This window comes from Bifidobacterium margollesii (genome assembly GCF_002860355.1).
GTDB lineage: Bacteria > Actinomycetota > Actinomycetes > Actinomycetales > Bifidobacteriaceae > Galliscardovia > Galliscardovia margollesii.
In genome coordinates this window covers 1-57,671 of sequence record NZ_NMWU01000006.1, presented here as the reverse complement: position 1 = coordinate 57,671, position 57,671 = coordinate 1, and the positions used below count along the sequence as shown (strand labels likewise).

Genomic DNA, 57,671 nt, shown 5'->3' with positions numbered 1-57,671 from the left:
CTGGACCGATTCGTGCAGGGATTGCCCGGCAGTCAGAACGTGGACGCCGTCGTGGTGGTCTCCTTCGCGCTGACTGAAGATCAGACGCGGATCCTGCGGGAGATGACCGTACCGGTACTGGGGCTCAACACGCCGAACGACGACGGTTTCTCCGCCACCGCCCGTGTGGACGACATCGCCGCCATGCGTTCGCCGGTGCGACTGCTGCATTCGCTCGGGCATCGCAGTCTGGCCTATGTGGAACAGCCGGAGATCTCACCGTTCCTCAGCACATCCGATCTGCGTTCGCGCGGATTTTCGGAGGCCGCCGCCGCACTGGGGTACGATGAGGAGAACATTCTGCTGATTCCGGCCGTGGGCCATACCGGCATGAAAAGCGAACAGGACGAGTTCTCCGGCATCGCGGCGCAGCTGATGAGCGCGCCATCGGCACCCACCGGCGTATGCGTGGAGAACGATAAGGTGGCCACCTCGCTGGTCAAGGAGCTTCGGCGGCTGGGTGTGGACGTGCCGGGGGACATGTCGGTGATCGGTTTCGACGACGACTACCGGGCGTCGCTGATGGAGCTGACCACCGTGCATCAGGATCCGCTGGAGACGGGCCGTCTCATCGGGCGCAAGACGCTGACCCTGATGAGGGGGGAGACCCTCGACGAACCGTATACGGTGATTCCCACCTCGCTGGTGCTGCGCGACACCACCAATGCGGCTCCACGCAGCGGGCATGACGAATGATGCGGATGCGCCGAACGTGTCGGGGGTGACCGCCTGCGGACGTCCGGTCTTCCGCTGTTCGGCCGCCGAGGTATGCTGTCATGTTCGACAATGACGAGCGTGACGTCCGACCGCGGACGACACGCAAGGGAAAGGCGGCGGCAATGGCATCGCATAACGACAAGGAGACCTTCGATCCCAAGGAGTCCCGACTCATCTGGATCGACTGCGAGATGACCGGTCTCGACATCTTCCGCGACGAGCTGTGCGAGGTGTCGGTGGTACCCACCGACTTCGATCTCAACGTGCTTGACGAAGGCATCGACGTGGTGATCAAACCATCCGACGCCGCGGTGGCGCACATGGACGACTTCGTGCGCAACATGCACACCTCGTCCGGGCTGATCGACGAGTGGAACGCCAACGGACTGTCGCTTGACGAGGCGCAGCGTCAGGTGATCGAATACGTGCGTCAGTGGCTGCCGAAGCGAGGCAAGGCCCACCTGGCGGGAAACTCGGTGGGCAGCGACAAGAAGTTCCTCGACCGCTACATGCCCGACCTGATGAGCCTGCTGCACTACCGCGTGATCGACGTGAGCACGCTCAAGGAGCTCGCCCGACGCTGGTACCCGGACGTGTACCTCAACAAGCCGGCCAAGCACGGCGGTCACCGTGCGCTCGCCGACATCATCGAGTCGCTTGATGAGCTGCGCTACTATCGCCAGGCGTTCTTCGTGCCGGCTCCCGGTCCCGACGCCGAGGGTGCCAAGGCCATCGCCGCCGACATCGAAGCCACCAGTCTGCTGCGCAGGTATGAAGAGAACGGCAATCCGGTGGAGGATCCGAACAAGGCCGAGAAGGCCGACTATTAAATCGCCATCCGATTCGTAGATCATCCGCCGAATGGCGTCCCCCTGCACGAAGCCTCTCCTCGCGAGAGGCTTCATCGTTCATAAGGTCGATTTATGACGAGCTATCGCACGGGGTGTTACGAATGGACTACGAACTAGAACCGGGTTCACTTCCGTTTAACGCCCGAGCAAAGAATTCGCCCCAAATACCCTCTTTAATGATTGCCATCACAGCACAACGGAATCAGGCATCATCCCACATCCGCCATTTCGTTCCGCTGTCTGAGGTTCATGAGCTAACAAAGAGGAAGGGGGCTCATATGGAGCCGCTTCTCGTCGTGCTTTCCGGACTTCCGATGACACTGCTGATCACGGTCGCCGCCTTTGCGATCGGTGCGGTGCTCGGCATTCCGATGGCACTCGGATTGAGAACCAAAGTGGCGCCGATCCGCTGGATCGTACGTCTCGCCGTCGACCTGCTCCGCGGCGTGCCGATGATCGTGTGGCTGTTCCTGCTGAAATTCGGCTTCTCCACACCGGCGTTCCGCATCACCGCTCTGGAGGCCGCCATCGTCGGACTGGGCCTGATCTCGGCCGGATATCTCGCCGACATCTATCGTGGCGGGCTGCAATCCGTACCGAAGGGCCAATACGAGGCCGCCGCCGCGCTGGGCATCCCCGGCACCGTATCGTTCTTCGGCGTGATCATTCCGCAGGCCGCACGCATCGTCAGCCCGTCGATCGCCACCTATCTGATCGGCCTGTTGAAGAACTCGTCCATCGCCTCCACCATCGCTGTCGCGGAAATGGTGTTCATGGCCCAGGGCTATGCGAAGCAGAACATCAATTCGGTGGCCGGCGTGCTGCCCTACGCCATCGCCGGCATACTGTACATCCTGCTCAGCATCCCGGTGGCCATGCTGTCGCGCAGACTCGACGCCAATCTGCGGAAGGCGGTGATCTGACATGACCACTCAGGAACCACTGCTGCAATTCTGGGCCGAAGGGCTTCCCGGCATGCTGCACGGTCTGCAGACCAGCGCGCTGCTCGCCGGCGTCTCCATGATCATCGGTCTGCCGCTCGGCCTGCTGCTGTGCATGATGGTGATGAGCCACAACCGCTTCACCAGCGCGCTTGGCCTGGTCATCGTCGAAATCGGACGAGGCATGCCGGCCCTGGTGATCCTGTATCTGGTGTACTTCGGTCTACCCACCTTCGGTGTGCTGCTCGACAGCTTCCCCTCGGCCATCATCGCCCTGGCCTGGAATTACTCCTGCTACTGCTCCGAGATCTTCCGCGCCGGCATCCAATCCGTGCCCGGCGGCCAGAGCGAGGCCGGCGACGCGCTGGGCCTTGCGGGCGGCACCACGTTCTTCTACGTGATCCTGCCGCAGGCATTCCGATCCATCGTTCCCGCACTGCTCGGTCAGACCATCCTCCTGTTCCAGGACACCTCGCTGGCCTACACCGTGGCCGTGCCGGAACTGATGAAGGAGGCCTACACCTACGGTTCCACCACCTTCCAGTACCTGCGCGTCTTCGTGCTCGCCGGCATCTGCTACGCGGTGGTCACCCTGCCGGCCTCGTGGATCACCCGCTGGCTGGAACGCCGGCTCGCCCTGAGCTACTGACCGGACCGGTCCCGGCCCGCGATGCCCGTTCACCGGACCTCGCCCGCGGACCCCGCACACTTACCCCCGAAATCCCACAAACCAACCAACCAACCAAGAGAGAGGAATATCGCCATGCGAATCTCACGAACCAGAAAAGTAATGGCGGCCGCCTGCGCCGCGCTGATGAGCGTCACCGCGCTCGCCGCGTGCGGCAGTTCGTCGAGCTCGTCGTCCGGTGCCAAGGAGGGCTGTACCCCGTTGGTGTCGAACATCACCACCATCAAATCCGGCACGCTCACCGTCGGCGTGATCGACCAGCCGCCGTACTCCAGCTACAACGGCGGCAACCCCGAAGGCATGGACATCGACTTCATCAAGGAGATCGCCGACGCCAACTGCCTGAACGTCGAATGGCAGCAGGCCTCCTTCGCCAATGCCATGCAGGCTATCTCGTCCGGCCAGGTCGACACCGCCACCGGCGACATCAACGTGACGGCCAAGCGCATGCAGGCCGTGGACTTCCCGGCGTCGATCTATCTGGAGGGCGTCGGCTACGCCTCCAAGAAGGGCGTGGACATCAAGTCCATCGACGACATCGACGCCAAGGGCATCAAGACCATCGGCATCGGCGACGGCTACGGATGGCTGGAAGACATGCAGAAGGTGTTCGGCGACAAGGTGAAGACCTATCCGAGCTCGGTGGAGATGAAGCAGGATCTCGAGGCCGGCCGAGTCGACATGATCATGGAGGCGTACGGCACCGCGGTCGACGAGTTCAAGGGCAACGACAACATCGTGGTCGAATACGCGAACAAGAACCCCGACAAGCGCATCAACTCGCTGGTGGAGCCGCCTGAGGTGAGCTATCCGTACACCAAGGGCAACACTTCGCTGGGCGATGCGATGACCAAGGGCATCCAGAAGATCATCAAGGACGGCAAGGTCAAGACCACGCTGAAGAAGTACGGCCTCGACGAGGGACTGGCCGACATCCGCTCCAAGCAGTACGTCGTGCCGATGAGCTGATCGGCGAGACGTCGATTCCGCATCGACGGTCGTCCTCGACCCCGCAGTCGGCTGCTGCCGGTTCGTGGTCGAGGGCCTCCGCCGCCGGCGGCATCCGCCGTGTTCGGCGTTCCGGCGATTCGCGATACGAGCATCGCACGGTATTCGAACAACGCATGGTATTCACACAGGCAGGAAGGGAATCAACATGACACTGGCATCATTGGTATCGCAGTCGGTGGCCGCGAAGACGACGGACGACGTCGATCACAGCAAATACATGATCGAGTTGGGCGCCGTGGCCAAGTCGTACAACGGCAACAAGATTCTGCACGAGGTGTCGCTGCGCGTGGAGCGCGGCGAAGTGTGCTCGATCATCGGCCCCTCGGGCGCCGGCAAGTCCACGCTGCTGCGGTGCATCAATCTGCTGGAGCAGCCCGACGACGGCAATATGGTGATCGACGGGCAGTTCGTCGACTTCACCGAGAATCTGGGCAAGGCCGATCTCATGGCGCTGAGGCGCAAATGCGGCATGGTGTTCCAGCAGTTCAATCTGTTTCCCCATATGAGCGCGCTGAAGAACGTGGTGTTTCCGCAGATGCATGTGCTTGGCCGCAGCAGGGAGGAGGCCGAGGAGCGGGCCATGGAGCTGCTCAAGCGAGTGGGGTTGGAGGATCGGGCCGATCATAAGCCCTCGCAGCTTTCCGGAGGCCAGCAGCAGCGTGTGGCCATCGCCAGGGCCCTGGCGCTCGACCCGGCCGTGATGCTGTTCGATGAGCCGACCTCGGCGCTTGACCCGGAGGTGAGCGGCGAGGTGCTCAACGTGATGCGCGAGCTGGCCGAAGGCGGCATGACCATGTGCGTGGTGACCCACGAGATGAGCTTCGCCCGCGACGTCGGCGATCATCTGGTGGTGATGGCCAACGGGTCGATCATCGACGAAGGCGATCCGAAGGAGATCATGGCGCACCCGGTCAACGAACGCACCCGGCAGTTCCTCAGTGCCGTAAACCGGTAGGGGCTGTCGGCTGGGGCCGCAGTGCTGTGGAAAAACCGAGCGATTTTCTTGTACTGTGTTCTAGATGTTTCGACGGTAACTTGATGGTAACACAGGAAAATCTGAGGTGTAACACAGTCTCTTCTACTCTATAAATAGAACACGTTCTAGAACAAAGAACATCGCTCCTGGAACGTGTTCACCCACGTAACCATCGCGCAGCAACCCTACGCGGAAATCCATGCAGGAACGAAACCCATACAGGAACGAGGTGGAATCGCATGAGCGCTCGCAAGCATCACATCATCGAATCCTCCCGGCTGTTCGCCGAGATCCCGGTGAAGAACCTGACCGATACCGAAGCCGGCATCATCGACAAGGTGAAGGAATCCGGTCTGGTCGGCATGGGAGGTGCGGGATTCCCCACCTTCAAGAAGCTCGCCTTCGGCAAAGGCTGCGAGACGGTGATCGCCAACGCCGCCGAATGCGAACCCCTGCTGGAGCACAACAACGCCCGGCTGGAAACCGACGCCGCCAAGGTGCTTTCCGGCCTCACCCTCTCGATGAGGGCGGTGGGCGCGAAGCGCGGCATCGTGGCCATCAAACCGAAGAACATCGTCGCCGTCCGCAGGCTGCAGGCCGTACTGGACGACGCGGCCGAAGGCAGGGTCGAATACGACATCGACCCCGCCATCGAGATCTCCTTCCTCAAGGACAGGTATCCGGCCGGCGACGAGCGTGCCATCGTGCGTGACGTGCTGGGGACGCTGCTGCCGCCGGACGCCATCCCCAGTGCCGCCTCAGCCGTGGTGATGAACGTCGAATCGCTGATGCGCGTGCATAACGCCGTGGTCGAGAATCTGGCCGTCACCACCAAGGACATCACCGTGGCCGGGCGCATCGAAGGCAGCGGATTCCCCGACGACGTCAGCCTCGTGATCTACGACGTGCCGATCGGTCTGAAGGTACGAGACGTGCTTTCCGCACTGAAGATCCATACCCCGACGCCGGACGAGCAGATCATGATCGGCGGACCGTACATGGGCAGCCTCGGATCGCTTGACAGCGAGATCGGCGAGACCTGCGGCGGCATCATCATCGCCGGTCCGGAGATCCCCGACCCCGGTCCGATGGGCATCATCGTCTGCGCCTGCGGTGCCAGCGAGGAGCGTCTTCGGGCGATCGTCGAAGCCAAGGGCGCGCCGCTCGTCGACGTGAGACTGTGCAAGAACGCGTGCCGGCTGCCCAACGGAAGACTGAAATGCCGCAACCCCGGCATCTGCCCCGGGCAGGCGCAGAACATCATCGCACTGAAGAAGGAAGGCGCCACAAGCGTGCTGATCTCCCATTGCACCGACTGCTCCAACACCGTGATGCAGGTGGCTCCGAAACTCGGCATGCGCGTGCATCACGCCACCGACGCCTTCATGAGGGCCGGCGACGAGCCGATCATCCGTGCCTTCCGCAAAACGGTGAAGGCCGCGTAAACGAAACCCAACACATCCGTCATACGTATCAATCAACAACAATCAAGGGAAAGGAAACGACATGTCGCTATCTCAGGAAACGCTGGAGGCCCACCTCAACGACCCGGCGGTGCTGTGCTGCCGTCGTCCCGCAGGAACCGTGCTGAGCGCCGCTGATTTCGAGGATCCGACCATCTTCCCGGATCTGGTCGACTCCAACCTCATGACGCTGAAGGAAGGCGGCCTGACCATCAAGCAGGCCCTCGGCGCCACGCTGATCAACGATGGCGAGGCCCTCACCCAGCTCACCCCCGAACTGCTCGACGGTATCGCCGAGGAGGAGCCGGAAGCGGATGAGCCGGCCGACGAATCCGAGGATTCGGAATCCCCCTGCTGCTGTTCCGCTCCCGATGCGACGCCCGTGATCAGCGCATCCGACGGCTACGTGCACCTGCACCTCGACAAGGCCGAAGGCCTCGATCTGAGCTTCCCGGTCGGCGTCGTTTCCGGTGCACCCGTCCCGCCGGCGCCGGCCGCTCCCGCCGCGCCGTCCTCGGACGAATCCGCCGACGACGTTCCCTCCGACCGCGTGCTGCGCACCCTCGTCAAGAAGGACTACCCGGTCACCAAGGTCGTGCTCGGCGACGCCACGTCATACGCCGACGGCGTGCTCACCGTGGACACCGCGCTGGTCGACGCGGCCAAGAAGGCCGATCCGCTGGTGAAGGACGTGTCGATGGAGGTCATCGATCCGGCCGACCGCCACGTCTACTCCAACACCATCATGGACGTGATCCCGATCGCAGCCAAGGCCGAGGGCAAGCTCGGCGAAGGCGTGACCAACGTGCTCTCCGGCGCGGTGTTCGTGCTCACCGGCATGGACGAGGCTGGCGTGCAGGTGCACGAGTTCGGCTCCTGCGAAGGCTACATGGACGAGAAGATCCGCTACGGCCGTCCCGGCTGCCCCGACGAGAACGACATCATGATCCGCGTGGACGTGAAGATCGAGAAGGGTACCGGCATGGAGCGCCGCGGCCCGTTCGCCGCCCACAGCGCCGTCGACGTGATCGTGCACGCATGCCGCGAGGCCATCAAGGATCTTTCCGGCGTCAAGCCGATCAAGGAGGAGACCTTCAAGGACGTTCGCCGTGCCGGCAAGCCGCGCGTGGTGCTCGTCAAGGAGATCATGGGCCAGGGCGCCATGCACGACAACCTGCTCGTGCCCACCGAGCCCTGCGGCGTCAAGGGCGGTCAGAAGAACGTCGATCTCGGCAACGTGCCGGTGGTGCTCAGCCCGAACGAGGTGCTCGACGGCGGCATTCACGCCCTCGCCTGCATCGGACCCGCCACCAAGGAGATCACCCGTCACTTCTTCCGCGAGCCGATGGTCGAGGCGCTGCAGACCGACGAGGAGCTGGATCTCACCGGCGTGGTGTTCATCGGATCCCCGCAGGTCAACGACGAGAAGACCTTCGTCTCCGAGCGACTCGGTGCGCTGATCGAGGCCATGGAGGTGGACGGCGCGATCGTCACCACCGAAGGCTTCGGCAACAACCACATCGACTTCTCCGAGAACATCGCCGCCATCGGCTCCCGTGGCGTGCCGGTCGTGGGCGTCACCTTCGCCGCCTACCAGGGACAGCTGGTCGTCGGCAACAAGTACATGGACGCGATGATCGAGCTCAACAAGGATCCGGAAGGCTTCGAGAACGAGATCCTCGCCGACAACACCACCACTCCCGAGGACGCAGCCCGCGCGATCCTGATGCTCAAGACCAAGATGGCCGGCATCCCGATCGAACCGCCGGAGCACAAGTGGGACGAAGCCGTCATCGAGGCCAACAAGAAGCTCGTCTGAGCCGTTCCGACCGGGAATCGAAGACCAGCAGACCGAAAGGAGACGTAAATGCAGGTGGAACTCAGGCCCCTCAAGCTCAAGGGCGTCATCAAGGAAGTCACCGAGGTGGGCGTGCGCATCGGCGTCAACGGACGCATGGGCGTGCTGTCGCTGCCGCTGAGGCTGATCTACACCGACAAGCCGCTTGCGGTGGGTCAGGAGTGCGAGTTCTACCTCAGCTACGTCAACGTGATCTGATCGACGCGTCCGATCGCCGGTCATCCGGTCGTCCTCCATTCGATCATCCGCATCACCGTCATTCACATCAAGGCACATCAAAGGAGCCATCATGCCAACCAAGTTCAAGCTGACCACGGCCAAGGGCCTGAAGTCCGAAATCTACGTGCCCATCACCCCCAAGCCGGTGTGGACCCCGCTCACCAAACCGCTGAGCGAATGCAAGGTCGCCTTCATCACCTCAGGCGGCATTCACAAGAAGGATCAGACGCCGTTCAACACGGCCGGCGACTGGAGCTACCGTGAGATCCCGTCCGACACTCCGTCCGACGAGCTCATGGTCACCCACGGCGGCTTCGACAACTCCGACATCAACAAGGACGTCAACGCCATGCTGCCGATCGACCGTCTGCGCGAGCTCGTCAAGGAAGGCTTCATCGGCTCCCTGGTGCCCACGTTCTTCGGCTTCATGGGCGGCGGCGGCAACGTCGACAAATTCGAGCACGTCACCGGCCCGGAGATCGCACGGAAGCTCAAGGCCGAAGGCGCCGACATCGTACTCGCCACCGGCGGCTGCGGCACCTGCCACCGATCCTGCACGCTGGTGCTGCGCTGCTGCGAGGCCGAAGGCATGAGCACCTGCATCATCGCCGCGCTCCCGCCCATCGCCCGCCAACAGGGCGCGCCGCGCATCACCGCACCGCTCGTGCCGATCGGCTCCAACGCCGGCGAGCCGAACAACCCCACCATGCAGATGGGCATCCTCAAGGACACCCTCAATGCGATGGAGGAGTTCGACCACTTCGGACAGATGAAGGCCCTGCCCTACGAGTATCGCCACAACGTCTGATCCGTCATAACGACGATCGTCACGTCTCGCCGTCCCGTGCCGACCGGCGATTCCCGCACTGCGGCTGCATGCGATGAAAGGAGCGGTCTATCATGGAATCTGCATTTCTTTCCGCATTCAGTTTCGAAAGGCAGGACTCGTCAATGGCACGAGACGCGCGAGGCAGCATCATCGATGCCTCTTGGGAGCTCTTCAAGGAAAAGGGCTTCGAGAAGACCACCATTGATGACATCATTGCCAAAGCCGGCATCGCCAAAGGCACGTTCTACCATCACTTCCAAGGCAAATCCGCCCTGCTGGGAACCCTGAGCGACGTGTTCGACGAACAGTACCGCGAGATGGACGCCGAGCTCGATCCCGAAGGCTCGGCGGTCGAACAGATCGAATACCTCAACAGGCAGATGTTCGGATGGATCGAACGGCACGTACCGGTCGAGCTGCTCAGCGCACAGCTGGCGTCGCAGCTCAACGAGCGTGGAGACCGGTCTTTGGTGAACCAGGACCGCTTCTATTTCGCCATCCACCGCAAGCTGGTCGCCCGCGGTCAGGATCGCGGCGAAATCACGCGGGATTATTCCACACACGATATTGTCCGCCTCTATGCGATGGCGGAGCGATCGATGCTGTATGACTGGTGCCTGCATCAGGGTGCCCAGCCGCTGGTGGGGGAGCCCACCAGAATCGTAGCCGAAGTGCTGTCGCGCTTCGTGCGGCGAATATAGATTGCCCGGACGATCCGGACGATCCGACCGTCGGTCGACCTCCCCTTGCTGGACGCGTTGTGCATGCGCCTGCAACGCGCATGCGTTACCAAAGGGGAGTTGCCATGACGTTTACCGACACCTGCACCACCGTTAATCAGAACGCCACGGCCCACAGCGCCGCCGACGATTCATCCACCTTCCACGCCCGGGCGCTCGCCGCCGCGCGCGACGTGCTCAACGATGCGATGTTCAGCGACAGTCCTCGACTGACCACCGTGGAATCCCACACGCAGGGCGAGCCCACCCGCATTCTGGTGGGCGGACTGACCGTGCTCGATGACGAGCCCAGTGCCATCGCCGTGCGTGACAAGCTCATCAACGAATACGACGACATCCGCAAGATCCTCATGCTGGAGCCCCGAGGCCATCGCGACATGTTCGGCGCGATTCTGTTCAAACCCACCCGGTCCGACGCTGATCTGGGCGCGGTGTTCACTGATTCGGGCGGCTACCTCAACATGTGCGGGCACGGGTCCATCGGCGTCTCCACGTTCGCCGTGGAATCCGGCCTGGTCACCGGCAAATACGATTCCTTCGCCGAGATCGCGAACGACGACATCGACGTGCATCTCGACACCCCGGCCGGCCTCATCACCGTCACCGTGCATGTGCGCGACCATCAGGTCGAGAACGCCACATTGACCAACGTGCCGGCGTTCGTGGCGCTTGACCCGGTTTCCATCCATGTGGACGAGCCGGGCGTGCCGGTGCGGGACGTCACCGCCACGATCTCCTTCGGCGGTAGCTTCTTCGCCCTGGTGGACTTCGATTCGCTCGGCCTCGGCTACGACATCGACGCCGCGCATTCGCAGGAGATCGCCGACGTCGGCATGGCGATCCTCAGGGCCGCGCGTGAGCAGATCGATGTGCGGCATCCGCTGGTGGACATTCACGGCGTGGACCTGGTGGAGTTCGGGCAGTTCGACGCCGCAACCGGGCATTACCGCAACGGCGTGGTGTTCGGCGGCCGGCAGGTGGACCGTTCCCCCTGCGGCACCGGCACGAGCGCCAAACTGGCCACGCTGGTGGCGCATGGCGAGATGGAGATCGGCGACAGTGCCGTATTCGAGTCGATCACCGGCTCGAAGTTCATCGGATGCCCGGCCTCGCGCACCTCGGTGGCCGGCTACGACGCGATCGTGCCGCAGATCACCGGCAAGGCGTTCATCACCGGCGTGAGCACCTTCAAGCTCGACTCCACCGACATCTACCCCCACGGCTTCCTGGTGTGAAAACCTTGGCTGCCCTTATAGGTCACTTTGGCTTCCCTTTTTTGTGAGACTTCGCAAGCTGGCGGGCTGGGTTAAGGCTTCCCCCGGGTGTGGTTCAGGGGCGGCCATCCACAGGATGACTTTGCAACCTTGGCTTCCCCCTCGGGGGGAAGCTGTCATCCGAAGGATGACTGATGAGGGGGCAACACTCGTCCCGAGCAATCGCCAGCTGAGTCGGCTCGGGATGGTTTGGAAGAGTTCGTTCCGGTTTGATGGATTAGGATGCGAAAACCTCGGAATGACCACTAGTCCATCGGAATAGGGTTTCCGTGATTTTGGGAACCTTGAAATCATGCGGTTTTGAGGCCGCGGTTGCATTGTCTTCGATGGATTACGGTGCATTTCAGGCCCAATGCACCTTAAATCCACGGGATCCTGAAAAGTCATGCGGGGATATGCGGGTCGGCAATGACATCCCGTTTCGACGGTGAGGCGGCTTCATTGTCCATCTCGTTCATCGAATCCGAATTCTCTCATCTGTTAGCCGTGGCCTGAAGCGCAGCGCGAACCCTGTGATCGGCACGGCCGCAGAACGATCAACACGGTTCCGATCCTCCTGCACTTGCCCGACTGGCGCGACGCCGACGTCCAGCAGGCTGTCATTGGCAAAATGCAACACCTGTCCAAGCTCCTGAGGAACTCGTTGACCTAGGACTACAGGGAAACGCCCTAGCCCTGCACAAGCGTATTTCGGCCACACTGGACATGCAGGTGTATTTTCGCGACCCGCACCCCCGTGGCAGCGCGGCGCCAACGAGAACACCAACGGACTATCGCGCCAGTACTTTCCCAAAAGGCACCGACCTGAGCGCATACCACAAGGATTACCTCGACGCGATTGCCGATCAACAGCCGACTCCGCAAGACGCTCGACTTACAGGAACCCATCCGAAAAAACCTTTTATTTGAGAGGTTTCTGTTGTTTCTTTGTGGGCTGGATTGCTGATTCCGGTAGCAAGGTGTCAAGGCCGTCGCATCTGAGCATGACAAGCGTGATGAAGTTGGTGGCATGGTGGAAGTAGTAGTCATTGTTTTGCTCTAGCAGTGTGGGTTTTGGTTCGGGATTGTCCGCGACACAGGTACGAATGTAATAATATCTGGTGATTGGCTAACGCAATGGAGTGATTATGGGTGAGATGAAGAATCCGGTGGTCAATATGGATGACAGTGGTTCGGGAAAGAAAGGTCAGGTTTCTCAGTCGACTCCGTTACAAACGAGTAATCCTACAGAAAGAATTCCAGATGTTTCTCAGCAGAATGTTTCTCAGCAGACGGTGAGCCAAGCGGAGATTCCTGTCTCCGCTTCGGGCATGTCCGATACTCAGCAGTCTGAACCTGAATATGGACAACACGCTCCTACGGTGCAGTATCAGCAGATGAGGCAGGATCCCATGTATCCTCAGTCCAACGGATACCCGCAGCAACAAGCACCGAATCAGTACCCACTGCAGTTTTCATCTCAATATTCGCAGCCTCCTGCCGGCAAACATGCAAAGACAATTACGTTGAAAGTCTGGCAGTTTGTGCTGTCCTTGGTTGCAAGTGCTGTCGTTGGCTTCTTCGTTTTACTCTTCATTGTTGCTGGGGTTATAGAGATGACCGATGAATCGTCCTCGCAGGCTTCATCTCAATCCACGCAGCAACAACAACGGCAGGAAACCGAAAATCCGAAGACTGCTGAAAAAGAGAAAGTGACTCTCGAATCTATCAGTGTGGAATACTCTGGTAGTACGAAGGCCGGAACCGAGATTAACGATATGACAACAGGAATCTCTGTAACTGGTGAGTATTCCGATGGCAGTACGAAGACCATTGCCGAAGGCTATAAAGTAAAGAATCCCGGAAAATTGGAAGCAGGTAAGACACAAAAGTTCACAGTGATTTATGAAGGCCGTGAAGCGGAGTTTTCCGTGACGGTCGAGGAAAGTGACGATCAGTTCAAATCATCCACACAAAACATCCCGTTCGATGAACTGGCACGTAATCCTCAGGCAAATACGGGTAAGCGCGTGCATTTACATGGCAAAGTTGTACAAGTTATAGAAGACGATACTGTATCCCAGTATCGTGTAAGTGTTCAGCAGGATGATTATGGTAATTGGGACAGTGATCACGTAATTTATGTGATGTATGTGAGGACAAGTGCGGACAGCCGTATCCTTAAGAACGACATTGTTGATATATGGGGGACTTCACAGGGAACCATCACATACCAATCTTCGCTGGGAGGTGACATCACCATACCGAGTGTGACTGCTCGTATCATGCAAGTCAGTCAGTGATTGAAACAGAATTCCTGTTCCCGTGATGGTCTTTGATGATGCTTCGCGGTTAAGTTCATTTTGGTCAGCCCGTTCATGAGTACCCGTTTTCGAGCTGGTGGCGAACGGGCTGACCCAAGTAAAGATGCGCCTCTACTCCCTACGTCAGGAGCAGAGGCGCATTCAGTTCCAGAGAAGAAAACCGGGTTATAGGCCAAAACAGACACACATTCTGGCCTATAATCCAGAAGACTGAAGCGGGGACTTACAGTCCCCGGCGGGGGACCTTCTCGTCCCAATCGCGGTGGAATGATTCCTCGCCGTTGATCTTCACGGTCATGAACCCCTTGAGATAGAAGAAGTCCCGATCGGAGGTCTGGGTGACGACGATGTCGGCGTCGGTGAGCCAGCCTTCGCGGCCGTTCCTCATCTTCTGGGTGATCGTGTACTTCGCCGAGAGCGGATCCTTGTTCGACAGGGTGAGCTCGCGCTTGAGGTTATGCTCCACCACGGTGCCGATGTCGTCGAAGCGGTACACGCCCTCGCCGAATACGCCGCCCACGCCATCGGTGATCGAGGTCCACGAATCGTTGACCAGATCATAGGTGATCGTGCGATCCACATGGCCGGGGGAAAGCACGGTGGTGGGAGTGAGCGGCGCGCATTGCGCATCCGGGTCCGGCCCCTCGCAGTCCTTGCCCGTGAAGACGGGCAAGGTGAGCTTCGCGCTGCTCAGATCCAGCGACAGGGTCGCCAGTTCGGGCGATGGCCAGAACATCGGCCAGAACGAATTCGCCAGCGACAGGCGGATGCGATGCCCCTTGGGGAAGCGGTGCGCGCATACGTCCAGCCTCACGAAGGCGTCCACCGTCTCGCCCGGCGTGAGCTCGACGATGGTGTTTTGCCCCTGAAGATGCGTGAGGTTCATCACCCCGTAGGAGACTCGGGTCACCGCACCGTCGGGAGCGACGTCCGAAAGCTGCGCGAACAGCATGCTCACCGGCTTGTCGCTGGAAAGCTTCACGTCGAAGCGCGGGTAGCCGAGAATCTCCACGTCGTCGCTCAGCACGCCGCTGTCGAACGTCATGGTCATGCCGTCGTCCATCCGCTGATCGGCCGGGCTCTCGCCGGGAACGCCGGCGCCCATCCATTCGTTGGCCGTCAGACCATGATTCGGCAGCGTGCACAGTTCGACGATCTCATGATCGTCGTGTCCCGTCGCAGCGTCGTCCGCATCCAGCAGACGTCCGTAGGTCAGGCTCAGCTCCCTGCCGGTCACGTCGGCGGACGGCCAGGAGTCCACGCCCACCCAGCGACCACGGCTCACCGGGTGCACGGTTTCCGGTGGCATGGCATCCTCCAGCCACACGCGGGCCATCGGACCATCCATCGTATCGTTGTCGATGCCGCGAAGCCACTTGTCCCACCATTTCACCGCTTCGCCGAGGAAGTTCACGGCCGGTCCCGGGTATCCGTCATGCGCGAACACATGCGCCCACGGTCCGATCCACGCCTTGCGGGGTACGGAAAGCCCCTCCATCAGCGTGAGCACCGTGTTGGTGTAGGCGTCGGCCCACCCGTCGATCGCGAACACCGGCACGGTGATCGCCGAATAGTCCTCGCATACCGATCCGTGCTTCCAGTAGTCGTCGCGTGTGGGATGCTCCATCCACAGCTGCGGCCACAGCGGCATCTCGTCCAGACGTTTGAGGGTCTCCTCCTTCCATGTCTCCGGCTTGATGTCGGAGTCGATGGCACGGCTCTGATAGGCGAGCATGATGTTGCCCCACCAGAAGTTGTCGTTGAGCAGGCATCCGCCCTTGTAGTGGATGTCCTGATTGAACCGGTCGTCGGTGAATCCCACGCAGATGATCGCGCGCAGTGCCGGCGGTCGCAGCGCGGCCACCTGCAGCGAATTGAATCCGCCCCACGACTTGCCCATCATGCCCACGTTGCCGTCGCACCACGGCTGGCGGCTGATCCAGTCGATCGACTCCACGGCGTCGTCCTGCTCCTGCTGCAGGTATTCGTCCCTGAGCAGACCGTCCGATTCGCCGGCGCCGCGCATGTCCACGCGCACCACGGCGTATCCGTGACCGGCGAAATAGCCGTGCATCGGCTCGTCGCGGCCGCGCATGCCGTCGCGTTTGCGGTAGGGGATGTACTCCATGATCGCGGGCACCGGCTTGTCGGTCTTCGGCATCCACAGGCGGGCGGAAAGCCGCGTGCCGTCCTTCATCGGCACCCAGATGTTTTCGGTCACCTCCCAATCGTAGGGGAAGTCGGATTTGTCGAGCACCCGCTTCGCCGGGGCTGGGGATGTCGCCGGGGTTTGGGATGCCGGCTGCGTATCGGTTGTCTCCGATACCGTTGATTCGTTGGTCATGATTTCGCTCCTTTGCATGCGATGGTTGGATGTGGATGGTCTGAGGAATGGCTCCGGAAGTCGGCTGATGGATCGGTCCGGCCTAGGGGTCGAGCCGGTTATGCTTCGCTGACGGCCGGTTTCGAGGAGACCGACGCCACGAGTACGGTGTCGGATTTGGCGGCGGACTGCCTGGATTGCCGGGCCTTGGACTCTCGGGCCTTCCGCTCGGCCTCCTGCCGCTTGTACCGCTTGCCGAAGGTGTTGGTCCATAGGATCGAAAGCGCCAGTCCGATCACGGTCATGGCGATCATGAATCCGAAGTAGATGAAGTAGCCGGTCGATCCGGCATACTTGTCGAGGGTCACGCCGGCGAGCAGCGGGCAGAGCACCTCCGGCAGGTAGCCGACCGTGGAGACCACGCCGACCGCGAACCCGTAGACGCCGAGCGGCACGCCGCCTTCGGTGAGGAACGAGTAGAGCAGTCCGTAGTTGGAGAAGACGCCGAAGTAGACGATCGAGCAGGCGAACACCAGCATGACCATCTGTGCGGTGCCGGACATCCGCAGTACGAGGAAGAGCAGTGCGGTTCCCACGCCCATGAGGATGTATCCGCCGGTCATGGCGTTGCCGCGGCCGATGCGGTCGGCGAGGAATCCGCCTCCGGGGGCGGCGAACGGGCGGATGTACTGCTGCCACGCCGAAACCATGGCGGCCACTACCGCGGTGGTGCCGACGATGTTGCTGGAGAACGGCGCGAAGTAGAAGATCGACATGCGGATCGAATAGGTGGTGAACACCATCAGGATGATCAGCCACAAGGCGGGCATGCGCAGCAGGGTCAGTGCGCTGTGCAGGGTGAGACCGGATTCCCTGGCGGACTCCTCGGCGTCGTCGGCCTTGGCCGTGCCGGTATTGGCCGAGACCTCTGCCGCGGAGGCCTGTGCGGCTGCGTCCTGTGCGGCACCGGCCTTGGGCTCCTTGATCAGGAACGCGAAGATGACCGCGAGGATCAGCGGGGCCACCGAATAGAACACGATGATCCACCGGATGCCCAATGCGGGCATGGCCTTGACCTGGAAGAATCCGAAGATCGCGGTGGCGACGGCCAGATGCGCGGCGCCGAACACACCGCGGCCGCCTTCGAAGATGCCGTAGACGCGGCTCTGCTCGTCTTCGGTGCCCTGCATGCGGGTGATCTTCATCAATGCCGGCCAGAAGGTGAGCAGCGAGGTGACGCCCCACAGCAGGTAGATGGCCACCAGCATGTGGAAATCGGTGATGAACAGGTGCAGGAATCCGCCGAGACCGGTGGCGGTGAGCGAGAAGATCATGAGCTTCTTCGCGCCGAACTTGTCGGCGAGGATGCCGCCGATGGCGTAGGAGAAGACGCCGAGCAGACCGTATGCGCTGCCGAGCGCGCCGATCTGTGTGTTCGTGAGGTGGTACATCTGCTGATAGGCGTCGTAATAATAGGTGCGGAAGTATGGCAGTCCGTAGATGATCGAACCGGCGAATGACAGCAGGATCAGCGTGACGATGTTGTGCTTGAGCCCTATGGCATGTTCCTTGATGGCGTTCATATTCACCCTCCCGGATGAGGCGGTATGGATATGATTTAATAAACATGATTAGTTTGTAATCATGATTACCGAAGCGTTTCCGGTCGGTTACGCGATGCGAGGCACGGTTACACGGCCGATGCGAGACGAAGGCATAATGAATATGGGGGAAGGGGGAGTCGGCATATGGCTCGTGCAACCGGTACGAATCGTGCAACCGGTACGAATCGTGGAAGCGGCCGTGATCGGCGTCGTCAGCGCACGCTGATCGCCTTCATTTCGTCGGCGCAGCGGATCATGGAAGCCCGTGGCGTGGATCGCGTCACCATACGGGACGTAGCCGATGACGCCGGGTACAACAGTGCCACACTCTATCTGTATTTCAGCGATCTCGATCAGCTGGTGCTCTATGCGTCGCTCAAATATCTGAGTCTGTACAACAAGGCCGTGGCCGAGCGGCTTGCATCATGCCATACCGACCGTGACCGGTTCTTCGTCGCCTGGGAGGTGTTCTGCGAGGTGTCGGACCGGCATCCGGAGGCGTTCGAGCGCATCTTCTTCGGTGCGCATAGCCAGTCGCTTACCGACATCTGCGAACAGTACTATCGACTGTTTCCCGAGGAGCGGCAGGCGCCGGAAGAGCTGGCGCTTTCTCCGATCTTCTCATCGTTCTCCCTGCTGGAGCGCAATCTGCTCGTGCTGAGGCCGCTGTGCGTCGGCATGGACGAGGATCGTGTACGCATCATCAACGAGCTTATGGTGTTCGGATATGCCGGTCTGCTGCATCGTCGCATTGAAGAGAAGCGGGCCGGATTCGAGGGGGAACCGCTTGCCGTACGGTTCCGCGCGTATCTTGACTATCTTGTCAAGGATCTGCCTGCCGGCTGAACCATGTCGGTTGAGTTGCTCCGGACGTTCGTCGCAGCCGATGCTCGTTCGCAAGGGTTCGGCCATCCCTTTACTTGGTCAATCGATTCATGAATAGCCATTTTTCGGGCTCTTTGTGAACGGGTTGACCAAGTAAGGGGATGACTGGCCGGATGAAGAACGGTCAGTCATCCCCTTATGACTGGAACTCAGTACAGGGTCTGCTCGGTGCGGGCGATGATCTCGTCCTGCAGGGCCTTGTCCAGATTGTTGAAGTAGTCGGAGTATCCGGCCACGCGGACGATGAGATCCTTGTACTGCTCCGGATGCTTCTGCGCGTCGATCAGCGTGGCGCGGTCGATCACGTTGAACTGGATGTGATGGCCGTCCATCGCGAAGTAGCTGCGGATCAGGGCGCTCATGCCGAGAATGCCCTTCTTGCCGGCCACCACCTGCGGCGTGAACTTCTGGTTGAGCAGCGCGCCACCGGTCTTGAGCTGGTCCATCTTCGCGGCGGAGCGGATCACGGCGGTCGGGCCGTTGACGTCCGCGCCCTTCTCCGGTGCGATGCCGTCGGGCAGGGCGATGTGCTCGTGTCGTCCGTTCGGGGAGGCGAGCATCGTCTGGCCGAAGTACACATGGCAGGTGGTCGGCAGGAACTCCACGATGGTCTTGGAGCCCTTCGGGGTCGGGCGGCCCGCCACGATCTTCTGCAGGGATTCGGAGACATCGCGCAGCACGTCGTCGGCGTAGTCGTCGTCGTTGCCGTACTTCGGAGTGTGGTTGAACACCTGGTCGAACATGTCGTCGTAACCCTTGAAGTCGGCCTCGCAAGCGGCGAGCACCTCGTCCATGGAGAAGCGCTTGTCTTCGAAGACCTGCTTCTTGAACACGGTGAGCGAGTCGGTGACGGTGCCCATGCCCACGCACTGGATGTAGCTTGTGTTGTAGCGGGCGCCACCGCAGTTGTAGTCCTTGGCCTTGGCGATGCAGTCGTCGGTGATCACCGACAGCAGCGGCACGGGCAGCGTGTCCATGAACAGACGCTCGATGAGGTTGTTGCCGGCCACCTTGATGTCGGTGACGTACTTCAGCTCCCTCTCGAACGCGGCATAGAGCTCGTCGAAGCTCGTGAAGTCGCGCGGGTCGCCGCAGTCGAGGCCGATCTTCCTGTTGGTGTAGTGGTCGAAGCCGCGGTACATCACCAGTTCGAGGATCTTCGGCACGTTCAGGTAGCCGGTGAGCACATAGGCCTCCTTGCCGGCGGTGCCGGTCTCCACGCAGCCGGAGGCGATGCCGGCCTCGCGGGCGTCGTCGAGCGACTTGCCCATGTTCAGCAGCTCCTGGATGATGGCGTCGGAGTTGTAGAACGCCGGCTGGCCCCAGCCCTTGCGGCTGATCTTCACGGCCTCGTGCAGGAAGTGCTCCGGGGTCTTGCGGCTGATCTGCACGTTCGAGCTCGGCTGCAGCAGCTTCATCTCGTCCATGACCTCGAGGATCAGGTAGCTCACGTCGCTTACGCCGCAGGTGCCATCCGGACGCAGTGCGCCGGTGTTGAAGTTGCAGAAGTCGGTGTAGGTGGCGGATTCCTTCAGCGTGATGCCCACCTTCGGCGGGGCGGGCTGGTTGTTGAACTTCACCCACAGGCACTCCAGGTATTCGCGGGCCTGTTCACGGGTGAGCGTGCCGGCGGCCACCTCACGGTTGTAGAACGGCTCGAGGTGCTGGTCGAACTTGCCGGGGGAGTAGGCGTCCCAGTTGTTCATCTCCGAGGTGACGCCGATGTGGGTGAACCAGTACATCTGGATCGCCTCGCGGAACGTGCGCGGCGCATGGGCCGGCACGCGGTCGCACACCTCGGCGAGTTGTTCGAGCTCCTCGCGGCGCACCGGATCGTCGCATTCGGCTGCCTTCTCGCGTGCCAGGGCGGCGTAGCGCCGGCCGAGGATGATCATGCCCTCGCACACCAGATGCATGGCCTGCAGCTCGGACTGCTTGTGCTCGGCGTCCATGTCGTTGTTGTAGTCGATGGCGGCGAGCTCGTCGTCGATCCGCTTCATGAAGTCCGCATAGCCGGACTTGTAGATCTTGCCGTCGGCCACGGTGTGGCCCGGGCCGCGCTGGGCCATGAACTCGGTGTACATGCCGCCTTCGAACAGCAGATGCCACTCCTCGGGCAGCATGTTCATCATCTTGGTCATCGAGGCGCGATCCTGCCAGAACGGGATGATCACGTCGCGCTGGATCTCCTTCTGCTCCTCGGTCACCGAGAAGGAGACATGCTCGCGGTTGTTCATGTTGTCGAGATCCTCAAGGCTGTGGCAGCACAGTTCGGGGAAGGTCGGCGCGGACTGCGGGCCCACGCCCTTCTCGCCGACGATCAGCTCGTCGTCGCCCAGATACAGCGTGCGCTTCTCCATCAGCGTCTTGAAGAAGATGCCGCGCAGCACCGGCGTGGGCACCTTGCCTTCGTACTGCTTGTACACCTCGGTTTCGATGAGCGCGCGCTCCAGCGAAATGCTCGGGTGCGTGGTCTCGCTCAGCTCGCGCAGACGCTTGGTGCGCATGGTGGAGCCGCGCTTTTCGTCCCAGTTGATGCCGGTGGTGGTGTCTACCGGCGTGATGGTTGCGGTGGTCATAGGTGATTCCCCTTGATTGTTGGTTGATGTTGTGGGTTTGGATTGTGGATTGCAAGCAATGCCACCCAAGCTTCGCCTTACGGACTTCTCTTTGATGGGAAGTTGTCGGTATCGGCCGGCTGATGAGGTGATGGGTGGGCGTTTCGTAGCTGAGGTATTCGTAGCCAAGCGATCGGTATCCTGATGATCCGTAGTGAAGAACGGTCCGCACCGGTGGAATCGAACACTCCGCGCGGGCGGAGATCGTCACTGGTGGATGATCGGCGCGTAAGGATCATCCCCGATAGCGGTCGGCTTCGGCGGGCAACGGTGGAATCGCACGCTTCGATGCGTGCGCAGGACCGGATTATTTGACGATGGTTTCCGCGCCGCTGCGTGCGCCGGGATGTCCCTGACTGCGTTTGCGGGAGTACGTGCAGCCGTTCGCCGTCGGGCCGGGAATGCGGGCGGACGCGGAGAGCGGCGAATCATGCGCGATACGACCGTCGATCGTGAAATCGTTCATCGCCATGCCTCCCTCCGATTGCGTGGTATTGCGACCATCGTAACGCCGTCGTGTTATGCGTGTCGCGGTCGGCGTAACAGGCCCGCAACATGGTTGATTGTCTCATGACCGCCGGTCATCCGCCGATGGTCACGTTGTCGTAGAACTTTTCGATTTCGGTTTTGATTTCCTGCATCTGCTCGTCTTCGGGCACTTCGAAGTAGATGGCCTCACGTCCGAGCTTTGCATACTTGTCCATGCCGTATTTGTGATACGGCAGAATATCCACCTGTTCGACGGGAATGTTGTTGGTGCGTAGCCACAGCATCGTCCGTTCGATCATGTCCTTGCCGGTGTTGATGCCGGGCAGCATGATGAGCCTCAGGAAGATGCGGGCGTTGTTCGCGGCCAGCACCTGCAGGTTCTTCAGCACCAGATGGTTGGAGCCGCCGGTGTATCGGCGATGCAGATCGTCGTCGATGAACTTCAGGTCGTACAGGAAGAAGTCGGCGTAGTCGCAGATCTGCTCGACGGTGCGGGTGGCGGCGACCCCGCAGGTGTCGATGCCGATGCTGACCTCCTGTTCGTCGAGTCGCCGGGCGAGCTCCATGATGTAGTCGCGGTCCATGGCCAGCACCTCGCCGCCGGAGAGTGTGACTCCGCCGCCGGACTGGTCGTAGATCATGTGATCCTTCATCACGTCGGTCATCAGCTCGTCGATGGTGTATTGCTTGCCGACGAGTTCCTTTCTCCCATCGTTCTGGGTCATGACCTCCGGCTCGAATAGTTGGCTTTCGGGATTATGGCACCATTGGCATCGCAGCGGGCATCCTTTGAAGAAGATGGTGGTGCGGATGCCCGGCCCGTCATGCGTGGAAAAATGCTGGATGTTGAACACATACGGTGTTCTGGAAACCATGGATTCCCCCTTTCCGATTTGGTTCGTACCAAGGATAGCCATGCCGTGTGTTAACGACATGTCATCGTTGGGTGACGGTGTCGGGCAACGACGTGGCCCAACGGAATCGGATGCGGCGGGCGGCGGGCAGTGACTGTCGCCCGCCATGCGCCGGGTGTGCGGCAGGCGCGCGGCGGGCGTGCGAGTGGTGGGACTCTCGCGATCAGCGTGCGTGCTTCGGCACCAGACCCCAGAACAGATCGACGATCCGGGCCTCGTAGGTGTCGCTCAGCTCCTGGTTAGCCCGTTCGATGTCGGCGGCGTCCGGCTCATGGTCGAATTCGTAGGTGACGCCCTTGCGCGGCTCGTAGCGGAACGGGCTGTCTGCGAGGATCTCGTTCGTCCGTTCGATGAATTCGTCGGCGATGGCCTGGCAGTCGTGCCGTGCGGAGGGATTGTCCTCGGGGAGTCGGTCCTTGCGGGTGTCGAGCACCACCGCGACGATGCGGGCGAAGGAGTCGTTGAGGATCTCCGGGTCGTGGATGGTCCAGAAATCGGCCTCGGAGAGAATGGTCGTGCGCATGATCGGTCCTTTCGTTTCGGAAGCGGACGAGGCGATGCTCATATGGTATGCCGAGATGGCGGCGTGTGGCGTGAACCGGTCGTATGGTTTCCGGTGGGCATGGGGCCGAGCCCGGTGGGTATGGGCCCGAGAGCACGACGTGGCAAACGTGTAAAGCGGGGACGGAGGTACGCCGTTGTCCGCCCGTCTCCGTTCCTTACGATAGCGAATTTTCGGGATGCGCGTAAGCTCGCCACGCCCGAGGATCGCCGGCCGGCTTCGGGCTCGATGGGCGGGTCTCATGGCTATGCTTGGGGTCATGACCGTGATTACCAGAAACGCCGAGCGTTCGGATCTTCCGTTGGTGTCGATTCCCATCTGCTTCCCCGCGATGGTGCCGATGTTCGCCTCGCGGCTCGACGCCTTCGACTCGCTGGCTCGCGTGATCATGCACGACGATCTCGAAACCGACGAGAACGTGCTGGCATCCCGTATGGCGGGAGCCAGCGTGGTGATCTCCACCGGCATCCACTTTTCGCATGATCTGATGGATCGCGTGTCGAGCACGGTGCGATGCATCACCTTCGGCGGCACCGGCGTGGCCAGTTTCGTGGATCTCGCCCAGACCAGACGACTCGGCATCAGCGTGTGCAACGCCGTGCACTATGGTGACAACGCCGTGGCCGAGCACGCCATCGCCCTGATGTTCGAACTCACCCACCGTGTGGGCGCGCTGAACGCCCGTATGCGACCGGATCATTGGCCGATCAGTGACATCGACGAGCTCACCCATCGCACGCTCGGCCTGATCGGTTTCGGTGGCATCGGTCGCCGGGTGGCCCAGATGGCCCGCGGATTGGGCATGCCGGTGATCGTCTGGTCCCGCCACCCCGATGAGACCGCGCTCGCCGAACTGGGGGCCTCGGCCGCGTCGAGCATCGACGACGTGTTCGCCCGGGCCGACGTTGTGAGTCTGCATCTGGCGCTCAACGAGGCCACCGAAGGCATGATCGGCGACGATCAGCTCAATCTGCTCAGGCCGGGCGCCATGCTGATCAACACGGCCCGCGCCGAACTGATCGCTCCCGGCGCCTTGGAACGGCGATTGTCAAAGGGAGACATCACCGCCGGCGTGGACGTATTCGCACCGGAACCGCTGCCGCCTGACGCTCCGCTGCGCTCGTTCGACAACGTGGTGATGACCCCTCATGTGGCGTGGAAGACGCCGGAGGCGTTCGCGGGTATCGTCGAGCAGAACGTGCGCGCGGCGGTGGCGTTTCTGCGTGGCGAATCGTACAACGTCGTGGTGTGATCGTCCGTGAATGCGATTGCCCGCAAATCCCGCTGGTATCGTTGTCCTGAAACCGAATCCCTGATCCCGAACCTTCGAAGGAATGCCGTTCCATGCGCACCCTGCTCAACTCCGCTGCCGATCCGGCCCATGATTCGCTGATCGAGAAGAAATCGGAATTCATCGGCGATGCCTGTCACATCGAATCCGGTCAGGAGGCCCTGGATTTCGTGCAGTCCATCCGGGATCTGCATCCCAAGGCCCGTCATGTGGCCTACGCCGCGGTATGGGGAGGCGCGGACGGACAGCTGGGGGAGCGGATGAGCGATGACGGCGAGCCTTCGGGAACGGCGGGCAAGCCGATTCTTGACGTGCTTCGACAATCCGAACTCACCGATTGCGTTGTGACCGTGACCCGATATTTCGGCGGGATTCTGCTTGGTTCGGGTGGGCTGATCCGCGCCTACTCCAGCGCGGCCTCGCTGGCGGTGAAGGCCGCGAAGGGTGCTCTTATCGTGCCGTGCCGGTGCATGACAAGCACGTTTGACTACGCGCAGCTTGCCATGATGCGGCAGTTGATCTCGGCGGCGAACGGTACGGTGGATGACGAACAGTTCACCGATCGCATCACCGCCGGATTCTCGATTCCCGAAATTCAGGCCGACGATTTCGAACGACGGGTGGTCGAGACCTTCAACGCCACGGTATCCGTGGAGACCGTCGGCAGTATGAACCGTCCCGTGCCCGACTGATTCCGCAGGCCGGCCGATTGCCGATCGGTCGGCCTGCGGAGCCGCCGATGGATCCGACTATGGCGACGACGTCACACGAGGCGGCATGCGATCCCCGATCGTTCGAACATCGAGCGGAATGCGTCGAGCGAGCGCCGCGAGAACGACCGATACGCCGGATTGTCGCATCGCGGACGGTCGTCGTGGATGACAAGCTCGTCCACATGCGTGGACCGCGCTTCGGAGAGAACATTGCGCAACTTCTGTTCGGTGCTGGCGTGAGTGTCCAGCCATGTGGCGCTGATGCGGCGGATGGTGATGCCCCGTTCGGCATCCCATAGGTTGTAGGGTTCCCCGAACATGGAATCGCCGATGGCTGGATCGGACACCTTGGTTTCGCTCGATGCGTGGACGCACTTGGGAGCGTTCTCCCCGCCATTGCGGCGGGGATCGTCAGTGTTGTCCGTCACATACTGGTACCAGACCTCCTTCGGATTGTGCCCTTTGTATATGTGCATCAAAACACCACTTCCATGAACGTGTGGTGCTCTTGCGCGAGCCGCAGCGCCTTGATCAGGGTGTCGAGGCCGTTGCGCTCGATGTCGTCCTCGCATTTCTCCAGCGCGGTCTGCGCCATGGTCAGCGCGGTGCCTACGTATTTGGCGGGAAGCTCCTCGTTCTCGTATTCGTCGATGATGATTCGGAATGCGAAGTTATAGGCATTCCATAACGGGTTGAGCGCTTCATATTCGGTTCTCCGCAGCTCGAACGTCGCGCAGTGCTCGGTGCTGAAATCCGCGTACTGCATATCCCGTTCCCCTTGTGAGTCCAGCGGGACGAACAGGTTGTATCCCTCATTGATCGCGGTCATGGACATGTTTTATCCTTTCAATCCCTTTGACGCCGGATTTCTTTGCTTGAGCACCGGGGGCAAATTTCGCAATGATGTCGTTGATGTGAGGCGCCTCATTTGAAAGTGAGCGCGTAATCCGGAGTGGTGCCTCACTTGGGGTGAGCGCGAAATCCTGGTCCTTGTCGGCTGGTTGGGTTTCGTTGTCTTGTGGTTCGACGCCCGTGATCCGGGCGAGCGTCTTGTTCGAGTATGCCATGTCCGGGCCCGCGCGTCTGGCCAGCCGCGCGGTGCGTGGGGCGGCCATGTCCTCGAGCCGGTCCTGGATGTCGTGGATGCGGCGGACGAGGTCATGGACGTGCGGCCGGTGGATCTGACGGTGTTGAAATATATGCAATACACGATGGCGTAAAGTTTGAGGTTTTAGTAATTGGCTATTGTTTTCAGGCTTCGAGGCTTTGATAGTCGAAAACGGCTACTCCTTCGGGGATTGCAATTGTTTGGGTGGTTTTCTGCAGGCACACGCGTGGCCGGTTCGTTCTTCGACGTTCGGAGCGGGCGAAAAGCAAAGTGTGCAAGATACTGGGCGCTACCGCCGACTATGCTGTAGCGCATGACCGAAACCGCTGACGCCGAGACCGTAGCTGCGCAGACCGATGCCGAACCTGCTGAGTCCCATGAGGCTGAGACCCATGAGACGCTGACCGCCTCCTATGAGCGGCTACGTCATTCCACGGACCCGAAGGAACTGGGGGAGTTCGCGCGACGTCCCCTGCCCGATCGCGGTGATGCCGCGGCGTTTTCGAGAGCCACGGCATTGCTGGAGGCCGTGGCGGGTAATCTGCATACGTCGGTGGCCGATCGACTGTATCTGGCCGAGAACATGCCGTTCCCGAACATCCTCGTCAAGCTCAGCGTCGATCCCGAGGTGTCGGTGCGCAAGGCCGTGGCTCGGAACACCGACGACAAGAACTGGCTGGTCGGCCGTCTCACCAAGGACGATGTGCTTGAAGTGAGGGCAGCCGCACTGACCAATCCCCGCACGTCGTGGAAGATGCGTATGGAGGGGGCTCAGGACGAGCGCAACGATGCCGCCACGCTGGATTATCTCTCTCGATTCGGCGCGTCCGAGGATCAGCCCGGCCCTGCCGTGCTCACCGCCATGATCCGCCGAGCCGTGGCATTGAACCCGAGCGCCAGCGAGGAGACGATCGATCGGCTGTCTCAGGATTCGGATATTCAGGTGCGACATGCCGTGGAGAAACGTCGGTCTGCGGCCGAATAGCCGCATGAAACGGTCGATCGTGTGAGACGGCCTCTTTCGGAACGGTGATCGTGCGACGCGTCTGCTTTCCCACCGAACTCATATCGCCCCGGTGGGGCTCGATGCTGAACTGAGTCTTGATGGTCGGTGAACGATGATTGCGAAATTGTCGGTTTTGATGGTTCCCGGGCGACTTTGGGTATGTCAGTCGGTGCGTCGGTGGGTTTCGGGGTTAAGCTGAAACCATGGAAAAGCGAGAAGAATCCGAGGAACGCCTTTCCCGCCCGCTTATTGCGCTGGCGAAGGCCAAAGGTGTTGCCACAAGTTATATCGGCCAGCAGGGAGAGTACATCGAGATCGATGATGACGTCCTGATCGATGTACTGGCCAGTCTGGGCGTCGATGCCTCCAACGAGCAATCCGTGGAATCCGAACTGCGCAAGGACGCGCGAAGCAAGCTGGAACGTCTGATTCCCCCAACCATTCTGCATATCGCAGGTCAGGAAAGCCGCGTGAAGGTGAACCATGGGGTGTTCGATCTGCCGAAGGCCACCCTGGAGCTTGAGAACGGCAGCCGCTACGAGGGGGATCTTCCGAGAGTGGCCGGGGATGGCGCGATGGCGCAGCCGCTCGATGACCGGTTCATCGTGAACTCGGCCATCGTGATTCCCGCCGATGTGCCTCTGGGGTATCACACGCTGCATGTGACGGTGAACAACCGCACCGAATCGGCCACGCTGATCAGCGCTCCGGCGAAGGTGGAGCTGCTTGATCCGATGAAGAACGGCCACCTGTGGGGGTGGATGGCTCAGTTCTACTCGGTCAGATCGTCCCGTTCGTGGGGCATCGGCGACTTCGCCGATCTCAAGACCCTGTTGCGCGAATCCAAGGAGAAGACGGGTTCCGACTTCGTGCTGATCAATCCGGTGCATGCCGCCGAACCCTGCACGCCGCTCACCCCCTCGCCGTATCTGCCGATCTCTCGTCGATTCGTGAACTTCACGTACATCAGCCCCGAGCGGATCGCCGAATACGATCGGCTTTCCGACGACGACAAGGCTCGGATCCGCAAACTGCACGATTCCGTCAGCGCGCTGAACGACAACGCCGAACGGCTCGATCGCGATGCGATGTGGAATGCGAAGATGCCGGCGCTGTGGACCATCTTCAAGGCCGGTCGCACCGAGGAGAGGCAGCGTGCGTTCGACGAGTTCAAGAAGCACGCCGGCCCGGATCTGGAAGGATACGCCACCTGGTGTCTGGCCTACGACAAGTGGGGCGCGCCGAGCGACGACCCGAATTCGTGGGTGCGCAGGTTCAACCGCGATTCCGATGAGATCAAGCAGCTGCGCGATCAGTATCCCGAAACGCTTGACTTCTATCGGTGGATGGAGTGGATTGCCGACGAGCAGTTGGACGACGCGCAGCAGACTGCGCGTGACGCCGGCATGCAGATCGGTCTGATGGCCGACATGGCCGTCGGCGTGCATCCGCTGGGCTCCGACGTGTGGTGGAACCCCGAACGATTCGCCTATGGGGCCACGGTGGGGGCTCCGCCGGACTTCTACAATCAGCAGGGGCAGGATTGGAGCCAGCCGCCGCTGAACCCGAATTATCTGGCCGCCACCGGCTACAAGGCCTATCGAGACATCGTGCACGGCATGTTCTCCCATGCGGGCGGCGTGCGCATCGACCATGCCATCGGCCTGTTCCGCCTGTGGTGGATCCCCAAGGGCCGTGGCGCGAAGAACGGTGCCTACGTGACCTATGATTCCGCGGTGATGATGGGTATCCTGGCGCTTGAAGCCAAGCGCGCCCACGGTGTGGTCGTGGGCGAGGATCTGGGTGTGGTGCCCGATTACATGGCCAAGTCGCTGGCCGAACACGGTTTGCTCGGCTGCGCGATCGAATGGTTCGAGCAGCGGGAAGGCAAGTTCCGTAAGCCGCAGGATTGGCGTCCGCTCACGTTGGCTTCCGTCACCACGCACGATATTCCGCCCACCGCCGGATATCTCAACTACGTGCATGTGAAGCTGCGTCATGATCTTGATCTGCTGACCGGCAGCTACGAGGAGTTCCTCGCCGACGCGCAGCGCGAGCACAATGCGCTGCTGTCCATGCTGGCCGATGGCGGATGGATCAAACGCGGTTGGATGAACAACGAGTCGGAGCATGAGCAGGATCTCATCGAAGGCATGCATCGGGCGCTGTGCGCCTCGCCGTCGAAGCTGCTGTGCGCCACGATCACCGATGGTGTAGGGGAGCGGCGCACACAGAACCAGCCCGGCACCAACAACGAATATCCGAACTGGCGTATTCCTCTGGCCGATGGTGAGGGGCGCGCGGTATCGCTGGACGGTCTGTTCGACAATCCGCGGGTGAGGTCGCTGGCCGCCGTCATGCGCGGCGAGAAGTGAGTCGAACCGGAAGATCGAAATCCCCGGAATCCCCAAGCCGTTTCGAACGCGGGACTCGTAGCTATACGATGTCCCGCATTCGCGGCAAGGATACGTCGATCGAGGTGATGGTCCGGCGGTATCTGTTCTCACGCGGGCTGCGATTCCGCAAGAACGATCGACGGTATCCCGGGCATCCCGATGTGGTGCTGCCGAAATGGCATGCCGTGGTGTTCGTGAACGGATGCTTCTGGCATATGCATGAGGGATGCGCCAGGCATACGATGCCGAAATCCAACGTGGAGTTCTGGACGGCGAAGCTGATGCGCAACCGCGAACGTGACGAGGCCCAGCATCGGCAGCTGCAGGCGATGGGATGGCGCGTGATCGTCGTGTGGGAGTGCGAACTGGGGAAGAGAGACAGGCGATCACGATTGGAACGGCTCTACGAGCAGATCGTTGGTGGCTCGATTGATGGATCGGTGGATGACGGGGCTGGCGGCACCGGGGATGGAGGGCCCGAATCGCCCGAAAATCATCGGCGTGTCGCATCATGATGTTTGTTTTGACGTTACGACAAAACGCGGTATGCTAGTGGATTGTTGTGTTTCCCTAGAGGGGTCCTTAAAAGCGCTGTCCCACTCGCCATTAGGACTTTCAGGGAGCCCACGGATAATGAGGCAAAACGGGCCTAACCAACCTGAATTGCCCGGAACACAATAGTAAAGAAAAGGTATATCGTGAAAACTTTCTCACCGAAGCCTAACGATCTGAGCCACGAGTGGTACGTCATCGACGCCTCCGACGTGGTCCTTGGCCGTCTCGCCACCGTTACTGCGAACCTGCTGCGCGGCAAGAACAAGCCGACGTTCGCTCCTCACGCCGATGGCGGTAACTTCGTCGTCATCGTGAACGCCGAGAAGATCGCCATTTCCGGCAACAAGCTCGGCAAGAACCTCTACCAGCACTCCGGCTTCCCGGGCGGTCTGCGCGCCGATTCCTACGCCGAACTGCTGGAGAAGGATCCGGCCCGCATCATTCGCGCCGCAGTGAAGGGCATGATGCCGAAGAACCGTCTGTCCAAGGTGCAGCTCACCCGCCTGCGCGTCTTCGCCGGCACCGAGCACCCGCACACCCCGCAGAAGCCCGTTCCCTACGAGATCACCCAGGTCTCTCAGCAGGCTAAGTAATAGGACCGAAAGGAGAAAAGGCAATGGCTGAAAACATCGAAAACTCCGCGGTCCAGGAGACCGAAGAGGAGCTCACCCAGTACACTTCCGAAACCAACGCCGGCGCTGGCACCGGTACTTCCGCGATCGCTCCGGGTTATGGCACCGGTCGTCGTAAGGAAGCCGTCGCTCGCGTTCGTCTGGTTCCGGGCACCGGCAAGTGGACGATCAATGGTCGCACCCTGGAGGAGTTCTTCCCGGGCAAGATCCAGCAGCGTGAGGTCAACTCCCCGATCGTTCTGCTGAAGCTCGAAGGCAAGTTCGACGTCATCGTGCTCGTCGACGGCGGCGGCACCACCGGTCAGGCCGGTGCCATCCGTCTCGGCGTGGCCCGCGCTCTGAACGCCATCGATCGCGACGCCAACCGCGCCACCCTGAAGAAGGCCGGATTCCTGACTCGTGACGCCCGTGCGGTGGAACGCAAGAAGGCCGGTCTGCACAAGGCACGTCGCGCCCCGCAGTTCTCCAAGCGTTAAGACTCGGTCGCTGCATTTCGGCGTATACGAAACCCCCTCCGTCTCCTACGAGGCGGAGGGGGTTTCTGTTATCGTGCAGACCTGCGCAGTCATGAACGTTGCTGCTTGAACAGATTGATGCTCAGTTCGGAAATCAGCCACGGATCATTGTGCCTCCTGTCGGCCAGCTCGTCCTCGGTACCGGTCCCGTGTTCGGCAGAAGCGGCGTTCATGGTCGTCGCCTGCGTCTGCATCTGCGGGCCTTCGGCTGTCGTGCCGCCACCACTCCACGCCGATGTGAGCTGGTCGTTCCGTCGAATCCACTGACGATGCTTGGTGAACAGATCGTTTCGTGAAGTCGTCGCGTCGCCGCGTTTCTCCGCCCTGCTGGCCGCTTCGGCCGCCGTCCGATCCATGAAGGCGAGATCCTCGGCGGTGAATCCCTGCGAGGCGTCGTTGAACTGCTGCTCCTCCGCAAGCTCGTCGGCCTTCACCTCATCGAAATCATTGAGATCGTCGAATCGTACCGGTCCTTCGTTGTCAAGCGAGGCCGAACTCCATAGCATCTTCCACGAGGTGTCGTCGGGCAGCACGAACGTTCGGTCGTCGTCGGTGCCGTTGATCACGATCAGCACGTCCTCATCCACCTTGGAAAGCAGTCGCATGGCGAACGCCCTCACTGACTTGTCGAACCAATCATGTTCAGCGGGAGCGGAACCGTCCGGCAGGATCCACTGCACACGGCTCGACGGTTTCATCAGCCCCAGCATCGACAGCAGGGTGAAGAAATCCTCATGATGATACAGGTCGATGGACTTCCTCAGAGCGATCAGATCGGTGACCGCCTCCAGCCTCCTCATTTCGGGCGTCTTCTCCTTGGTGAACAGCCAATCCCACTTCAGCCAGTTGATGTCGTTGTCCTGACAGTAGGCGTTGTTGTTGCCGTCCTGGGTGTTGCGGAACTCGTCGCCGGCCAGAATCATCGGGGTGCCGAGGCTCATCAGCAGCATGCCGAACAGGTTCAGTGCGGCTCGTTCGCGAGTCCGTTCGATTTGTCTGTCGGCGCTCGGCCCTTCCACGCCGAAGTTCACCGAATGGTTCATATCCGTGCCGTCACGGTTCTCTTCGCCGTTCGCCTCGTTGTGCTTGTGGCTGTACCGGGTCAGATCGGTCATGGTGAAACCGTCGTGGCAGGAGATGAAATTGATGGAGCTTACGGCTCCGCGGCCCGGGTCCGTGGCATAGAGATCGGCCGATCCGCACAGTCGGGTGGCCATTTCCTGCATGCCGATCTCGTTGCCGTGTCCGCGGCGTTGACTGTCCACGTCGGTGAGCCAGAACTTTCGGGAGGTGTCGCGGAATCGATCGTTCCATTCGGCGAACGGGATGCCGAACTGTCCGGTGCGCCACCCGCCTTCGCCGAGATCCCACGGTTCCATGATGAGTTTGAGATTGCCGAGCATCAGATCGCTGCGCAGCGCGTACAGGAACGGATGATGCTTGCTGAACGTGCCTTCCAATCGGGCCAGCGTGACGCCGAGATCGAAGCGGAAACCGTCGACGCCGATACGTTTGCCCCAGTATCGCAGCGAATCCACGGCGTACTCGATCACGCGGGTGTTGGTGAAGTCGAGGGAGTTGCCGCAGCCGGTCGTGTCGATCAGCGTCCCGGGGTTGTCTGATCTGCGGCGGTAGTAGCTCACCGAATCCAGGCCGCGCCAGCAGACGGTGGGGCCTTTGATGTCACCCTCGCAGGTGTGGTTGTACACCACGTCGAGCAGCACTTCGATGCCTCCGGCGTGCAGGGCGCGTACCATGTCGATCACTTCCTGACGCACGGCGCTGGGTCCGAGTCGGCGTGCCCGTTCGGTGGCGTACTGCGGATTCAGCGAGAAGTATCCCAGCGTGGAGTATCCCCAGTAGTTGGTTTTGCCTCGCTGGGCGATGCCCACTTCGGTCTGACTGGCGAAGATCGGCAGCAGTTCGACGGTGGTGATGCCGAGATTCTGCAGGTAGGCGATGGTGGTGGGGTGGGCGAGACCGGCGTAGGTGCCGCGAAGCTCCTCGGGCATCCACGGTGCGTTCTTGGTGAAGCCTTTGACGTGCAGTTCGTAGATCACGGTTTTGCTCCACGGAACGTGCGGGTGTTCCGGATCTCCCTCGTGCTTGTGCTTGTCGCGGTCGTCGACGACCACCGAAAGCGGCATGTGTCCCAGCGAATCCAGCTCGCTCATCGCGCCATACGGGTCGCCGATGACTTCGCCGTTGCGGATGTCGCACTGGTAGGAGAATGCTTCCGGACAGATCTCCATCGTGCCGTCGATGCCCTTGGCATACGGGTCGAGCAGGATCTTGTAGGGGTTGAACTGTACGCCGCGACGGGGATCCCAGGCGCCCGAGGCCCGGTATCCGTAGCGCATGCCGTCCCATGCCTTCGGCAGATGGACGTACCACATGCCGTAGTTGGGGCCCTCCATCTTGAACAGGGTCTCCCGGCAGTACTGATCCTCGACGATGCGGGAGCAGACGGGATAGATGTCGATCTGCTGATCGAACGGCATGGCGGATTTCTTCGGCAGTCGGGTGGCGTTGGTGTAGAAGGCGCTGGGCTCATCGATGGGTTCGATGACCGAGAGCCATATCTGGTCGGCGGTTTCGGACCATACGACGGCATCGGCACCGCCATCGTCAGTGAGGAACAGTCCGGGGCGGGTCGCGTATCGATGCAAAGTCGTTCGTTCCATAGCCCCATTATCCTCTTTTTGTCATGCAGGGATGCGAACGACCCCGGCTGAGGGTGTGCTTGCACGGGATCCATGCGTGTTGCCGGACGGCTTCGGATCACTTTTGAAAAAGACTTTTATAAAAGATCGTGTCTGGTTTTGCCAAGAATTGGCATGTGCGTTATTGTGATCAAGGTCACATCAAGAACGATGCGATATCACAAAAGACAATGCAGATCCGTGTCGGACGCGCATGGCGCACCACGGCAAACGGATACCGAACCGAAAGATTTGGACCGATCCCAAGGAGGACACTGTGGTCGAAGCCAAGAAGACGGCTGAGGAGAAGGCTCCCGTGGAGTCCGTGGTTCCCGAGGTGAACCCCGCCGAGCAGGAAGTCGACAATCTGGTCAAGAAGGCGCTGGTCGCTCTCGACGAGTTCGAGAAGCTCAATCAGGAGCAGGTCGACCACATCGTGGCCAAGGCTTCCGTCGCGGCGCTGAACAAGCACCTCGTGCTCGCCAAGCTGGCCGTCGAGGAGACCGGCCGAGGGCTGGTCGAAGACAAGGCCACCAAGAACATCTTCGCCTGTGAGCACATCACCAACCACCTCGCCAAGCAGCGCACGGTCGGCATCATCCGCGAGGACGACGTCGAAGGCATCACCGAAATCGCGGAGCCGGTCGGCGTGGTCGCCGGCGTCACCCCCGTCACCAACCCCACCTCCACCGCCATCTTCAAGTCGCTGATCGCACTGAAGACCCGTTGCCCGATCGTCTTCGGCTTCCACCCCGGCGCCCAGAAGTGCTCCGTCGAAGCCGCACGCATCGTGCGTGACGCCGCCGTCAAGGCCGGCGCCCCCGCCAACTGCATCCAGTGGATCGAACACCCCTCCATCGACGCCACCGGCGCCCTGATGAAGCACCCCGGCGTGGCCACCATCCTCGCCACCGGCGGTCCCGGCATGGTGCACGCCGCATACACCTCCGGCAAGCCCGCCCTCGGTGTGGGCGCCGGCAACGCCCCCGCCTACGTGGCCCCCGACGCCGACATCGTGCGCACCGCCAACGATCTGGTGCTCTCCAAGCACTTCGACTACGGCATGATCTGCGCCACCGAGCAGGCCGTCATCGCCCACAAGGACGTCTACGCTCCGCTGATCGCCGAGATGAAGAAGCGCAAGGCCTACTTCGTCAACGCCGAGGAGAAGGCCAAGCTCGAACAGTACATGTTCGGCGTCACCGCCTACGATCACGAAGGCCAGAAGACCAAGCTCAACTCCGTGGTGCCGGGCAAGTCTCCTCAGTTCCTTGCCAGGGCCGCCGGCTTCGAGATCCCCGAAGACGCCACCATCCTCGCCGCGGAATGCAAGGAGGTCGGCGAAATGGAGCCGCTGACCATGGAGAAGCTCGCCCCGGTGCAGGCCTTCCTCAAGGCCGATGATCAGGAGCAGGCCTTCGAGATGTGCGAGAAGATGCTGCTGCACGGTGCCGGCCACACCGCCGCCATCCACACCAACGACGAGGATCTGGTCGACGAGTACGGAACCCGCATGCACGCCTGCCGCATCATCTGGAACCAGCCGAGCTCCCTCGGCGGCATCGGCGACATCTACAACGCCATCGCCCCGTCGCTCACCCTTGGCTGCGGCTCCTACGGCGGCAATTCGATTTCCGGCAACGTCCAGGCCGTCAACCTCATCAACATCAAGCGCGTTGCTCGGAGGAACAACAACATGCAGTGGTTCAAGATCCCGGCCAAGACCTACTTCGAGCCGAACGCCATCAAGTACCTGCGCGACATGGCCGGCGTCAACCGCGTCGTGTTCGTGTGCGACAAGGTGATGCTTGACCTCGGCATCGTGGAGAAGGCCATCCAGCAGCTGCGCCTGCGTCCGAACCATGTGGACTACCGCATCATCGACTACGTGGAGCCGGAGCCCTCGGTGGAGACCGTGCAGCGCGGCGCCGCGATGATGCGCGACGAATTCCAGCCTGACACCATCATCGCCATCGGCGGCGGCTCCCCGATGGATGCCGCGAAGATCATGTGGCTGCTCTACGAGCACCCGGAAATCGAGTTCTCCGACATCCGCGAGAAGTTCTTCGACATCCGCAAGCGCGCGTTCAAACTGCCCGCCCTCGGCAAGAAGGCCCATCTGGTGTGCGTGCCGACCTCCTCCGGCACCGGCTCCGAAGTCACGCCGTTCGCCGTGATCACCGATCACAAGACCGGCTACAAGTACCCGATCACCGACTATGCGCTCACCCCGTCCGTGGCCATCGTCGATCCGGTGCTCGCCCGCACCCAGCCGCGCAAGCTGGCCTCCGACTCCGGCTTCGACGCGCTGACCCACTCCTTCGAGGCCTACGTCTCCGTGTATGCGAACGACTTCACCGACGGCATGGCGCTGCACGCCGCCAAGCTGATCTGGGAGAACCTCGAAACCTCCGTGAAGGAAGGCGCCGCGAACCCGGCCGCCCAGGAGAAGATGCACAACGCCGCCACCATGGCCGGCATGGCCTTCGGCTCCGCGTTCCTCGGCATGTGCCACGGCATGGCCCACACCATCGGCGCACTGTGCCACATCGCCCACGGACGTACCAACTCCATCCTGCTGCCGTACGTGATCCGCTACAACGGTCAGCTTCCGGACGAGCCGACCAGCTGGCCGAAGTACAACAAGTACGTCGCCCCGCAGCGCTATCAGGACATCGCCCGCAACCTCGGCATCGACCCCGGCCGCACTCCGGAGGAGGGCGTCGAGAATCTGGCCCGAGCCGTCGAGGACTACCGCGACAACAAGCTCGGCATGGACAGGTCCTTCCAGGCCGCCGGCGTTGATGAGGACTACTTCTGGAGCGTGCTCGATCAGATCGGCATGCGCGCCTACGAGGATCAGTGCACCCCCGCCAACCCGCGCATTCCGATGATCGAGGACATGAAGGACATCGCCATCGCCGCCTACTACGGCGTCTCCCAGGCCGAAGGCCACGCCCGTCGTGTGGCCCGCGAAGGTGCCAGCGCCATCGAGGAGGCCTCCCAGCGCTGATCCGTGCGATCGCAGCTGATCCATCGATCCCGATGAGGATCGAACCTTGAATGGTTGCCCTGCCGCCTGTCCCCAGCGGCGGGGCAACGTCATATGGGGCGCAGTTCACAGACCCTCTACTTGGTCATTCAGCTCATTAAGGACCGGTTTCAGGGTTCCTTATATGTGGTTTTGACCAATTACCGCGCCAATTACAGCGGAGTCGACCGGTCACTCCGCCTTGGCGATGGCCTCGGCGATCGGATCGTTCGAAAAATCATGGCTTCGGTATTCAGGGTTGTCCACCGGCAGATGCTGCACCAGCGTATCGAACACCTGACTCAATATGTCTCCGCGCTCCAACACCGCGTCGAGCACATGACCGCCGATCGAATGGTCGTCGGACAGAAAATGCTCATGGAAACCGGCCACGGCCGCGCCGTTGAACATCACCGGCGAGAAATAGCCGAGCATCGTGCCCCTCACATCGTGGCCGAGAAACATGGCCTGCCGGTCGGCCACCTGCTCCAACGTTGGGTAGGGGGCCTGCTGCTTGATCACCGCGCGGGTCTTGATGAAACTGAACGTCCCGCGCACAATGACGGAGAAGAACGTGTTCGCCCGGCCGTTGGCCGCGACGATCCTGCGGTTGAGATCCTCCAAGCCGATATCGGTCCGTTCGCACTGATACTGGAACGCGGCGTGATGCACGCTCGCGAACGGCAGCGTGAAATCGTCGGGAACCACTTCGGCGCGGCCGCTCGCTCCGATCTTGTACGCCACGCCGTCGAGCATGATCAGCTCGCCGTCAAGCCCCTCTCCGGTGCCGATGCCGGTGTCCCCATGGGACAGCAGTTCGCCGATGGTGGTGGTGCCCTCCAACAGTCCGGGAACCAGCTGGGCCAATGTGCCATGCTGGTAGAGCACGTTGGCGCCATGCTCGTGGATAGGTCCGATGTTCTTGGCCGCGGATTGAGTCATACCTTCACGATAGGTCGCCGGACATTCCTCTTCAACATCCGTGCTCAATGCCATCCGAATCATGTCGGGATCGTTTGCGTGGAAGAACATGCGGAGGAAGAACAACAGCCGTATGATGCACGGTACATGATGCATGGCGTGCGGTAGGTTGGATGACGGATTGAACCATGCGCCGGTATTCGTCGTCGAACCGACATCGATCGGCATACGGTGAACGGATACCGCAGCGAACGCAACGGACAATACGAATAGACAGTACGAATAGACAATACGAGTAATCAAGGAGCGGATATGGCAGACGGTATCACAACGAACGGTATCAGAGTATCGGTGGTCGGCGCCAAAGGACGCATGGGATCGCATGTGGTCGACGCGGTCAACGGCGCAGCGGACACGCGACTGGCGTTGGCCTTGGACGCCGGCGACGATCTGACCACCATCACGCCGGAAAACACCGACGTGGCGGTGGAGTTCACCGTACCCGGCGTATCGCTCGACAACGTACTGACACTGATCGCCCAAGGCGTGAACGTGGTCGTCGGCACCACCGGCTGGACCGACGAAAAACTCGACCAGGTACGGGCCGCGCTCGCCAAGGCCCCGCATGCCGACCAGGCCGTGTTCATCGCCCCCAACTTCGCGATCTCCGCCGTACTGGCCGATTATTTCGCCGGTCTCGCCGCCAAATACTTCGAATCCGCCGAAGTCGTGGAACTGCACCACCCCAACAAGGTCGACGCCCCCAGCGGCACCGCCATCCACACCGCACACACCATCGCCGACGCACGCCGTGCCGCCGGCCTCGGCCCCGTCCCCGACGCCACCCAAACCGACGGAGGCTCACGCGGCCAGGTCGTCGACGGCATCCACGTCCACGCCGTCCGCCTCCGCGGGCTCAACGCCCACGAAGAGATACTGCTTGGCAACCCCGGCGAACAGCTCTCCATCCGCTCCGACTGCTTCGACCGCGGCTCCTTCATGCCCGGCGTACTGCTCGCGGTGCGCAAGGTGGGGCTGCATCCGGGGCTGACTATCGGTCTCGACACCTTCCTCGACCTGTAGTCAGGGAATAACGGAGCGTCGTCGGCGTTACGGCGGGCTCGACGTATGCGATACGCCTTCGTCCGCCGTGCCTTGACGACGCACGCGTTATTCCGCTCCCGCTGTCGGACCACCCCCGGTCTCGCCTTTGGCGAGCCAGCCCCCGCCGGCGGGGACGGATTGTGGTTGCGCGGTAGTTTTCGCTCTCGCTGGCGGGAGCTGACTGCCGGAGGCAGTCTGAGGGTGGTCTGACGTCGCTGTGTGGTCGTACGTCGCTGTGTGGTCTGACGTCGCTGTGTGGTCGGATGCCGCACGCGTAACCGGCCCCGTGGCTCCGGACGTGTTCGTCATGCGGAAGGAATCATCGGCTCGCTCGGCGCTCGTCTGCGGCGGTAACTAAGTTGAACACTATGAGTGACGGTGAAATGCATCTTCTTGACCCCGCCCCGTTCGGGCGCATCCTTCCCGCTATGGTTACGCCGATGACCGCCGATGGCCGCGTGGACTACGAGGCCGCGCAGACGCTGGCACGGCATCTGGTGGCCGATGGGGCGGACGGTCTGGTCGTCAACGGCACCACGGGAGAATCCCCGGTGACCCACATGGACGAGAAGGTGGCGCTGGTCAAAGCCGTCAAGGAGGTCGTGGACGTGCCGGTGATCTCCGGCGCCGGATCCAACGACACCGCCCACACCGTCCGCATGGTGGAACAGACGCAGGAGGCGGGCGCCGACGCGGTGCTCGTCGTCATGCCGTACTACTCCCGTCCAAGCCAGGACGGCATCGTCGGCCACTATAAGGCCGTGAACGAGGTGGCCGAAAAGCCGATCATCGTCTATGACGTACCGGGTCGCACCGGACTCAAGGTGAAGGTCGAAACCTACGATCGACTCGCCGAACTCGATCACGTCAAGGCAGTCAAGGACGCCACCGGCGATCTCGCCGCGGCGGTGGAGAAGCAGCAGCGCACCGGACTCGCCTGGTATTCGGGCGACGACGGCCTGTTCCTGCCGTTCCTCTCCATCGGTGCCGTGGGCATCATCTCGGTGATCGCCCATGTGGCCAGTTCCCCGATGCGTCAGCTGGTGGATGCGTTCAACACCGGCGACATCGCCACCGCGCGACGTCTCGCCAACCGGCTCGCCCCGCTGGTGCACTCCCTCAACGGCGACGGCTATCAGGCGGTGATGGCCAAGGCCGCATGCAAGGTCAAAGGGTACATTCCCGACACCACGATGCGCCTGCCCAACATCGGCCCGAACGCCGAACAGATCGCCAAGGCCGAAGCCGGCATGCGTGCGGCGGGACTCCTGTAGACGGCGGGACTCCTGCGACCCCGCGATTCCGTGCGACCCCGGCCGACGCCCATCAATCGTCGTCCCTGCAAAGGCAGGGGCACAGAAATAAGAAACAACGAAAAGAATGGTTAACGACAAGAAGAACAACAGCAAGCGAAACACGCGCAATTCCCGTGGCGGACGTCGTGGCGGCCAGCGTCGTGGCGCGAACGGCAACGCCCAGAACACCACCGAAAAGCGCCTCGTAACGCCCCCGAAGTACCGCAAGGGCTCGATGCGCATCACCCCGCTGGGCGGTCTCGGCGAGATCGGCCGCAACATAAACGTGATCGAATACAACGGTCACCTGCTGCTCATCGACTGCGGCGTGCTCTTCCCCGAGGAGGAGCAGCCGGGCGTCGATCTGATCCTGCCTGATTTCAACTACATCAAGGACCGTCTCGACAAGGTCGAGGCGCTGGTGCTCACCCACGGTCACGAAGACCACATCGGCGGCGTGCCGTACCTGCTCAAGCTGCGTCCCGACATTCCGCTGATCGGTTCCAAGCTCACGCTGGGCTTCGTGGACGCCAAGTGCAAGGAGCACCACCTCAACCCCACGAAGGTGCAGGTCGAAGGGCGCGACAAGCTCAAGGTCGGTCCGTTCAACCTGGAGTTCGTCACCGTCACCCACTCGATCCCCGACGCCCTCGCCGTGTTCGTGCAGACCCCGGCCGGCAGTCTGATCGACACCGGCGACATCAAGCTCGACCAGCTGCCGCTCGACCATAAGATCACCGATCTGGTGGAGTTCGGCAAGCTCGGCGAACGCGGCGTGGACCTGCTCATGATGGATTCCACCAACGCCGAGGTGCCCGGCTTCGTCAAGCCCGAAACCTCGATCGGCCCGGCGCTCGACCGCGTGTTCGCCGAAGCCAGCCGCAAGATCATCGTGGCCAGCTTCTCCAGCCATGTGCACCGAGTGCAGCAGGTGGTGGACGCCGCCCACAAGTACGGCCGCAAGGTGGTGTTCGTCGGCCGTTCCATGGTGCGCAACATGGGCATCGCCTCCGATCTGGGATACCTCCACATTCCCGAGGACACCGTGATCGACATGAAGCAGGCCGACGACGTGCAGGACGACAAGCTCGTGTTCATGTGCACCGGTTCCCAGGGCGAGCCGATGGCCGCGCTGGGCCGCATCGCCGACGGCAACCATCCGTACATCAAGGTCAACGAGTTCGACACGGTGATTCTGGCCAGCTCGCTGATCCCCGGCAACGAGCATGGCGTGTACAAGGTGATCAACAAGCTCGTGCAGCTCGGCGCCCGCGTGGTGAACCGCGACAACGCGGCCGTCCACGTCTCCGGCCACTGCAACGAGGGCGAACTGCTGTATATGTACAACATTGTCAAGCCCAAGTGCGCCATGCCGATCCACGGCGAGAACCGTCACCTCGTGGCCAACGGCCTGCTGGCCGTGAAGACCGGCGTGGACCCGAAGAACGTGGTGCTCGCCGAGGACGGCGACGTGGTCGACCTCTACCACGGTCAGGCCGCGATCGTCGGTTCCGTGCCGTGCAACTACGTGTACGTGGACGGCGATTCGGTCGGCGAGCTGACCGACGAGGAGCTGGAAAAGCGTCGCATCCTCGGTACCGAGGGCTTCGTCTCCAGCTTCGTGGTGGTCGACACCGAAACCTCCGAGGTCGTCTCCGGTCCGAAGATCTACCTCAACGCCGTGGCCGAGGACGAAAGCGAATTCGAGCAGGTACGCTCCCAGATCGTGGAGAACCTCGAGGACGCCATGATCCGCGGCACCAAGAACACCCACCAGCTGCAGCAGATCATGCGTCGCACGCTGGGCAGCTGGGTTTCGCGCAAGCTGCACCGTCGTCCGATGATCGTGCCCGTCGTGGCCGACATCGCCCAGGACGTCGAGAACTGACCTATCAGCGGCTCCCCTCATACGGAGGGGAGCCCTATCGTTATTACAGGGCCGCATATCAGGGCCGTATAGACCATATAGAGGGGGATAATCATGCCGGGAGCCAATCTTACGAGAATCGAAGCCGAGGAGCGTGCCGCGATCGTCTCGAACGCCGCCTACGCGATCGACCTTGATCTGACCGTCGGGCCGAAGACCTTCGGATCGACCACCACCATCACCTTCGACGCCGAACCGGGATCGGCCACGTTCCTTGATCTGATCGCCGAATCCGTGGAATCCGTCACGCTCAACGGAGTCGAACTGCCCGCCGACGTCGTGGCCGACTCCCGCATCGAGCTGACCGGTCTGGACGCGCACAACACCGTGACGGTGAAGGCCCTCTGCCGATACTCCACCACCGGCGAAGGTCTGCACCGCAGCGTCGACCCCTCCGACGGCAACGTCTACCTGTACACGCAGTTCGAAGTGCCGGACGCCCGCCGCGTGTTCGCCGTGTTCGACCAGCCCGACATCAAGGCCACCTTCGACTTCACGGTCACCGCACCGCAGTCATGGGACGTGATCTCCAACGGCGTGGCACGGACCGTGAGCAGCGTCGATCGTCTCACCGACGAAGGCACGCTGGGCGACCATGAGCCCGAGACCGCCAAGCGCTGGACGTTCGCCACCACGCCGACGATGAGCTCCTACCTCACCGCGCTCGTGGCCGGTCCGTACGCCAGCTGGCACACCGAATACGCCAACGAGGACGGTCGCACCATCCCGATGGGCATCTACTGCCGTCAGGCGCTCAAGGACGCCATGGCCAAGGACGTCGACTACCTCTTCGACGTCACCAGGAAAGGCTTCGCGTTCTACAACGCGCAGTGGGACGTGCCCTACCCGTACAGCAAGTACGACCAGCTGTTCGTGCCGGAATACAACGCCGGCGCCATGGAGAACATCGGCACCGTGACGATCCGCGACTCCTACGTGTTCGAATCCAAGGTGACCGACGCACTGGCCAACCGTCGTGTGGAAACCGTGCTGCATGAGCTCGCCCACATGTGGTTCGGCGACCTCGTCACCATGAAGTGGTGGAACGATCTGTGGCTCAACGAGTCGTTCGCCGAATTCATGTCCACGCTCGCCACCGCCGAGGCCACCGACTGGCCGAACGACTGGGCCACCTTCTGCGCCGGCGAGAAGAGCTGGGCGCTGAGGCAGGACCAGCTGCCCACCACCCACCCGATCGTCGCGCCGATCAACGACCTCAACGACACGTACGTGAACTTCGACGGCATCACCTACGCCAAGGGCGCCTCCGTGCTCAAGCAGCTCGTGTTCTACGTGGGTCGCGAACGATTCTTCCAGGGCATCCACAACTACCTCGCCGCGCACTCGTACGGCAACGCCACGCTGGCCGACCTGCTCGGCGAGCTGGAGAGGACCAGCGGCCGAGATCTGGCCGCGTGGAGCCGACAGTGGCTCGAATCGGCCGGCATCAACACGATCGCCACCGAACTCGAAACCGCCGAGGACGGGACGATCACCCGTCTGGTCCTGCGTCAGAGCGCGCCGGAGGAACACCCCGTACTGCGTACGCACCGCCTCGCCGTTGGCTTCTACGACGTTGATGACGCCGGCAAGGTCGTGCGCACCAAGAGGTTCGAACTTGACGTCGAAGGCGAAACCACCGAGGTGACGGAAGCCGAGGGGCTGAAGCGCCCGGCGTTCATTCTGGTGAACGACGACGATCTGACCTACACCAAGCTGCGACTCGACGAGCAGTCGCTCGATTTCGCACTGCGCAAACTGCCCGACTTCACTGACGCCCTCGCACGGGCCGTCGTATGGCTGAGCCTGTGGGACATGACCCGCGACGGCGAACTGCCCGCCGAGGACTTCATCGACGTGAGTCTGCGCGCCCTCGCCACCGAAACCGAATCCACCACGTTCCGCTACGCGCTCGCCCAGATGAGCACCACGGCGCACCATTACGTGGCGTCCGCACGACGCGGCGAGGTGCTCGAGCAGGTCTCCGAGCGCCTGTGGAAGCTTGCCAACGAGGCCCAGGCCGGCTCCGACAACCAGTTCCAGCTGCTCAAGGCGTATCTCGGCTACGGTCATGACGCCGATTTCGAGGCCAACGTGCGGGGCCTGCTCGACGGAACGCTTGCTCTTCCCGGTCTCGACATCGACAACAACCTCAAGTGGTCGCTCATCCACGCGCTCGCCGATCACGGGCTCATCGACTCCGACGGCATCGACGCCGAGCTCGCCCGCCGCGACACCACCGAGAACCGCGAGTTCGCATTCGGCGCCAAGGCCGCGATCAACACCGAGGAGGCCAAGCGCTGGGCGTGGGATCAGGCCCTGCACAACGACGATCTGACCAACTCGCAGATGGAGGCCGTGGCGTACGCCTTCTCCGGCACCGACAGCCGCGAGCTCGCCGACCCGTATGTGGCCGAATACTTCGACGCCATCGACTGGGTGTGGAAGCACAAGACCTACCACATGGCGGAAACCCTGCTGAACGGACTGTATCCCGGCTATGCGGACCCGGCCGCGCTGGTGAAGGCCGGTGACGAGTGGCTGGCCTCGCATGAGCAGGCCGATCGGGCGCTGCGTCGTCTCGTGCTCGAAAACCTCGCGGCATCCCGTCGCACCCTCGCCGTTCACCGGTACAACGAGTCGCTGCTGTAGGTTTGCCGATCGTGCCGTCCGCATCAACCGTGCCGTCCGCGTCAACTGCGCCGTCCGCGTCAACCGTGCCGTCCGCGTCGCCTTCGTCATCCGCGTCGTCATCCGCAGGCTTCGCATTGCGGAGCGCCTCGTTCGACCGTCATGATGACGCTCCCGGAGGCATTACGCTCAGACAGCTGCTGGCGGAGCCGTCGCTGAAGCTCCGTCTGGTGTGCCCCGGAGCGGACGGCGCGATCGACCGACATATCTCATGGGTTCATCCTGCGGAGATCCTCGACATCGCCATGTGGAGCGAACCGGGGGAGGTGCTGCTCACCACCGGAGCGAACTTTCCCACCGAATCCATGACCGCCGAGGACGATCACGCCCTGCTGGTCAACGCCCGCAAGGCGGTGGGACTGCCGGCCCGGTTCGCATCGGCGTCGTCGGCCTACCGGCAGTGGTGCGACACCTATGTGGAGCAGTTGGCTCAGGCGGGTGTGGTGGCCATCGGCTTCGGCGTGGCGGTGAAGCATCCCACCACGCCGATGGCGCTGATCGACGCGGCCAATCATGCGGGACTTCCCCTGTTCGAGGTGCCGTTGGAGATTCCGTTCTCGCCGATCTCCAAAATCGTCTCCCGTGCGCTGACCGACCGGCATGACGATGTGATGCGGCAGTCGTCATTGCTGCAGCGGCAGGTGCTCAAGGCCGCGGCCGGCGGCGACTCCGTACACGACGTGATCGCGATCACCGCCAAACTGATTTCCGGATGGGCGGCCTACGTGGATGCGAGCGGCACGGTGATCGACATCTCCAACCGCACGTTCGGCAAGCAGGCGCAGGACTGGGCCATGAAACTGGCCGCCAAGGCCGCGGAGGCTCAGTCCAACCCCGGTATGACCACGCTGTTCGGATCGGAATCGGATCGGGATTACTGCGCCAGTGTGGTGCGGGATGCCAACGGTTCGCATGGCCGCCTCGTCGGCATTGTGGTGGCGTCGGCCGCGCAGGCCGATCGGATCGACATGCTGCTGCGATCCGTGACCATGGTGGCCGCCGATGTGATGTCCGTGATCGTGCCCCAGCTCAAGTTGAGCGAACGGCACATGCGTCGGCTCAGATCCGCATGCATCGGCGCGTTCGCCCAGGGCAACGGCACCGCCATGCTGCCGATGGCCGACGAACTGTGGGCGGAGATTCCCCAGCCTCCGCTACGACTGATCTGCGTGGACGGCGAATCGGTGGCGGTCGATCGACTGTACGCCGCTTTGAACTCCTCGGCGGAGTCGGTCGTCGGCACCGGCCGCCTGCTGTTCGGCGAATACGATCACCGACTCTGGATGGTGATGGGCGAGGACTGCGCGCAGACGGCCGAAGGCGCGCTGCTCACCATGGAGGACGTGGACTTCGGCGCCTGCGACTGCTCGTCATGGCAGTCGATGGAATACCGGTTCCCCGAGGCCGTGCAGGATCTGCATCTGAGGCGGCTCAACGATGCCGACCGCTCGTTCTCCGACATGTCGGTGCACGAGCTGATCCGCCCCGATCTGGCCGTGGTCTATTCGCGCGAACTGCTGCGGCCGCTGTATCGCCTGCCGAAGCAGGAGACCGAGGCGCTGCTGGCCACCATACGCGAACTGCTCGCCACCTCGTTCAACGTCGGTGCCACGGCCAAACGGCTCGACGTGCACCGGCATACCGTGGAGAACCGTCTGAACAAGATCGAACGTCTGCTCGGCCTCGACCTCGGCCAGGAGGCCTCCCGCGTCCGCCTCTGGATCGCCTGCTCGTTCCTACGACAGTAGTAGCAAAAAGGTCAGGAATGTGTGTATGCCCCGCTGATGGGAGCTGGCCATGCGGGGCAAACGGGGAGCTCGTCTCATGGACTGTATGCCCCGCCGGCGAGGGCTGGCCGTCGGTGGCGGACTGAGGGTGGTCGAGTTAGTCCGGCCGAGGGAAAATCACCCTTGTCGGGCTAAACTGACTGAGTGACTGATTTTGGGTATATCGACAACCGTACTTCGCTGGTGAAGGATGATCTTGTCCAAACGATTCATGCCGGTGATCGGATTTCGGTGGCATCGTCGCTGTTTTCGATGTACGCCTATCGGGAGCTGCAGGAGCAGTTGGAGCAGGCCGGTGAATTCCGATTCATCTTCACCTCGAAGACCTTTACCAAGGATTCCACACCGAAGGAACGTCGAGAGTTCTATATCCCCAGATTGGGGCGCGAACAAGGGTTATACGGTACTCAACTGGAGGTTCGGCTGCGCAACGAACTGACGCAGAAGGCGGTGGCCCGAGAATGTGCTGATTGGATCCGTCGGCATGATGTGACGTTTATGTCGCCCGACGATGAAGGCGGTTTCAGTCAGTTCCTTGCCGTGGAAGGTCATGACGCCGGCACTGGTGCCGATACGACCGTGGGATATATGCCGTTCAACGAGTTCTCGACCACCCAATTGGGCACGACCAGACACGCTTCGGCTTCGCCGGGCTGCGTCAAATTGGAAGCGACGCAGACCCGCGGCCTGCTACAGCAGTTCGATCAAGCGTGGAATGGTGGAAATCTGCACGATGTGACGAGTGCGGTGATCGACGGCATCGAACGCATGTATCAGGAGAATCCGCCGGAACTCGTGTACTACATGGCGCTATACCGCATTTTCAGCGAATTCCTCGAAGACATCGACGACGACGTACTGCCCAAGGAAGGCACGGGATTCCGTGAAAGCCGCGTATGGAATATGCTGTACGACTTCCAGAAGGACGCCGCGCTCGCCATCATCAACAAACTGGAGACCTATAACGGTTGCATTCTCGCCGATTCGGTCGGTCTCGGCAAGACCTTCACTGCGCTGGCTGTGATCAAGTATTTCGAGTCTCGCAACCGCAACGTGCTGGTGTTGTGTCCGAAGAAGCTGCAGGATAATTGGTTGACGTACACGGCCAATGCGATCAACAATCCTCTGGTCGACGATCATCTGCGATACGACGTGCTGTACCACACCGATCTGAGCCGGTCGAAGGGTCCTTCCGCGGCGGGCATTCCCATTGAACGCATCAACTGGGGCAACTACGATCTGGTAGTGATCGACGAATCGCATAACTTCCGCAACGGTTTGGATTCCGCAGCCAAGACCGATGACAGGGAGAACCGGTACGCCAAACTGCTGGATAGGGTTATCCATAATGGCGTGCGTACCAAGGTGTTGATGCTTTCCGCCACGCCGGTGAACAATCGTTTCCGGGATCTGGAGAATCAGCTCGCCTTGGCCTATGAGGGCAATGACGACGATTGGGCCGCGAAACTGGGGCTGTCCACCGACATCGACAGTGTGTTCAGAAACGCTCAGAAGGCGTATACGGCATGGTCGAAGCTGGATGCGAATGAACGAACGACGACGAACCTGATGGATCGTCTGGACTTCGATTTCTTCAAGGTGCTTGATCAGGTGACGGTGGCGCGCAGCCGGCGGCATATCCAACGCTATTACGATATGAACGCCATTGGCAGGTTCCCCCGGCGGCTCAAGCCGATCAGCGTGCAGCCGAAGCTCTCCACGCGGGAGGACCGGGTTTCCTATGACGAGATCTACGACAAGCTGGATGAGCTCGGTCTGGCATTGTACATGCCGTCCGAATTCCTTCTGGATTCCCGGAGGGCCAAGTATTTCAAGGACGAGGATGTCAGCCTGACCACCACCGGCCGTGAGACCGGGGTTCGTAAGCTTATGGCCACGAATCTGCTCAAACGATTTGAAAGCAGCGTGCATTCGTTCCGCGTAACGTTGAAACGCGTGCTTGGCTATATGGAGCATACCGTTGCGGTGATCGACCGGTATGAGCGGTATCGTGCCGAACATCGCGATCTGAGTATGGTGTCCGGCATTGATGCCGGTCGGTTCGACGATGGCTTCGACCTCGATCAGGATGATGCCGAGCAGATGGAGTTCGATACGCGTGAATTCACCACTCAGGGCAAGAACCGTTTTCTGCTTGCCGACATGAACTGGAAGGATTGGCGCCGGTACATCAACCACGATATTCACGTCATCCATGATCTACTGCGTATGGTCGGTGACATCGATCCCGAGCATGATGCGAAACTGCACCAGCTCTATAGGACGATTCGTGACAAGGTCGAGCATCCTATCAATCCCGGCAACCGCAAGGTGCTGGTGTTCACTGCGTTCGCCGATACCGCGGACTACCTGTATGAACAGGTAAGCGTCTACGCGAAGACACTCGGCATGCAGACCGCGGAGGTGACCGGGGCCCGGCCGGGCCGGTGCACGTTGAAGAAGGTCGGGGGAGACATGAGCGATATTCTCGCCTGCTTCTCGCCGATTTCAAAGGAGCGCGACAAGATCGCGCAAGGGTTGGACGGGCAGGACATCGACATCCTCATCGCTACGGACTGCATTTCCGAAGGCCAGAACCTGCAGGACTGCGACATGATGGTCAACTACGACATTCATTGGAATCCGGTGCGCATCGTACAGCGGTTCGGCCGCGTGGATCGTATCGGGTCGAGGAACGAATGCATCCAGTTGGTCAATTACTGGCCGGACATGGCGTTGGACAAGTATCTGCGGCTTAAGGATCGTGTGGAGGCCCGTATGAAGGCGGGTGTTCTTGCCTCCACGGGCAACGATAATCCGTTGAGCGATGATCGGCGCGACGATCTTGAATACCGTGAGAAGCAGCTCAGGCAGATGCGCGATGAGGTTCCCGATCTGGAGGACGTGGAAGGCAGCATCAGCATCACCGATCTTGGTCTGAACGAATTCCGCATGGATCTGATCGGCTATCACAAGCGTAATCCGGACGTCGACCACATGCCGACCGGCATTGACGCGGTGGTGGAGGGCGATGAGCCGGGCATCATGTTCGTACTTCGCAACGTGAATGAGGCGGTGAACGCCGAAGGGCGCAATCGAATCCACCCGTATTATCTCGTGCAGGTCCGCGACGATGGCACGATCGTGCACGGCTATCTGGAGCCCAAGGCGTGTCTTGATGTGATGCGAATGCTGTGCCGTGGCAAGGTCGAGCCAGATGAGCGGCTGTGTCGACGGTACAACCGGCGTACCCATGGCGGCCGGGATATGAGCCATGCCTCCCAACTGCTGCAGGATGCGGTGGCCAGCATCGTCGAACAGGACGAACAGACCGCCGCGCAAAGCTTTCTCGCCACGGGGCTGGGTGATTTCCTCGACGCCGGAGTACAGGGGCTTGATGATTTCGAGCTGGTGTGCTTTCTGGTGATCCGTCCGAAAGAGGCTGCATGATGGTCAAGGTCGGTGAGGGCAAGGCATCCTGCGGGCAGGTGACCGCCATGACCCTCGGACTGCCCAGCACCACGGCCGTGCCGGCGACGAGAGCACGACTGCCCAAGGATGGCTTTTATCGCCATGCGAATATGACGGCACGGTTGCGGCGACGCTTCACGGATGAGGTGGAGTCGTTCGTCATGCTCGCCCAGATCAGCCAATCGTCCACCGGTATTACCGCAGGGGATTCCGTGACGGCGATCTACGTGATGGGTGTGGAGCTGAAGCAGGACAGGCTGCCGATCGAAGTGCTGGAACATATCGCGCGGGTGTATGGCGAACAGAGTCGGCAGAGGGCTCGCCTCCTATTCGTCTGCGTTCGGCGGGATGTCTGCACGCTGGCGGTGTTCCGCAGCGCGAACGTTGCGCAGGGGCTGATGGAGGGTCGCGTATACGCCGGAGAGCCGGAGGAGGCATCCCGCATTCACGTCAGGCTTGATCCCCTGAATCTGGATGCCGCATGGAACGCCATGTGCGCGCAGATCATTCTCGGTGATACGAATCCTGAACGGGTGGACCACCGAATAGCGGTGAAGCACAGGATGGTGGAATTGACCCGGGAGATCGAACGTCTGCAGAAGGCCCATAACCGAACCAGGCAGATCGTCAAACGCAACGAACTGTGGAATCAGTTGCAGGAGGCTCGACTGAAACGTAAAAATCTGGAGTGTGATAACCTGACATAGTTTTCTGGTTTCCTACACAATTGAGAGGAGCTGATGATGTCGATTCAGCCTGATTTCAGTGATAATGTGCGTATTTTCACGAATAAGTTGGCTGAACGGGAATTCAGTCGAATTTTCGGTTTCTCAGCGGATGTTTTGCGTAATGCCGCAATTGCTGCTCTGCGCGAAGCGCGGGAGACCAGTGATCTGCACTCGCAGCTCAGCGCTCCGGGAGCGCGATTCTATCATCGCTTTGTCGAAGCCGTCCGTGAGGAAGTGGATATGCTCGATGGGTGGAGCGCCAACAGGGAGGCCGACAACAAGACCTCGCCGCGAGCCCGTCGCACGGATGGGCTCGCTTTCGCTTTCAAACAAGGCAATGCCTCTACCGGCGTGATCGAAGGGGTGCCGCAGCCCAAGAACAAGCTTGGGGTCGTCACTGTGCTGGAACTTCAGAACAACAATGCGGCAGAGGAACCGGAGCAGCTCAGCTTTGACGAACTGTCCGCGGAGGCCGAAGCGCGTCCGCAGACGCTGTGGCTGCTGCTGTTTCATCGCGATGTCGACGATCGGCATGTCAGCCTCGAGGTGTCATTGCCGATTGGTGTGACTGATGACGGTAAGATTTTGGGATGGGACAAACGTATCGTGCTTGGTGAAACCGGCATCGATAGCCGAATTGTGGAGGTTCGTGACGATGGGCGCAACGAGGGTGACGACACTGCCGTCGCCATTTCCGCGCGTTGACGACGTTCGCCTATCCCTTGATCCGGAACGTATTCGGTGTGCACGGGAAACCGCAGGGCTCAGTAAGGTGCAGCTTGCCGAACGGCTGGGGGTAACGTCCCGAACCGTCGCCAACTACGAGGAGAACGGGGCGCCGTCATCCCAATCGGCATTGCTTGCCGACGAACTGGGCGTTGTCCCGTCTTTCTTCACCGTATTGCCGGATGCTCCATTGATCGAGGATCTGACGGAATCCCAGGTATGGTTCAGATCGTTGCGCAAATCCACGGTGAGACAGCGTAGATCGGCCGTGGGGCATGGGCGGAATGCCTTGTTGTTTTTCCACTGGATAGAACGGCATTTTCGTCTGCCTGACTGTTTGCTGCCGATTGGTGGTGACATGGGCTGGACTCCGCGGGAGGCCGCGGATGCATTGCGCGGCGATTGGGGGTATGGGGAGAATCCCCTGCCTGCCATGACCGAACTTGCCGAAGCGCATGGTGTCCGTCTGTTCAGTCTTCCTCCTGTGGGCAAGGAAGTGGATGCTTTCAGTTTCATGTTCGACGGTGTACCGTATGTGGCCGTTGATACTGCGAAGACGGCGGAACGTGCGCGATTTGATATCGCCCATGAGATCGGGCATTTGCTGTTGCATGTCGACTCGATGTCTGAGGACGCGAATAGCCGTGATGTCGAGGCGGAAGCGCATGAGTTCGCCGCGAATCTGCTCATGCCGGAACGGAGGGTGAAGGCAGTCGTGCCATGCCATGCGGGTGTTGCCGACATTCTCAAGGGCAAACGCTATTTCAAGGTGTCCGCCATGGCGATGGCACGTCGCGCACACGAATTGGGACGTCTTTCCGATTGGGAGTACCGTCGAACATGCTCCGCGTTGACGGCGAAGGGCTACCGTGCAGCGGAGCCCGGCGGCATTGCGAGGGAACGCTCCGAGGTGTTCTCGTTCGTCGAACGGACCAATCGCAGCAAGAGGGTTTTCCCCGGAACCATCAGTGAGGAGACGGGACTGACCGTACGGGAACTGCACGACCTCTCATTCGGCACCATCCTCGCCGTATCGGATGGCAATGGCGGTCTACAAGGAAACGCCCGTACGCAGGAGCGTCCTCAACTGACACTGCATGTCAACACTCGTTTCAACGAATAACACAGAAACGCAAACCATCGTCGCCAAGACAAGCCGTACAAGGAGCAATACACCATGAACCAAGCAGCCCCCCCCCCTAAATCGCATTGAGTCGGCGACTCCGGATCTCACGGAAGAGAACATCGAGAAACTCATCGCACTGTTCCCGAATGTGGCCACCGAAGTCAAAGACCCCGCCACCGGACAAGCCAGGAAAACGGTGGACTTCGACGCACTACGGGAAAACCTCGGCGACGTGGCAGAAGGCGCTCGCGAACGCTACCGGTTCACCTGGCCCGGTAAGCGCGCGGCCAAGGAGGAAGCGCGCCGACCGATCGCCAAAACCATGCGTCCGATCAAGGAGCGCAGCAAGAACTGGGATGGCACCCATAACCTCTACATCGAAGGCGACAATCTCGACGCATTGAAGATTCTGCGCGAAACCTATGCCGGCAAGATCAAGATGATCTACATCGACCCGCCGTACAACACCGGGCATGATTTCATCTACCATGACGATTTCAAGCGGGGTGCCGACGAATACAACGACGGTAACGGCGAGTACAGTGACGAAGGAGGATGGCTCGTCGCCAACCCTGAATCCAATGGTCGTTTCCACTCCGACTGGTGCAGCATGATATATCCGCGCCTTCTGCTGGCGAGGGATTTGCTTTCCGATGACGGTGTGATTTTCATCAGCATTGATGACAATGAATTGAATAATATGCTGAATCTTTGCAATGAGATATACGGTGATGTGCAGAGAATTGGAGTATTTCAGTGGCATCGGCGCCAGAATGCCGATAGTCGTAATGCGACACGTCTTTCTCCTGATACGGAAAGTATTCTTGTGTATGCCAAAAAGCCTGATATCGTTCTGACCGGTGTTCCTATCGACGTTGGGAAGTACAAAAACCCAGATAATGATCCACGTGGTCCGTGGGCTAGTATTGATCTCTCTGGGTTGGCAAATGCATCCCAGCGTCCAAATTTACATTTCGATATTGTAAATCCGGAAAACGGAGACGTATATCCGCCTAATCCTAAACGTGGATGGTCGAAATCTAAAGACACTATTGCAAAGATGATAGACGAAAACCGTATTTTGTGGCCAAATTCTATTGGTGGAAGACCACGTGAGAAAAAGTTCCTTTCTGATTTGCGTTCGATTACGACTGCTGCTTCTACGTGGCTTAACTCTGAAAATGTCGGTTTTACGACCGATGGAACTCGTGAGCTTTCTGCAATTTTCGAGGGGAAAATATTTGATTTCCCTAAGCCTGTTGAGTTGATACGTTTCTTAACTAAGCAAGGGACATGCAGCGATTCCCTGATTCTTGATTTCTTTTCCGGGTCGGCGACCACGGCCCATGCGGTGATGAAGCTCAATGCCGAGGACGGCGGCAATCGCAAGTTCATCATGGTGCAGCTGCCGGAGGTGTGCGACGAGAAGTCGGAGGCGGCGAAGTCTGGCTACCACACCATCTGCGAGATTGGTGAGGAGCGCATCCGTCGCGCTGGCGGGAAGATCAAGGCCGAGGTGGAGAAGTCGAACGAGCAGTTGGAGCTTGGCGCCGAGCCAAAGCGGGTGCCGGACATCGGCTTCCGTGTGCTACGTGTGGAGGATTCAAACTATCGCGATGTGAACCAGCCACCGACCGAGGTGACGCAGGACATGCTCGACAGCATGATCGACGTTGCCAAGCCGGGGCGCAGCGCCCTCGACAAACTGTTCGAATGCCTGCCATCATTCCAGCTGCCCTATGATTCCTCCATCGAAGTGTTGGATGGGCCGGCATTTGCCGAGCATACCGTGTATTCGGTGAACGGCGGCCAGCTCGTCGCCTGCTTCGATAAGGACATCCCCGAATCGGTGCTGCATGGCATGGCCGAGCTTGACCCGAGGCCGTCGTATGCGGTGGTGGGGGAGTCCGGTCTGAAGAACAGCCAGACGGTCACGAACTTCGCCGAGATCTTCAAACAGGCCGCCAATGCCGAACAGGGTGCCACGCAGGTGAGGGTGATCTGATGCGCTTTAGGTTCTCCCAATACCAGTATCAGACGGATGCCGCGAACGCCGTATGCGACGTGTTCGAAGGACAGCCCCCGCATGTCGGCATGAGCTACATCCGCGACCTTGGCGTGCGTCCGACGCGCGTGTTCGCCACGGTTCCCGAGATGACGCAGGGAGCGCTCGACGCCGACTTCGGCGATGCCTCCGAACCGAAGCAGCCTGATTTCGACGACGCTGACGACACCGGCTACCGCAACGCCGACATCGAACTCAACGGCGATCAGCTGCTGAGCAACATCCACGGCATCCAACGGCGGCAGAACCTCGTGGAATCCCCGAACCTGTGCCGGGGGCACGGCGGTGTGGAACTCGACGTGGAAATGGAGACCGGCACCGGCAAGACGTTCGTCTACACCAAGACCATCTTCGAACTCAACCGCCGGTACGGCTGGTCGAAGTTCATCATCGTGGTGCCGTCCATCGCCATCCGCGAAGGCGTGGCGAAATCCCTGCGCACCACGGCCGACTACTTCTACACGTCCGGCATGGACGGCACCCAAGGCTACGGCAAACGACTCGCATGGTTCGTCTATGATTCGTCGAACCTCACCCAGCTCGACTTCTTCGCATCCTCGCCAGATATCGCCGTGATGATCATCAACATGCAGGCGTTCAACACCTCAATGAAGGAGGGCGGGCGCAGCAAGGAGTCGCGCATCATCTTCTCCGAGCGCGACGAATTCGGCTCGCGCAAACCCATCGACGTGATCGCCGCCACACGTCCCATCATCATTCTCGACGAACCGCAGAAAATGGGAGGCAAAGCCACGCAGAACGGCATCGACCTCTTCAAACCGCTGTTCACGCTGAACTATTCCGCCACGCACAAGATCCACCATGATCTCGTCTATTCGCTCGACGCATTGGACGCCTACAACCAGCGTCTGGTCAAACGCATCGAGGTCAAGGGCTTCGAGCTGAACAACATGCGAGGCACCGACGGCTACCTGTATCTGCAGGACATCATCGTCAGCGCCAGCAAGCCGCCGAGGGCCCGCATCGAATACAAGCGTCTCACCGCCGCAGGCAATGTGGGCGTGGCGTCCGGCGTATTCGACGTCGGTGACGACCTGTATACGGCATCACGGGAACTTGAAGCATACCGCGACGGCTGGCGCATCGCCCCGGACGGCATCGTGCCGGACGGGTTGGACGGCAACGAGCTGGGGTACGTACGGTTCATGAACGGAACTGTGCTGCGTAAAGGTGAAATCCTCAACGACGGTTCCGAACGTGACCTTCGTCGAATCCAGATTCGCGAAACCATCCTCAGTCACCTGCAGAAGGAGGAGCACCTGTGGGCACGGGGCATCAAGTGCCTCAGTCTGTTCTTCATCGACGAAGTGGTCAAATACCGTCGATACGACGATGACGGCAATGCGGTCCCCGGCGAATACGCCACCATGTTCGAAGAGGAATACGATCGTTGCGTGCAATGGTTCCTCGACGGACGAATCGACGACGGTCACGGCTACATGGATTTCCTGCGTCGCACCTGGGGCAAGGACGTGCATCAGGGATACTTCAGCATCGACAAGCATCATCGCATGATCGACTCGAAGATCAAACGCGGACGAGACGAAAGCGACGACATCAGCGCCTACGATCTGATTCTGAAAGACAAGGAGCGACTGCTGAGCTTCGAGGAACCCACCCGGTTCATTTTCAGTCATTCGGCGTTGCGTGAAGGATGGGACAACCCCAACGTATTCCAGATCTGCACGCTCAAGCATTCCGATTCGGAAGTCGGCAAACGGCAGGAAGTCGGACGCGGACTGCGACTGTGCGTGAACAGGGATGGCGTGAGACAGGACGTCAACGTGCTTGGCGAATCGCAGGTGCAGGACGTCAACCTGCTCACGGTCATCGCCTCGGAAAGCTACGAATCGTTCGCCGAATCGTTGCAGAAGGACATCGCCGCCGACCTGCGCAAGCGGCCGCTCACCGTGGACAACGCGTTCTTCACTCATGTCAGTGTGCCTGCCGAACGGCTTGGACCGGCGCATGCCGGCAGGGACTCGATCACGTTCAGCGCCCGGGTTCTAAATAGAAGCGCAACACCTGTCTAAGGTTGGAAGTGTTCAAGTCCACAACCGAAGAGAAAGTGCTGCGCCCATGACGAAAGTGTATTCCCACCTGTCGGCCGAGGAACGAGTCCGGATCGACGAACTGAGGAACCGAGAGGGGCTCGGCGTGCGCCAGATCGCCCTGAGGATCGGCCGGGACAAGTCCACGGTCAGCCGCGAGCTGAGGCGCGGCCTGTGGTTCGCGTCCAACGAGAACGACTCCTACCGTCCGTACAGGCCGAAACGCCTGAAGACGGGCGCATGGACCGCGCGCCCGTTCTACTCGGCCCTGACCGCGCAGCGCAAGGCCGAGACCCGCGCCCGCAGGTCGCGCAAGCCCCTGCGCATGGCGTACGACCCGCTGCTCTCCTGGGTGATGGACGCGCTGCGCAAGGGATGGACGCCGGAGCTGATCGAGGGACGGCTCAAAATCGAATGGCCCGACGACCCGCGCATGCGGATAAGCCACGAGTGCCTCTACCAGTGGATCTACGCCAAACCCCAGAAGGCGCTGGACCTCAGGCAG

At 61.0% G+C, this 57,671-nt stretch carries 45 protein-coding genes (1 of these 45 running past the window's edge); 34 read left to right on the top strand and 11 right to left on the bottom strand.

The genetic code is table 11. From position 1 onward, the window contains the following. The 13 genes from Uis1B_RS02310 to Uis1B_RS02245 all read left to right on the top strand — a co-directional run. Window positions 1-735, top strand: partial view of a LacI family DNA-binding transcriptional regulator gene (locus Uis1B_RS02310; protein WP_101615185.1) — the 3' portion only. It extends 315 nt beyond the left edge of the window; 735 of the gene's 1,050 nt are visible here — the last part of the coding sequence; the start codon falls outside the window, past its left edge; it ends in the stop codon at window positions 733-735. A gap of 143 nt (window positions 736-878) precedes the next feature. Further along, a complete protein-coding gene (gene orn / locus Uis1B_RS02305) occupies window positions 879-1,586 on the top strand; it encodes an oligoribonuclease (RefSeq protein ID WP_101615183.1) in 708 nt (235 codons plus the stop codon). Between the two features lie 299 nt (window positions 1,587-1,885). Beyond that, the gene (locus Uis1B_RS02300) at window positions 1,886-2,530 is read left to right on the top strand and encodes an amino acid ABC transporter permease (RefSeq protein WP_101615181.1); all 645 of its coding nucleotides are present in this window, start codon (window positions 1,886-1,888) and stop codon (window positions 2,528-2,530) included. Window position 2,531: 1 nt separating this feature from the next. Beyond that, a complete protein-coding gene (locus tag Uis1B_RS02295) occupies window positions 2,532-3,197 on the top strand; it encodes an amino acid ABC transporter permease (protein ID WP_101615179.1) in 666 nt (221 codons plus the stop codon). A gap of 114 nt (window positions 3,198-3,311) precedes the next feature. Further along, entirely contained in the window at window positions 3,312-4,205 is an 894-nt protein-coding gene (locus Uis1B_RS02290; protein WP_165782686.1) for a substrate-binding periplasmic protein, read from the top strand. Window positions 4,206-4,392: 187 nt separating this feature from the next. Next, complete coding sequence (locus tag Uis1B_RS02285) at window positions 4,393-5,202, top strand: amino acid ABC transporter ATP-binding protein (protein ID WP_101615175.1); 810 nt, start codon at window positions 4,393-4,395, stop codon at window positions 5,200-5,202. A 260-nt stretch (window positions 5,203-5,462) separates the two neighbouring features. Continuing rightward, on the top strand, window positions 5,463-6,668 hold the full coding sequence (locus Uis1B_RS02280) for a proline reductase-associated electron transfer protein PrdC (protein WP_101615173.1): 1,206 nt from the start codon (window positions 5,463-5,465) through the stop codon (window positions 6,666-6,668). A 61-nt stretch (window positions 6,669-6,729) separates the two neighbouring features. Then, window positions 6,730-8,505 carry a D-proline reductase (dithiol) proprotein PrdA gene (prdA, locus tag Uis1B_RS02275; protein WP_101615171.1) on the top strand — a complete coding sequence of 592 codons (1,776 nt, stop codon included), beginning with the start codon at window positions 6,730-6,732 and terminating at the stop codon, window positions 8,503-8,505. 48 nt (window positions 8,506-8,553) lie between these two features. Beyond that, window positions 8,554-8,742, top strand: coding sequence for a CBO2463/CBO2479 domain-containing protein (locus Uis1B_RS02270; RefSeq protein WP_101615169.1), 189 nt, complete (start codon window positions 8,554-8,556; stop codon window positions 8,740-8,742). 91 nt (window positions 8,743-8,833) lie between these two features. Beyond that, complete coding sequence (prdB, locus tag Uis1B_RS02265) at window positions 8,834-9,571, top strand: D-proline reductase (dithiol) protein PrdB (protein ID WP_101615167.1); 738 nt, start codon at window positions 8,834-8,836, stop codon at window positions 9,569-9,571. A gap of 92 nt (window positions 9,572-9,663) precedes the next feature. Beyond that, complete coding sequence (locus Uis1B_RS02260; RefSeq protein WP_101615165.1) at window positions 9,664-10,293, top strand: TetR/AcrR family transcriptional regulator; 630 nt, start codon at window positions 9,664-9,666, stop codon at window positions 10,291-10,293. 104 nt (window positions 10,294-10,397) lie between these two features. Continuing rightward, window positions 10,398-11,567 carry a proline racemase family protein gene (locus Uis1B_RS02255; RefSeq protein ID WP_101615163.1) on the top strand — a complete coding sequence of 390 codons (1,170 nt, stop codon included), beginning with the start codon at window positions 10,398-10,400 and terminating at the stop codon, window positions 11,565-11,567. Window positions 11,568-12,733: 1,166 nt separating this feature from the next. After that, the gene (locus tag Uis1B_RS02245; protein ID WP_101615161.1) at window positions 12,734-13,888 is read left to right on the top strand and encodes a hypothetical protein; all 1,155 of its coding nucleotides are present in this window, start codon (window positions 12,734-12,736) and stop codon (window positions 13,886-13,888) included. Window positions 13,889-14,132: 244 nt separating this feature from the next. Here the strand turns inward: Uis1B_RS02245 and Uis1B_RS02240 are convergent, their stop codons facing one another. Together Uis1B_RS02240 and Uis1B_RS02235 are read right to left on the bottom strand one after the other, a co-directional pair. Then, complete coding sequence (locus Uis1B_RS02240) at window positions 14,133-16,253, bottom strand: CocE/NonD family hydrolase (protein ID WP_101615159.1); 2,121 nt, start codon at window positions 16,251-16,253, stop codon at window positions 14,133-14,135. Between the two features lie 98 nt (window positions 16,254-16,351). Next, entirely contained in the window at window positions 16,352-17,815 is a 1,464-nt protein-coding gene (locus tag Uis1B_RS02235; protein WP_101615157.1) for an MFS transporter, read from the bottom strand. A gap of 165 nt (window positions 17,816-17,980) precedes the next feature. Between Uis1B_RS02235 and Uis1B_RS02230 the strand changes: the two genes are divergently transcribed. Next, window positions 17,981-18,682, top strand: coding sequence for a TetR/AcrR family transcriptional regulator (locus Uis1B_RS02230; protein ID WP_101615155.1), 702 nt, complete (start codon window positions 17,981-17,983; stop codon window positions 18,680-18,682). 188 nt (window positions 18,683-18,870) lie between these two features. On the opposite strand, the gene hypD is transcribed toward Uis1B_RS02230, so the two are convergent. From hypD to Uis1B_RS02215, 4 genes are all read right to left on the bottom strand, one after another. Beyond that, window positions 18,871-21,300: a trans-4-hydroxy-L-proline dehydratase gene (hypD, locus tag Uis1B_RS02225; RefSeq protein WP_101615153.1), complete on the bottom strand. Its 2,430-nt coding sequence runs from the start codon at window positions 21,298-21,300 to the stop codon at window positions 18,871-18,873. Between the two features lie 346 nt (window positions 21,301-21,646). Beyond that, window positions 21,647-21,805, bottom strand: coding sequence for a hypothetical protein (locus tag Uis1B_RS11960; protein ID WP_165782685.1), 159 nt, complete (start codon window positions 21,803-21,805; stop codon window positions 21,647-21,649). Window positions 21,806-21,920: 115 nt separating this feature from the next. Continuing rightward, entirely contained in the window at window positions 21,921-22,703 is a 783-nt protein-coding gene (locus Uis1B_RS02220) for a glycyl-radical enzyme activating protein (protein ID WP_101615151.1), read from the bottom strand. A gap of 202 nt (window positions 22,704-22,905) precedes the next feature. Next, window positions 22,906-23,265 (bottom strand): hypothetical protein, encoded by a 360-nt coding sequence (locus Uis1B_RS02215; protein WP_133124803.1) that lies wholly within the window; start codon window positions 23,263-23,265, stop codon window positions 22,906-22,908. A 298-nt stretch (window positions 23,266-23,563) separates the two neighbouring features. Here Uis1B_RS02215 and Uis1B_RS02210 point away from each other — a divergent pair, with 298 nt between their 5' ends. Together Uis1B_RS02210 and Uis1B_RS02205 are read left to right on the top strand one after the other, a co-directional pair. Beyond that, window positions 23,564-24,556, top strand: a complete 993-nt coding sequence (locus Uis1B_RS02210) for an NAD(P)-dependent oxidoreductase (RefSeq protein ID WP_165782684.1) — start codon at window positions 23,564-23,566, stop codon at window positions 24,554-24,556. A gap of 92 nt (window positions 24,557-24,648) precedes the next feature. Next, a complete protein-coding gene (locus Uis1B_RS02205; RefSeq protein WP_101615144.1) occupies window positions 24,649-25,287 on the top strand; it encodes an IMPACT family protein in 639 nt (212 codons plus the stop codon). 71 nt (window positions 25,288-25,358) lie between these two features. Here Uis1B_RS02205 and Uis1B_RS02200 read toward each other — a convergent pair whose 3' ends face one another. The 3 genes from Uis1B_RS02200 to Uis1B_RS12200 are packed head-to-tail and all read right to left on the bottom strand — an operon-like array spanning window position 25,359 to window position 26,375. Continuing rightward, on the bottom strand, window positions 25,359-25,784 hold the full coding sequence (locus Uis1B_RS02200; protein WP_101615143.1) for a hypothetical protein: 426 nt from the start codon (window positions 25,782-25,784) through the stop codon (window positions 25,359-25,361). After that, window positions 25,784-26,143, bottom strand: a complete 360-nt coding sequence (locus Uis1B_RS02195; RefSeq protein WP_101615141.1) for a hypothetical protein — start codon at window positions 26,141-26,143, stop codon at window positions 25,784-25,786. Before Uis1B_RS02195 ends, Uis1B_RS02200 begins: the two co-directional genes overlap by 1 nt. Next, the gene (locus Uis1B_RS12200) at window positions 26,121-26,375 is read right to left on the bottom strand and encodes a hypothetical protein (RefSeq protein WP_207763360.1); all 255 of its coding nucleotides are present in this window, start codon (window positions 26,373-26,375) and stop codon (window positions 26,121-26,123) included. Before Uis1B_RS12200 ends, Uis1B_RS02195 begins: the two co-directional genes overlap by 23 nt. 354 nt (window positions 26,376-26,729) lie before the next feature. Between Uis1B_RS12200 and Uis1B_RS02185 the strand changes: the two genes are divergently transcribed. The 5 genes from Uis1B_RS02185 (at window position 26,730) to rpsI (ending at window position 31,481) form a co-directional block, all read left to right on the top strand. After that, entirely contained in the window at window positions 26,730-27,401 is a 672-nt protein-coding gene (locus Uis1B_RS02185) for an AbrB family transcriptional regulator (RefSeq protein ID WP_101615140.1), read from the top strand. A 224-nt stretch (window positions 27,402-27,625) separates the two neighbouring features. Beyond that, complete coding sequence (gene malQ / locus Uis1B_RS02180) at window positions 27,626-29,797, top strand: 4-alpha-glucanotransferase (protein ID WP_101615137.1); 2,172 nt, start codon at window positions 27,626-27,628, stop codon at window positions 29,795-29,797. Between the two features lie 68 nt (window positions 29,798-29,865). Further along, the gene (locus Uis1B_RS02175) at window positions 29,866-30,333 is read left to right on the top strand and encodes a very short patch repair endonuclease (RefSeq protein WP_101615135.1); all 468 of its coding nucleotides are present in this window, start codon (window positions 29,866-29,868) and stop codon (window positions 30,331-30,333) included. Between the two features lie 183 nt (window positions 30,334-30,516). Further along, window positions 30,517-30,966 carry a 50S ribosomal protein L13 gene (gene rplM, locus Uis1B_RS02170; protein ID WP_101615133.1) on the top strand — a complete coding sequence of 150 codons (450 nt, stop codon included), beginning with the start codon at window positions 30,517-30,519 and terminating at the stop codon, window positions 30,964-30,966. A gap of 23 nt (window positions 30,967-30,989) precedes the next feature. Beyond that, entirely contained in the window at window positions 30,990-31,481 is a 492-nt protein-coding gene (gene rpsI / locus Uis1B_RS02165; protein WP_101615132.1) for a 30S ribosomal protein S9, read from the top strand. Window positions 31,482-31,570: 89 nt separating this feature from the next. Here the strand turns inward: rpsI and glgX are convergent, their stop codons facing one another. Continuing rightward, the gene (gene glgX / locus Uis1B_RS02160) at window positions 31,571-34,204 is read right to left on the bottom strand and encodes a glycogen debranching protein GlgX (RefSeq protein WP_101615130.1); all 2,634 of its coding nucleotides are present in this window, start codon (window positions 34,202-34,204) and stop codon (window positions 31,571-31,573) included. Window positions 34,205-34,499: 295 nt separating this feature from the next. Here glgX and adhE point away from each other — a divergent pair, with 295 nt between their 5' ends. Next, window positions 34,500-37,235 carry a bifunctional acetaldehyde-CoA/alcohol dehydrogenase gene (gene adhE, locus Uis1B_RS02155; protein ID WP_423734849.1) on the top strand — a complete coding sequence of 912 codons (2,736 nt, stop codon included), beginning with the start codon at window positions 34,500-34,502 and terminating at the stop codon, window positions 37,233-37,235. A gap of 210 nt (window positions 37,236-37,445) precedes the next feature. Here the strand turns inward: adhE and budA are convergent, their stop codons facing one another. Next, window positions 37,446-38,195 (bottom strand): acetolactate decarboxylase, encoded by a 750-nt coding sequence (gene budA / locus Uis1B_RS02150; protein WP_165782683.1) that lies wholly within the window; start codon window positions 38,193-38,195, stop codon window positions 37,446-37,448. Window positions 38,196-38,486: 291 nt separating this feature from the next. On the opposite strand from budA, the gene dapB reads away from it, so the two are divergent. From dapB to Uis1B_RS02090, 12 genes are all read left to right on the top strand, one after another. Further along, window positions 38,487-39,257, top strand: coding sequence for a 4-hydroxy-tetrahydrodipicolinate reductase (gene dapB, locus Uis1B_RS02145; RefSeq protein WP_101615126.1), 771 nt, complete (start codon window positions 38,487-38,489; stop codon window positions 39,255-39,257). Window positions 39,258-39,646: 389 nt separating this feature from the next. Next, window positions 39,647-40,552, top strand: a complete 906-nt coding sequence (gene dapA / locus Uis1B_RS02140) for a 4-hydroxy-tetrahydrodipicolinate synthase (RefSeq protein ID WP_101615124.1) — start codon at window positions 39,647-39,649, stop codon at window positions 40,550-40,552. Window positions 40,553-40,658: 106 nt separating this feature from the next. Then, window positions 40,659-42,461 (top strand): ribonuclease J, encoded by a 1,803-nt coding sequence (locus Uis1B_RS02135; protein WP_101615122.1) that lies wholly within the window; start codon window positions 40,659-40,661, stop codon window positions 42,459-42,461. Between the two features lie 93 nt (window positions 42,462-42,554). Continuing rightward, window positions 42,555-45,152 carry an aminopeptidase N gene (gene pepN / locus Uis1B_RS02130; RefSeq protein ID WP_101615120.1) on the top strand — a complete coding sequence of 866 codons (2,598 nt, stop codon included), beginning with the start codon at window positions 42,555-42,557 and terminating at the stop codon, window positions 45,150-45,152. A gap of 11 nt (window positions 45,153-45,163) precedes the next feature. Then, on the top strand, window positions 45,164-46,939 hold the full coding sequence (locus Uis1B_RS02125) for a PucR family transcriptional regulator (RefSeq protein ID WP_133124801.1): 1,776 nt from the start codon (window positions 45,164-45,166) through the stop codon (window positions 46,937-46,939). Window positions 46,940-47,122: 183 nt separating this feature from the next. Continuing rightward, a complete protein-coding gene (locus Uis1B_RS02120; RefSeq protein ID WP_243390223.1) occupies window positions 47,123-50,428 on the top strand; it encodes a helicase-related protein in 3,306 nt (1,101 codons plus the stop codon). Then, a complete protein-coding gene (locus Uis1B_RS02115; protein ID WP_101615116.1) occupies window positions 50,425-51,156 on the top strand; it encodes a DUF4391 domain-containing protein in 732 nt (243 codons plus the stop codon). The genes Uis1B_RS02120 and Uis1B_RS02115 overlap by 4 nt, the downstream gene beginning before the upstream one ends. A gap of 33 nt (window positions 51,157-51,189) precedes the next feature. Then, window positions 51,190-51,882, top strand: a complete 693-nt coding sequence (locus Uis1B_RS12280) for a hypothetical protein (protein WP_243390222.1) — start codon at window positions 51,190-51,192, stop codon at window positions 51,880-51,882. Next, window positions 51,833-53,026 carry an XRE family transcriptional regulator gene (locus Uis1B_RS02105; RefSeq protein WP_101615107.1) on the top strand — a complete coding sequence of 398 codons (1,194 nt, stop codon included), beginning with the start codon at window positions 51,833-51,835 and terminating at the stop codon, window positions 53,024-53,026. Before Uis1B_RS12280 ends, Uis1B_RS02105 begins: the two co-directional genes overlap by 50 nt. Before the next feature lie 151 nt (window positions 53,027-53,177). Next, entirely contained in the window at window positions 53,178-55,034 is a 1,857-nt protein-coding gene (locus Uis1B_RS02100; protein WP_243390220.1) for a site-specific DNA-methyltransferase, read from the top strand. Continuing rightward, complete coding sequence (locus Uis1B_RS02095) at window positions 55,034-57,148, top strand: DEAD/DEAH box helicase family protein (RefSeq protein WP_101615104.1); 2,115 nt, start codon at window positions 55,034-55,036, stop codon at window positions 57,146-57,148. The genes Uis1B_RS02100 and Uis1B_RS02095 overlap by 1 nt, the downstream gene beginning before the upstream one ends. A gap of 46 nt (window positions 57,149-57,194) precedes the next feature. Next, a partial coding sequence (locus Uis1B_RS02090) for a helix-turn-helix domain-containing protein (RefSeq protein ID WP_133124773.1) occupies window positions 57,195-57,671 on the top strand: 477 nt, incomplete at its 3' end.

Excerpts from the sequence above, each read along its gene's own strand:
- orn (WP_101615183.1), top strand. The coding sequence starts at position 879 with ATGGCATCGCATAACGACAAGGAGACCTTCGATCCCAAGGAGTCCCGA.
- Uis1B_RS02300 (WP_101615181.1), top strand. The coding sequence starts at position 1,886 with ATGGAGCCGCTTCTCGTCGTGCTTTCCGGACTTCCGATGACACTGCTG.
- Uis1B_RS02295 (WP_101615179.1), top strand. The coding sequence starts at position 2,532 with ATGACCACTCAGGAACCACTGCTGCAATTCTGGGCCGAAGGGCTTCCC.
- Uis1B_RS02290 (WP_165782686.1), top strand. The coding sequence starts at position 3,312 with ATGCGAATCTCACGAACCAGAAAAGTAATGGCGGCCGCCTGCGCCGCG.
- Uis1B_RS02285 (WP_101615175.1), top strand. The coding sequence starts at position 4,393 with ATGACACTGGCATCATTGGTATCGCAGTCGGTGGCCGCGAAGACGACG.
- Uis1B_RS02280 (WP_101615173.1), top strand. The coding sequence starts at position 5,463 with ATGAGCGCTCGCAAGCATCACATCATCGAATCCTCCCGGCTGTTCGCC.
- prdA (WP_101615171.1), top strand. The coding sequence starts at position 6,730 with ATGTCGCTATCTCAGGAAACGCTGGAGGCCCACCTCAACGACCCGGCG.
- Uis1B_RS02270 (WP_101615169.1), top strand. The coding sequence starts at position 8,554 with ATGCAGGTGGAACTCAGGCCCCTCAAGCTCAAGGGCGTCATCAAGGAA.
- prdB (WP_101615167.1), top strand. The coding sequence starts at position 8,834 with ATGCCAACCAAGTTCAAGCTGACCACGGCCAAGGGCCTGAAGTCCGAA.
- Uis1B_RS02260 (WP_101615165.1), top strand. The coding sequence starts at position 9,664 with ATGGAATCTGCATTTCTTTCCGCATTCAGTTTCGAAAGGCAGGACTCG.
- Uis1B_RS02255 (WP_101615163.1), top strand. The coding sequence starts at position 10,398 with ATGACGTTTACCGACACCTGCACCACCGTTAATCAGAACGCCACGGCC.
- Uis1B_RS02245 (WP_101615161.1), top strand. The coding sequence starts at position 12,734 with ATGGGTGAGATGAAGAATCCGGTGGTCAATATGGATGACAGTGGTTCG.
- Uis1B_RS02240 (WP_101615159.1), bottom strand. The coding sequence starts at position 16,253 with ATGACCAACGAATCAACGGTATCGGAGACAACCGATACGCAGCCGGCA.
- Uis1B_RS02235 (WP_101615157.1), bottom strand. The coding sequence starts at position 17,815 with ATGAACGCCATCAAGGAACATGCCATAGGGCTCAAGCACAACATCGTC.
- Uis1B_RS02230 (WP_101615155.1), top strand. The coding sequence starts at position 17,981 with ATGGCTCGTGCAACCGGTACGAATCGTGCAACCGGTACGAATCGTGGA.
- hypD (WP_101615153.1), bottom strand. The coding sequence starts at position 21,300 with ATGACCACCGCAACCATCACGCCGGTAGACACCACCACCGGCATCAAC.
- Uis1B_RS11960 (WP_165782685.1), bottom strand. The coding sequence starts at position 21,805 with ATGAACGATTTCACGATCGACGGTCGTATCGCGCATGATTCGCCGCTC.
- Uis1B_RS02220 (WP_101615151.1), bottom strand. The coding sequence starts at position 22,703 with ATGGTTTCCAGAACACCGTATGTGTTCAACATCCAGCATTTTTCCACG.
- Uis1B_RS02215 (WP_133124803.1), bottom strand. The coding sequence starts at position 23,265 with ATGCGCACGACCATTCTCTCCGAGGCCGATTTCTGGACCATCCACGAC.
- Uis1B_RS02210 (WP_165782684.1), top strand. The coding sequence starts at position 23,564 with ATGACCGTGATTACCAGAAACGCCGAGCGTTCGGATCTTCCGTTGGTG.
- Uis1B_RS02205 (WP_101615144.1), top strand. The coding sequence starts at position 24,649 with ATGCGCACCCTGCTCAACTCCGCTGCCGATCCGGCCCATGATTCGCTG.
- Uis1B_RS02200 (WP_101615143.1), bottom strand. The coding sequence starts at position 25,784 with ATGCACATATACAAAGGGCACAATCCGAAGGAGGTCTGGTACCAGTAT.
- Uis1B_RS02195 (WP_101615141.1), bottom strand. The coding sequence starts at position 26,143 with ATGTCCATGACCGCGATCAATGAGGGATACAACCTGTTCGTCCCGCTG.
- Uis1B_RS12200 (WP_207763360.1), bottom strand. The coding sequence starts at position 26,375 with ATGGCATACTCGAACAAGACGCTCGCCCGGATCACGGGCGTCGAACCA.
- Uis1B_RS02185 (WP_101615140.1), top strand. The coding sequence starts at position 26,730 with ATGACCGAAACCGCTGACGCCGAGACCGTAGCTGCGCAGACCGATGCC.
- malQ (WP_101615137.1), top strand. The coding sequence starts at position 27,626 with ATGGAAAAGCGAGAAGAATCCGAGGAACGCCTTTCCCGCCCGCTTATT.
- Uis1B_RS02175 (WP_101615135.1), top strand. The coding sequence starts at position 29,866 with ATGTCCCGCATTCGCGGCAAGGATACGTCGATCGAGGTGATGGTCCGG.
- rpsI (WP_101615132.1), top strand. The coding sequence starts at position 30,990 with ATGGCTGAAAACATCGAAAACTCCGCGGTCCAGGAGACCGAAGAGGAG.
- glgX (WP_101615130.1), bottom strand. The coding sequence starts at position 34,204 with ATGGAACGAACGACTTTGCATCGATACGCGACCCGCCCCGGACTGTTC.
- budA (WP_165782683.1), bottom strand. The coding sequence starts at position 38,195 with ATGACTCAATCCGCGGCCAAGAACATCGGACCTATCCACGAGCATGGC.
- dapB (WP_101615126.1), top strand. The coding sequence starts at position 38,487 with ATGGCAGACGGTATCACAACGAACGGTATCAGAGTATCGGTGGTCGGC.
- dapA (WP_101615124.1), top strand. The coding sequence starts at position 39,647 with ATGAGTGACGGTGAAATGCATCTTCTTGACCCCGCCCCGTTCGGGCGC.
- Uis1B_RS02135 (WP_101615122.1), top strand. The coding sequence starts at position 40,659 with ATGGTTAACGACAAGAAGAACAACAGCAAGCGAAACACGCGCAATTCC.
- pepN (WP_101615120.1), top strand. The coding sequence starts at position 42,555 with ATGCCGGGAGCCAATCTTACGAGAATCGAAGCCGAGGAGCGTGCCGCG.
- Uis1B_RS02115 (WP_101615116.1), top strand. The coding sequence starts at position 50,425 with ATGATGGTCAAGGTCGGTGAGGGCAAGGCATCCTGCGGGCAGGTGACC.
- Uis1B_RS12280 (WP_243390222.1), top strand. The coding sequence starts at position 51,190 with ATGATGTCGATTCAGCCTGATTTCAGTGATAATGTGCGTATTTTCACG.
- Uis1B_RS02105 (WP_101615107.1), top strand. The coding sequence starts at position 51,833 with ATGGGCGCAACGAGGGTGACGACACTGCCGTCGCCATTTCCGCGCGTT.
- Uis1B_RS02095 (WP_101615104.1), top strand. The coding sequence starts at position 55,034 with ATGCGCTTTAGGTTCTCCCAATACCAGTATCAGACGGATGCCGCGAAC.